Origin of the sequence: Paenibacillus eucommiae, from assembly GCF_017874215.1 — a bacterium.
Classification (GTDB): domain Bacteria; phylum Bacillota; class Bacilli; order Paenibacillales; family NBRC-103111; genus Paenibacillus_AI; species Paenibacillus_AI eucommiae.
Map to the genome: position 1 here is coordinate 173014 of NZ_JAGGLB010000011.1, position 57671 is coordinate 230684.

The following is a 57671-nucleotide window of genomic DNA, read 5'->3' on the forward strand; positions in this document are numbered from 1 at the left end:
GCCACATAGATAGCCGTTCCTTTGCCATATTTATTTACGCTGATTCCAGGGAAATCGCTGATAGCACCGGCTGGCGGCATTGGATGTCTAAAAGCACGATTAACAGCAGGAACGGTTAGTGGCCATTGAATATAACTTAGCGTTTCTGACGTTGCCGGAATGGTCTTAATGAACTCTCCTTCAACCAGTTGAGGAATTCGGGCAACTCCATGCCATAGATCCTCATTTTCTGTGAAGTAAGCAAACGGATAAGGCGTACGCTCCAAATAATGCAGGCCTAGCACATCAGCAAGCTGGAAATCCTTCGTTTCCTTGGAATAGGTCGCAGCGCCTTCAGCTAATAATAAACCTCCGTTAGCGACAAACGAGTCCAATAGTTGAATGGACGTCGAGGATAGATTGACGTTTTCCGTAAGAACTACCACTTTATAACCTTCTAGATCCGGGAAATTATCGTTGTAATAAATATCAAATTGATGATGACCTTCAATCAGCATCTTGGCTGCTCCGAACGTAGCCGAATCATCCTTGTCATGGTACCAGTTATTCGTATTGTTGGCGATTAATGCGGTATGACGAACACTTTTGCCCCCAATGCAATAGGCCTCCCGTGCTTCCACGAAATTAAAGGCTTCGCCAATAATGTCATAAACACCCGCTTGCAGTGTTCCATCCGGCATGACCTGATCGCCAATATTGATGATTCCACCGTTCGCCATGATGCACGCAAATTCAAATTTAAGCTGCTCTGCTGTCTTACAAGACATCAGTCCCCAGCCTTCAGTGAATCGCACCGTCATAATTTGAACAGGAACATCAAGCGTCCGGATGTGACGGGCCCGGATCGAATGTCCCAGGAACGAACCCGTAGCGGACGGCTGGGATTCCCATAATCCATAGTCGCTTGTTGCATTAACTTCGGCAGGTTCTCCCATACGCCAAGCCCCATTGCAATTAACCAGTACATCCGGACGGATTTTCTTGATGACATCATAAATTTCCTTCATGCACCGTGCAGCAGAGTCAATCCCAAAGCCGATGACGAGCTCGCGATTCGTTTCCAGAAGCTCTGGAGTCAGTACTTGTCCATACTCCTCCAGAAATTTCTTCTTGCAATACTTACAAAAGCAATAATGATTATGAATGTAAGGAATATCGAACAGATACCCGTCCATTTCGTATTTCTCAGTAATCTCCTTCACTTGCGGGATAACCAGCTCTTCCCGATAAGGACTGTTGAGGCAAGGTAGTTCCCACACTGTGCCTTCACTGCCGCGAACTTTTCCCTTTTCATCCACTTGGTACCAATCCGGGTTATGAAGCACTGCATGGGCATCGGTTCCAAGTGAGTAGTAGGCAATGACCTTCATGTCATGCTTCTTGGCCTCCGTTAGCACCTCACCGAAAAAGTCACCCTTTAATCCGCTATGTTTATGTCCCACCTTATTATCATAAAACGCATTACCAAAGTGGCACTTGGTGAATACACCAATAACGTTTACTTTCGCTCTTACAAAATGGGAAACAAACTCCTCTGCATGGAAGTTTGCAATCGCATCGCGGGGAAATTCCGGCATGTGAAAATCTATATGAACTTGTCTGATATTCTCACGAATCCAATTCGTACTCATAGTCATCATACTCCTTATTATCCATTCGATCATAGGGTAAGGAGGAGCAACTCAGCATAGGCGCTCCTCCTCCAATTGTATTATTCCTTCGTTCCGTACTTATTTTCCTTAGTCCAATTGTTCGTCTTCAAAACGGCCGTCATGTCATTCTTAAGTGTTTTTTGCAATTCTGACTTATACTTCTCTTCTGACACGGTTCCTTCCAAATACAGTTGTCCAATTTTCACCAAGTCCTCATTGAGCTTCTTATCAATGTGTGCAGCGTAGAAATTAACAAGGATACGTTGTCCAACAAATTGGAAGCCGCTTAAGTTAACTGGTAAATCAACATTGGCAAGCGTTGTTGTAACATACATTTTGTTACCCATAAGCGTTGCTACTTCTGGTGAAGATAAATATTTCAGGAAATCTACAGCAACATCCAGCTTGTCTCCTGTTACTTTTTTCGGTATTGCGAATACAAGATCGGGATATCCGCCAAGCTCATAATTTTTCTCGGCTGCATTCGGATTTTCATTTTTGGTCAAGTAAGGCAAAGCAAATGTGCCGAATTCAAACTTCCGCGCTTTCGAATCCTGAATCGTTTTTAATTCAAAGTTGCCGGCGAGCACCATTGCAGCATCACCACGCAAAAACATTTCTTTAGCCGCATCGCCGTTCATAGCATTGTAGCCCTTGGCCCAATATTGTGACCAGTCCTTGATAATGGGCATAAATCCTGTCCAATCCGATGATTCTAAATTTACTGCGCCTTCATCCACCGATGCCGCAATCTCATTAAGGCTCAGCTGGGTATTTTGATCGAAGTCATAGCTTCTCACTTTTTCTGCGGCAATTTGATTCGTCATCATGTTTACAGCCCATAGAAGATGATTATCGCCAGGCTTTGAATTTGCGAAGGCAAATGGCGTTACACCAGCTGCTTTCAACTTGGATTGTACATCGATAAATTCAGTCCAGGTCTTTGGAATTTGAAGATTGTTCTTCTCGAACAGATCCTGATTGTAGAAGACGCGGATGGACAAGGTTTGCAGCGTAATGCCAGCGATCTTCTCGGAAAGCGGATTTTTCATTTCGTTTAAGATGGACTGCGTGAAAGTATCTTTCCAAATTCTATCGCCTGCGTATGGATTAGGCTTGTCGTATTCCGGAGTTAAATCCGTAAGCAAATCTTTATTTAAGTCTTCATGCGTCCAGGTATAACGGCTAGGAATAATATCAGGGGAAGTTCCGCCAATGAGTCCAGTAGTCAACCAGGTTCTGAAAGAATCGCCATCGCTAGGCGCATAGTCGAGCTTGATTTTAGCGTTCTCATGCTTGCTTGTATAACCGTCAATTATTTCTTGCCATACTTGCTTTGTCTCTTCATCCTTAGGAGTTTCTACCGCAAACGTCAAATTGACCTGCTTGCCTGTAGCTTCTGCTGATGAAGCTGGCTCTTTGCCTGCGTCTGAGTTGTTCCCAGATGCGCATCCGCCAACTACCAAAGATAAAATGAGTGTCATTGATAGTAAAGCACTTTTTCTCTTAAACATGCGAACCACCTCTTTTTTTTAATTTTCTATCCTAGCCCTTCACAGCACCAGAGGTAACTCCAGCGATAAAAGGTTTGGTAGCGATCATAAAAAGCAGCAAGAGCGGAAGTGAGGCAATAATATATCCAGCGAGCCTGACCCCCATGCCTTGATCCATATTTCCCGTGATCGTACTTAACGCAAGAATGACCGGCTTTACGGAATCACCGTTAGTAGCGACCAATGGCCAAATATAATTGTTCCAGCCAGCCAGGAAGTTGATAATAGCTACGGTTGAAATGATCGGAAGCGAGAGTGGAATGACGATTTTGAAAAAGATTTGACTCTCACCCGCGCCTTCCATATCCGCTGCTTCAATTAAGCTTTTTGGGATCCCTTCGAAAAAGGTTTTCATTAGAAAGGTAGCCATCGCGGCTCCAAACGCCATCGGCGGAAAAATCTGTCCTTGATACGTATTAAGCATATCCAGCTTCTGAACTAACAAAAACTGGGGAATGAGTATCAAATATCCCGGAATCATCATTAACGATAGGATCAGCACGAACAAAAGCTGTTTACCAGGATAATTAAATCTAACGAATGAATAGGCTGCGAGCGAAGAAATCAGTACGACACCGATAACGATAGCTGAGGAAATCAGCAATGTATTCCCGATAAAGGGCCAAATTTGCTTGAAAGCAGTCGAATAGTTGTCCAATCGTAGGGGGAAGGAAACACCCCAGAAATTATGAATCGATTGTTCCGTATACTTGAGAGAGCTAACAATGAGCATATAGAAAGGAAAAAGTGTCAAGATTAATAGCATAAATAGGGAACCGTAATGCGGAACCGCCATTATATTTTTTTTCATAATAGAGTTCCCTCCCTAGTCGATTTTCTCGGTATTCTTAATAAATTTATTATTGATTAAAGTCAATAGCAGAAGAATGATGAAAAGCGAGAGTCCAATTGCCGAAGAGTAACCCATCTCGTTATAGGAAAATCCTGTCGTATAGAGATACAAGGCTGGTGTCAGAGTAGTATCCCCTGGTCCACCATTGGTTAATACTAGAACATTTTCAAAGCTTTGAATTTGCCCAATGATCGTCAAAACCATAATCAGCTTGATTTGGCTGCGCACAAGCGGCAGCTCCAGCCGCATAAATCGCTGCCAAGGATTCATGCCGTCCAGCTTGGCAACTTCAAATAATTCTCCTGAAATCGACATGAGGCCTGCTAAGTAAATCAGGAAGTTGATACCGCCGATCCACGGGAAATTCACGAAAATAATCGACCATATCGCTGTTTTACTTTCACCAAGCCAAGCGTGAGTCCAGGAATCCAGCCCGATTAACTCAAGAAACTGGTTCAACACACCATACTCTCCTGCGTAAATCCACTGCCAGGTTAGAAAAATAACGATACTCGGAATAACCAGCGGAATAACAAACCAAACCTTTAGTGCATTTTGCAGCTTAGCGCTTGTTACATGAAATACGAGAACGGCAGCAATAAGAGGTAAAGTTAACTGAATGATAATTCCACTTAACGTAAATACTCCAATATTCACCATAGCAGCATGTAACGTTTCATCATGAAACAAGCGCACAAAGTTATCCAAGCCGATAAACTCTTTCACATTCGCCCCATTCCAATTGTAAAACGACATCTTCACTGCGTTGAAAAATGGAATATATTTGAACGTGCCGAGGACGAGGAAAATAGGGATCAGAAATGCGTATCCTTTCCAATGCTTGCGGAAAAAATCTGTTGTACTCGTCATATGTTGTCTGTCCTCCAATCGATACTCTAAACTTTACCTGAAAACGCTTAACACGTACAGGAGGCATTCTTTGATCATGATGGGGGGCATTTTTTGATGAACCGAATCGTATTTTTCCTATACAACGTATTGTGATATACTAATCCACAAGTAAAAACGCCATGTGGCGTCCTTTGAGGGCATTTGTGCCAGGGGAGGGAATGGGTGTGGGTTCCAGCCGCTGTTAAAGATTTGTTCCCTGAATGGAATGGATGTAGAGGTGAGAACAAATCTTTAAAGGCGGACGCTATCGCTCTTCCACCCACACCCATTCCCTCTTCCAGTTACAATCGCACGAATCACACGAATACCAACACCAACATCAAGTTCAAACGGAATGCCAGAAGGTTTTTTTCTCTTGAATAGAGGGATTAGAAGTGATTTCCTAGCGGGTGCAGGCGCACGGGATGAAAAACACGCAGTTGAGAAGGAGCTGCTACTTTAACGATGTTTTTCATCGTTAAAAGCATCAGATCCGCTCCACATCCTTGCTTTAACGATGAAAAAGAGGCTGTCGATTAACTGTGTACAACTTAGAACGTTTAACTGAAATCGATCAAAACTTGCCAGTTAAACGTGTTTAAATCGATTTTCAGGGGTGAAAGCGACGTTTTTCTCACAAAAAATCGATTTTTAGAGGATCGTATTTTTTAATCCACAGTTAATCGACAGCCTCAAAAATATCGTTAAGTGCAGCACATAGCACAATGCACACGCAGCACACGATCGTTTCGGCGGGTGGGCGGGTGCTCTAGGCTGCTACACCGCAAGGCCGCTAAAGTTGCTATAACGGATTTCCCGTCCTTGGGACGGTATTATAGATTAACCCGGAGACAAAGGGGCGAGATTCAGGTGCGAGTTTTAGTAGTGGACGACCAACGATTGTCGCGTGCTGGCATCATTAAGATGATAGCCTGGGATAGGCTAGACCTGCAGTTAGCAGGAGAATGCGCAAATGGGCATGAGGCACTTGAGATGATTGGCGATCTTGAGGTCGATATCGTTATTACCGATGTACGGATGCCCATATTAGGCGGTCTAGAGCTGATCGAACATGCCAAAGAATTATATCCGCATATGGCATTCCTAGTTATAAGCGGCTTCGACGACTACACTTATGTACGTAAATCGATCCATCTTTCTGTTGCTGATTATTTGCTGAAGCCCGTTGATCAACTGGAATTGAACGACATATTGGAGAAGCTCATCGCGAAAACAGAACATGGTCGCCGTAAAGCAGCCGCACAATTGAAAAAAACAAGAGAACAGTTTTTTTATCTGCTGCTTGAAGGCGCATACGATCAAAATGAACAACTGCTGATGGATTGGGAAGATATCCGCCTCTCAGAACATGAGGATCACTTTATTGTTGCTATGTTTGATAGTGACGATGACAGAAACAAGGTTCATGAATATTTCCATCATCTTGAAAATCGTTGCGAAGTCATACTTATTCGCACGCGGGCGCATTATTATACATTCATAGCTGCGGGATCAGCAGACGTTATGGAAAATGTTTGGTCTGAACTTCGGGCTAAACTGCGGGATCGGGATTTATTTCAGCTTGCCGGAATAGGGACACTTGTCAGTGGAATCGAAAACGTGAAGGAATCGGCTGCTAAAGCTTACGATGCTTACACGCTGCAAGCAAGCTTACCTATGGCGCCGGATAATGAATTAGACGTATTGGTACCAAAAGCGTTGGAACCCACTCAAGTATCCTCCCTCTCTTTAAATTCCGCTTGGGAACGGGAATGGTTCATTTTGATCAAGCAAGGCAATCGAGCCGCTATATTAAATAAGCTTGAAGAGCTTCATAACATTACAACCGAGCCGCTGTTAAACACTGAACTTATGGAAAGCGTCTATCCCTACGTGCTTTTGCGGGGTGCCCGCGCTATCTACGAAGCTGGCAGCCTTACTGAGATGACCTACATGGAAGCATTTCAAATTGCCAAGAAGCTTCCGTACATTGTCGAGCTAGAGGCTAAACGTAATGTTGTTGCCGACTTTTTCATCCGTCATCTCCATGCTGAACCCCAGATCCCTGCTCAGAAGGCTAAAGAAGCCGTGGAAAAAGCTAAATCCTTCATCGATGCCAACTTTAACCAAACGATCAATTTGACTGATCTTGCCCAGGCTTATTACATGAATCCAGGCTATTTCAGCACTTTATTCCGGCAGTACACCGGACGCAACTTCCTTGAATATTTAACCCAATTGCGAATGGAACACGCCAAATCGCTGATTTCAAGTAACCCGGCTGGCAAGATTAGCGATGTTGCTGTGTTATGTGGTTATCAGGACTTGAAGCATTTCCGTAAGCTGTTCAAACGCTACAGCGGTGTAACCCCTCTCCAATACAAGGAGGATACGAAAATTGATTAGGAGCATAATAGCTAATTTTAAAAGCAGTCTACAAAATAAACTGTTATTCTCTTACTCATTAGTTATTGTTATCCCGCTGGTGTTCCTTGGCAGCATTTTGTATGTTTCGGCTATTAGCATCACCAAAACCCAGACACAGGAAAACCGCTTATTGGAGATGAAGCTGCTCTCGGAACAGCTTCAAGAATATTTCAATTCACTCGAGTTGTACAGCCGTGCGATTTATACAGGCGAAATTCAAGGGCTTTTAAACAGCGGCTTACCTGACGATATCATTGACCAAACCCGCTGGAAAAGCAGCCTGTTTCAACAGTTCTCGGAATGGTACGGCTACATGGGAATTCGCGGGGACATTCATAATGTAACGATTGTCACTTCAGATGGAGCTATGATTCAGAGAGATCCGCTTTATGTCGAGGAAAATTTTTCAGATGAGATCTGGTATCAGCAGGCATTAAAGCTCAAGGGGGAGGTTTATGTAGCGGGTCCTTTCGAGCGTACTTATTTCATCCCACCTTCCACTGCGTCCCCCTATGTTTTCTCCTTAGTACGGAAAATCAATAATACAACAGGAAGAGCGGATCTTGGCGGCATAGTCATCGATGTGAGTGTTATGGATATTTACAGACTGCTGAATGAGCTTAACTTGAAAGACATGATCATTCTGAATGCCGACAATCAAATCGTATACAGCAGTGCTATCGACAAAATCGGTCAACAATGGATGGACGGAGAAAAAATAAAAGGAAATACCTCGGCTTGGATGGACATCAACAATCAGCGTATGTTTGTCAGCTCCACTTATTCAGATGCAACCGGCTGGCGATTCGTATCGCTGGACCCTCTAAGCAGCATTCAAAGTAATTCCAATAAATACCGGAACATTACGATCGGCATCGGATTCATTGCCCTGATCATTGCCATGATTATTTCTACATTTGTTTCCAGACGCATCACCAAACCGCTACGAACGCTTCAGCAAAAAATGAAAAAGGTTCAATCCGGTGACTTCAACATTCAATTGGACGTTCAAAGTACAGACGAGGTTGGACAGTTGACCCAAAGCTTCAACAGAATGACGGAGGAAATTCATACGCTCGTCAATCACGTTTACAAATCGGAAATCATCCAAAAGGAGGCGCAGCTTAAAGCTCTGCATTCCCAAATCAATCCCCATTTCCTATACAATACGCTGGATTCGATAAATGCCATAGCCGTAATCGAGGATGTCCCCGTGCTTGCAAGAATGACCAAAATGCTGTCAGATATGTTTCGTTACAGCATCTCGACCGGCGAACAAATCGTCCCTCTTGAGGAGGAATTAAAACAAGTCGTCCGTTATGTTGAAATTCAACAAATTCGCTATGACAATAAATTCAGCCTGATCGTGAACATTCCGGATTATTTGCTCAGTTATCCTATTCCGAAGCTGACGCTGCAGCCAATTGTGGAGAATGCGATCTACCATGGACTTGAAATGCTGCCCGGCGAAGGACATATTACGATCAACGGCTATGAAACAGCCACACAAATGATCCTAAAAGTCAGCGACAATGGTCCTGGCATTCCTGAGCCTGTTCTCTTGAATATCCAAAGCAATTTGCAAGGTAAAGCGCCTAACGTAGATCATATTGGGCTTGCTAATGTACAAGAAAGAATTGAATTGCATTTCGGCTCTGATTACGGAATAAAGCTTGAGAGCAAACTAGGGGAAGGAACTACCGTGACTTATATACTCCCCAAAACTAAAAACAACTAGTTGAAAACCATACAAAAACGCCCGCAAACAAGCAGCTATCACTGCTTCGCGGGCGTTTTTGTATAATATTTTAGCGGCATTAACCTACCGTTTCCAATTTGAATGAGGCCTTATTAGCACCAACAACCGTACCGTTCCCGTTCGTGAACTGCTTCGGACACAGCTCATACATCCAGTCGATCGTCTCTTGCCGGTCATAGTTGATTTGCTCCAGAATGGAAGCGACAATAAGCGGCCACTTCTCTTCCGAGCCGTCCATAACCTTAAGAGCAAAGGCCAGCTTTTCCTTTTTCAGCCCGAAGCAATACACACCTTTAGCACCACCTTTGGCAACGATATTATCATCCTTAAGCAGTGTTGAGCAGATCAGACCCGTACCAGATACCATCTCGAAATTTCTATTCATCATCTGTGTAATTTGTTCAACAGCCGAACGAGTTATTTTGTCCTCAATTAGCTCCGGGCATGCAAGCTTTAGAAAAGCTTTTGCCATATGGTGCAAAGGTAATCCAAATACGGGAAAGCCGCAGCCGTCTATGCCAATCACGATCTGTTCGGCCGGGTATTCCGCCAGCATTGCCAGTGTCGCAAGGATTTCTTGCTGCACGGGATGTTTCGGATCTGCATAATCACTTGTACTGTAGCCTTTGCTTTTGCTGTAAGCTAGAATCCCCAGGTGTTTCCCTGAGCAATTATGATACAGATGTCGTTCAGGCTTTCCTTGCGCGACTAATTCATGCCTGGCGTCCGCATTCAGCGGATACGTCGAATGGCACACCAACTCGCTCTCGTCTATTCCAATCTTGCCCAGCATAGATTCCAGCGCTTGGACTTGATACGGTTCTGCACGATGCGAAGCAGTCATGATCGTTTGTTCCTTCTCATCGAAGTGATAGCGCTCGCCGATCCCGTAGCGGAAAGCAGGTATCGCTTGGATTGGCTTGGCGGCCGAACGCATATAAGTGACATGCTGCGGATTTCCTACCTGATACATGACATCGCCCGAATAGGAAATACCACAAATATGCCCTTCGTATTCACATTCAACCAACTCGCCTCTGTATTCTTGCACTAACAATTTATTCATTGGTTTACCCTCCATCTTGTTGATGTTGTCAGATTTATTTGAAGTGAGACAGGATCGATACCGCAGCCTGGAGCTTTTTCGGATCAACGGGTTGCAGTGCCTGATTGTTAACTCTGACTCCTGTCCCCATGTGAACCTCATGAACCGCTGTTTGCCTGATGAAATCGTCCAGCTTCTCCACACTTAGCCCGCTCCCGGCCAAAATTTCGATAGGTAAGTCCCCGCTAGTCTTGACCAGCTCCGCAATCTCCTGCTTAGCATGCAGAACATTAGACTTCCCGCCCGATGTCAGAACTCTGTGAACTGCCGGATACTTCGCTAATGTTTGAAGCGCGGCCTGTTGATCTTCCAGCTCATCGAAAGCGCGGTGAAAAGTAACCGCCATATTTCCTGCTTCACTAAGCAGCATCTCCAAGGCGGGAATATCGATCTGCTTATCCAGATTCAACATCCCCATCACCGTACCGGCCGCACCGAGCTCACGGATCATCCGAATATCTCGAACCATGACTTCAAGATCGTCCAAATCGTAGCAAAAGCTGTTGGCATGGGGGCGCAGCATGACATTCACCGGAATATCAACTGCACGCACTACCTGCTCAATCAACCCATAGCTCGGTGTTACACCGCCTTCCATAATGCCTGAAATCAACTCAATCCGGTTAACTCCATACTCCTGTGCAAGTTTAGCATCCAATACACTGGTTGCAATTACTTCTAAAATCATTTTGGAAGCCTCCCTATATCAAACGTACGGAACTTAAGATATCAGAAATTCAATTTGATAGCAACTCCTATTGCAGCTAGTTGATTCCGCAAATAAGCGGTGGTAAACGGATCAGCCTACTTAAAAAACAAGCTTACTGACAATCCGCTTCCACGATTTAAGACTCATAAATATAACAATATTTATATTATTTAGTAATAAAAACCATACTTTTAACTCGAACCGGTTAATCTTTGGTTTATTTCAAAATCAACACTAGAAACTAAGAATCCAACCAGCCATTATTGCCATGGGGGAGGGAGCCTCCAAGGTTGCTGAGAAGCAAGTTTTGATCGATTCCAAGTGGAAGTTTGAGTTATCAACAGTTATTCGACAGCCTACCTATGCCCACTATGGCTTCGTTCAAACTTTCAATCTCAATGCCCCATAAGGATTATTTGTCTAAATACAAAAAAAGGAACCCAGCCAACGGGGCCAGGTTCTAAGTGTTTATATTAAAAGGGGGTCTTGTTTATTATAGTACCAAGAAAACATTATGAAACCATAACAGGAATATTTCATTTATGTAACAAATTTGAAAGCGCTCCGCATTTGTGGTAAAAAAATCCCCATTTCACTTCACACATATTCATGAAAATTGGCATGAAAAAACGGCTCAACCTAATAATCAGTGCTTGACAGTCAAGCTAACATCGATGGCTGTTAAATGCTACGAAAATGCCAGCTTTATAGCGGCCCGTTACTTGTAATAGCTATTCTCATATCGCGAGGGTAACACGTGCGCTAATGGTCACCGCGGTCCGTTAGAAGCGGAAATGCAGCGAAATGAGATTGTAACGGTCACGGATGACCCTTATAGGCTGAAAAGTGGCTATTGTGGGGAAAAGCGCCTTTTAATGGTCGCGGATGTCCATTAGAATTGTGAATATGTAAAAATCAGCCTCTAAAGGTCAGCGGTGACCATTAGAGACAGGTCATTTCCGTATCTGGAAGATATCTTCCGTCGTTGTGATATACGGATTCTGCATCGGTCTATTTCTCTTTTGTTGTTGGGTAGGACTTTCAACCGTACAGGATTGGCAGATGTTTTTCCAGTTTTAGCTATCCATTCATTTGTCAAGCACTGATTGTGGTGTTGAGCCGAAAAATCTTATGAAAAATTTCAATTGCACAATCCACATGTTAGACGTATAATACCCTTAATTAGAATAATTCTAAATAAGGAAGTGCTTACTATGGCTGAATACGATTTTCACCACCTACGTCACGTAAAAAAACAGACTAAAACGATAAAAACGTTATGGGTCGTTCTTCTTCTCACATTATTTTTCACGATTGTCGAAATCATTGGGGGACTGCTCTCCAACTCACTAGCTCTGCTTTCTGACTCAGCTCATATGATTTCCGACGTTTTGGCGCTGGGGCTCAGCATGGTTGCTCTCTATATGGCCACAAGGCCGCCTAATGCGCGGTTTACGTTCGGATATTTGCGATTTGAGATTATCGCCTCTTTCTTGAACGGCTTGGCCTTGGCCATTATTGCCATCGGGATCTTCATTGAAGGGATCAACCGTTTTCTCAACCCGGTGGAAATCAAGTTTGAATTAATGCTTATTATTGCTTCAATAGGCTTTGTAGTTAATTTGGTAACAACAATCGTGCTTCATAACAGCATGAAGGAAGAGTCCAATTTGAACATGCAGAGCGCGCTTTGGCACTTTCTGGGTGATTTGCTGAGCTCCGTAGGCGTTATTATCTCGTCAATTTTAATTTATTTTACAGGGATGTATTGGTTTGACCCATTTATTAGCATTGTTATTGGGGGCATTATCTTCCTCGGCGGTGCCAAAATTATCCGTGAATCCTATCTCATTCTGATGGAATCCGTTCCACAGCAGTTCGATCTGGATGAAATTCGCCGGGATATCGCCCAAGTCGAAGGTGTCGAGGATGTTCATGAGATGCATTTATGGTCGGTTTCAACGGATCATTATTCGCTAACTGCCCATGTATTTATCGATAATAAAATTCAGCCATTCTGTATCATTCTGGCAATTAACGAGACACTGCAGAGCAAATACGGCATCGAGCATTCCACGATCCAAATGGAGGAAGCTCACATTCATCCGCATGGTGAATACGGCAAGGAATTTCTTAAGCACAAGGAAGAGGCTGAGGCTGAGGCTGAAAAGCTGCATACAGAACATACAGAACCGGTTTCAGAACCTCTCTTATTAAAATAAAATAGACTCAACTCAGCAGCTCACTCCGCGTTCCCGCTCAGCTCCGTAGATCTGCGCGGGAGCAGTGTAAGTGGAAGCAAAATCTCTCTGCCGCCAGCCGCGGTGCTTCTAGCTTCGGACAGCAGCGCCAGCGCCTCTGGCGCCAATTCCTCACCAAGTTGCTGCAGCAGACAGCACGCAATTAAATGAGTTTGCCGCTGAACGGGCATATCAAAGGTCGTTATCGCCGGATAACTGGCCTGTGAAAATAATTCATTATCCATGCCGATCAGCTTAATCTCATCAGGAACACGCAGTCCCCGGGCATGACACTCAGAAAGCAGCCGCAGCGCCCATGCATCACTATAAGCATAAATGCCAATAGGGCTTCGCCTGTCGCTAAGCTGCAGCACCTGATCTAAAAAAAGCTCCACACCCAGCTCACCAACGTCCAGGATGGCACTTACAATCTGTTCAATCTGATCTATCTGATCTATCTGACCAGCCTGTTCAATCTGATTACCATCGTAATCAGAAACACCAAAAGCACCAACAGCCCTTGCCTCGCAGCGCTTCACACCTTCAGCAAAGCCCTGCTCACGCTGGGCATTAGCTCCTGGTGCAAGTCTGTCCGCCGCGTAGAAGACGCTCCGGCAGCCTTGCTGCAGCAAATAACGCACTGCTTCCGCAGAAGCACCGGGAAAATCCAAGTTAACGGCGATAGAAGCCACATCGCTCGGCCATCCCCACCCGTTAAAAATAACAAGGGGCGTCCCTTCCCCTACAATCTGCCGCGTCGTATCCACGCTCATCGCCAGCCCGTGACAGATCAGACCGTCAGCGCGGCGCTGGAGCAGCAGCTCCATATGCCGTCTCTCCAAATCGGGATTCATCCCGTTGGACGAAAAAACGGATAAATGATAGCCAAAGCCGTGAACCTGATGCTCCAGTTCCTCCGCAAAGCGGCCGTAGTACCCTCCAAAGTTAGGGATAATCAGCCCCAGCTCATTAGACTTCCGGCTGCTTAAATTCGCGGCCATCGCATTGCGCCTATATCCAAGCCGCTGCACCGCCTGCTCCACCTTGCTAATGGTATCTGCAGTCAAAGGTACACTGCGGCGGTTAATAACATTAGAAACCGTAGCCATAGAAACACCCGCTTCCCGGGCCACATCCCCTATCGTTGGTTTGCGGTTTTTACCTATATTCATATGGAAGAATTCCTCTTTTCAAAAGATTGAAGCGTTTAAATGAAGTCTAAATTAACAGTATAACGAAACTCCTCAACAGTCAACACACCCCTGGACCAAAAAAATAAGGCCCGGACTCCATCCAAGGAAGGAGCCGGGCCTATTATATAGTTATACGCCTAACCATTTCTTAAACATATGCTTAGTTGTATCCGCGTTAATCGCTGCAATCGAGGTAGTGAGCGGAATGCCTTTCGGGCAAGAGCGAACACAGTTCTGCGAGTTTCCACAGCCTTCAATGCCGCCTCCGTCTTCCATCAAAGCATCGAGACGCTCATCCTTGTTCATCTCACCCGTAGGATGCGTATTGAACAGACGAACTTGCGAAATCGCTGCTGGTCCGATAAAATCCGTTTTTTCGTTAACGTTCGGACAAGCCTCCAGGCAAACGCCGCAGGTCATGCATTTGGAAAGCTCATAGGCCCACTGCCGCTTGGACTCTGCAAGCCGGGGACCAGGCCCCAAATCGTAGGTTCCATCGATAGGAATCCACGCTTTAACTTTCTTCAGCGCGTTAAACATACGTCCGCGGTCGATAACAAGGTCACGCACAATCGGGAACGTGCTCATAGGAGCCACGCGGATCGGCTGTTCCAGCTTATCCACAAGCGCTGAGCAGGCTTGACGCGGTTTGCCGTTGATCACCATCGAACAAGCGCCGCACACTTCCTCCAGACAGTTGGACTCCCAGCATACAGGAGTCGTACTCTGACCGTTAGCGTTCGTCGGGTTACGTTGAACTTCCATCAGTGCACTGATGACGTTCATGTTAGGACGATAAGGAATTTCAAACTCTTCCACATATGACTTAGTATCCGGATTTTCTTGACGGGTGATGACAAACTTTACCGTTTTCTGAGATGTAGTCGTTTCAGCCATGTCTAGCTTCCTCCCTTCTTCTTATCGGCCGAATAGTCACGCTTCCGCGGTTTGATCAAAGATACGTCTACATCCTCGTATTCGATCTTCGGACCTTCAGTCGTCCACTTGGCTATTGTCGTCTTTAAGAAATTCTCATCATCCCGCTCAGGGAATTCCGGCTTATAGTGAGCCCCGCGGCTCTCATCGCGCAGCAGCGCCCCAAGCGTCATAGCTTCCGCAAGCTCCAGCATGTTCCACAGCTGGCGCGTGAATGCGACGCCCTGATTGTTCCATCTCGCGGTATCTGTCATATTGATATTGCCGAATCTTACCTTCAGCTCTTTAATTTTATTAATCGTTTCCTGAAGCTTGGCATTGGTGCGGACAACCGTCATATTCGTATTCATCCAATCGCCAAGCTCTTTGTGAAGCACATAGGCATTTTCCTTGCCGCTCATGGATAGCAAGCTTTCAAAACGGTCCGAATGCTTCTTCTTCTCACGGTCAAACAACGTGGAAGAAATATCAGCCGAATGCTTCTTCAAGCCGCGGATATACTCAATTGCTTTCGGTCCGGCTACCATGCCGTCAAAAATAGCCGACACGAGCGAGTTAGCACCAAGCCGGTTCGCGCCGTGATGCTGGTATTCACATTCGCCGGCTGCAAACAAGCCAGGAACATTCGTCATCATATTATAATCGACCCACATGCCGCCCATGGAATAATGAACAGCCGGGAAAATCTTCATTGGAATTTTACGCGGATCATCGCCCATGAACTTCTCATAAATCTCAAGAATACCGCCAAGCTTAACATCAAGCTCCTTCGGATCTTTATGAGACAGATCCAGATAAACCATGTTCTCGCCATTAATACCGAGCTTCATATCCACACATACGGAGAAAATCTCGCGCGTCGCAATATCACGCGGTACAAGGTTACCGTAAGCCGGATACTTCTCTTCAAGGAAATACCATGGCTTTCCGTCCTTATAAGTCCACAAACGTCCACCCTCACCACGTGCTGACTCGGACATCAGACGAAGCTTGTCATCTCCCGGAATAGCCGTCGGATGGATTTGGATCATCTCGCCATTGGCGTAATTAACGCCTTGTTGGTATACCGCACTTGCTGCAGTACCTGTGTTAATAACAGAGTTCGTTGTTTTGCCGAAAATAATACCAGGACCACCAGTAGCCAAAATGACCGCATCGCCAGGGAACGTTTCTACCTGCATGCTGCGCAAATCCTGAGCTACAACACCGCGGCATACGCCGTCGTCATCAATAACTGCACCTACAAACTCCCAGTGCTCGAACTTGGTGACCAAACCGGCTGTTTCCCAGCGGCGAACCTGCTCGTCCAGCGCGTACAACAGTTGCTGGCCCGTAGTCGCACCGGCAAAAGCGGTACGGTGATATTGTGTGCCGCCGAAACGACGGAAATCCAGTAAGCCTTCCGGTGTACGGCTGAACATAACGCCCATCCGGTCCATCAGGTGAATAATTCCCGGTGCCGCTTCGCAAAGCGCTTTTACCGGAGGTTGATTTGCCAGGAAATCCCCGCCATAAACCGTATCGTCAAAATGCTCCCAAGGAGAATCGCCTTCCCCTTTCGTATTTACCGCTCCATTAATGCCGCCTTGTGCACAAACAGAGTGGGAACGTTTAACCGGAACCACGGAAAAAAGCTGGACATGAACCCCGGCTTCCGCAGCTTTGATCGTGGCCATTAAGCCTGCGAGGCCTCCGCCTACGACAATTACTTTTGAATTCGCCATTCTAGTTCGCCCTCCCTTAACCGATATTTCCGATATATGTCCCAATAGCTGCTGCTGTATCCGCGAAATCCGAACTTGTAAAGGCAACCAGAGACAGAATAAATAATACTGACATGATCACAAACACGCCTAACCATACAATGGTGGAGATGCGCTGCGCGCGAGGTCCAACCGTAATTCCCCAGCTTACCAGGAATGACCACATACCATTGCTGAAATGGAAGCTAGCCGCTAGAACACCAACTAAATAAAATGCAAACCACCATGGATTCGTGGCAATATCATGCATCGTACCGCCAAGCTCCGCGTGCTCCACGCTACCGACAGCCACCTGTACACGAGTTTGAAAGACGTGCCACGCGATGAAGATAAACGTGATGACACCAGTTACCCGCTGCAGGAAAAACATTTGGTTACGGAAATAACCATAGTTGGATACGTTATTACGTGCCTGGTAAGCTACGTAAAGCCCGTAAACGCCATGATAAAGCAGCGGAATCCAGATTCCGAAGATTTCCAGGAAAAGCACAAGCGGCAAATTATTCAGCCATTCGATCTGAGCAACGAACTCAGCAGGTCCCTTGGTTGCCGAGTAATTCGTCAGCAAATGCTCGATTAGAAAAAAACCGACTGGAATAACGCCTAGTAAAGAATGAAGTTTTCGAAAATAATACGAATTTCCGGTCATTGAATCCATTTCCCCCCTAATTGTAAAAAATCCGACAATATCAGTCAAAGCCACATATCATTGTACTCCGGGTAGATACAAGCGTCAACCCAGAATCATCCACAATTCATTCACGCCTATTTTGCCATATCTCTTTATGATTATACTAAAGGGAGCATAAAAACTGTGAACAGCCTGTGACATATACATCGTACCTCTTTATCGCTTATAATGGAAGTGCTTATTTTTTATAATTGGTTATAACTATTTAACATAAGGAAGGATGATGGTAAGCATGGAGCTCATGGATGTATTTGCCGTTGTTGTCGAACAGGAAAGCCTCAATAAAGCTTCTCATGTATTGAATTTATCTCAACCAGCCCTCTCGCGCAAAATTATGAAGCTGGAGGAGGAGCTGGGGGTAGAGCTTTTTTTTCGCAAAGGAAAACGTCTGGAGCTTACCCGGGTTGGACAGATTTGTTATGAGCATGCACTGGAGCTGCGCCATTCCGACCGTAAATTTAAGCAGGCTATATATGAATACAAAGCGTCCGGCAAACACAGCTCTATTACGATCGGCGCCAGCTTGACCACCCTGCAGGCCACACTGCCCGATTTGATCACCATCTATTTAAAGGATCATCCCATGACCGAAATCAAAGCATTGACCGGCAAAACACATGAAGTAGTGACCATGGTCAAAGAAAAAAAGGTTGATATTGGGCTGGTTGCTTCCCAAATCAACGCCTTCGGCTTAAGCTGTGAGCCGCTCTTCAATGACCATCTTTGCCTCGTCCTGCCGCTTGGACATAGCTATATTGACCGCTCAGCTCTCGCCATCCGCGATTTACATGAATTGCCGATGATTCTTTTCTCCAAGGGGACTTGGTACCGCATTTTGATGGACGAGCTTTTTCAGCGCTTCAATATATTTCCCCAGGTGCAGATGGAGATCGATTCCTTCGAAGCCATTATCCGGCTGGTCTCAACTTGTAAAACAGCAACACTGCTGCCCCAGTCTTACCTGCGTGATGATTTGATCCGCAACAGCGAGCTGATTTTACGCAACATTCCTGAGCTTGAGCAAACGACCCGCACCACGTCGCTTCTCTACTCTGAGGACGCTTCTGCTCACCCGGAGGCACTGAAGTTCATCGATAAAGCCAAGCAGCATTTTTCTCTGAACCGTGCTTAATCCACGACTTCCAGCTCGAATTTTTCAACTTGCTCATTCGTACCAATGATAACCATAACGTCATTTTCATTTACTACATCTGCTGCCGACGGGGCAATAATAATGCCGCCCTTCTTGTTAATAGCGACCACACTGCAGCCGTATTTGGCCCGTGGGTCAAGCTGTTGAATCGAAAACCCGCACAAATGCTTGGGTACAGATAACTCAGCTATCGTATAATCCTTGGAAAGCTCAATATAATCCAGCAGGTTAGGCGAAACGAGCTGATGCGCCACACGAATACCCATGTCCCGCTCAGGAAAAATGATTCGATCCACACCTAGCTTGTTTAACACCTTGCCATGCAGCTCGGAAAGCGCTTTGGCGACTACTTTTTTCACACCCAAATCCTTGAGCACAATCGCAGTCAAAATACTAGCCTGAATGTCGTCGCCAATGGCAACAACAGCACAATCGAAATTGCGTACCCCTAGGGACTTAAGCACCTCGTCATCTGTCGAATCCGCTACAACAGCGTGTGTGAGCTCATCCTCCATAGCGTCAACGGCCGCTTCGTCCTTATCGATTCCCAGAACCTCATAACCCAGCTTGATGAGCTCTCTGGACAGGCTGGAACCAAATCGCCCTAATCCGATAACCGCATATTGATATTTCATTGCTTGCTTCCTCTATCCTATTGTAATTTTCCCTTCCGGGTATTTGTATAATTCTTTTTCCTTTTTGGGCTGCAGCGCGTATGCCAGCGTAATCGGCCCTAGCCTCCCGGCGAACATGGTTATGCTGATTAGAATTTTGCCAATCATCGTTAACTCCGGCGTAAGCCCCATCGATAAGCCTACTGTACCGAAAGCCGAGGTGACCTCGAACAAAATAGTTAAGAAAGGTGCGCTCTCTGTAGTGGACAGCAGCATGGCAACGAGAATGACTAGAAATAAGGCCAGCATGGTAAGTGTAATAGCTTTGAAAATACGGTCCTTCGCTAAGCGAAAGCGGAAGAAAACAATATCCTCCTTCCCGCGAATCATAGCCAGCATGGCCCCCACCAAAACCGTAAAGGTCGTAGTCTTGATCCCGCCCCCTGTAGAGCCTGGCGATGCGCCGATAAACATAAGAATAATGATGAAAAATTGGGTTGCCTGGCGAAGTCCTCCAATATCAAGACTATTGGCACCCGCCGTTCTCGGCGAGACCGATTGGAAGAAGGAGGCCAGCACTTTACCACCGAAGTTAATGGAACCCAGTGTCTTGGTATTGGTATATTCAAAAATAAAAATCACAATGGCGCCGAATATAATCAGAAACGCAGTCATGCTAAGCACAACCTTGGAGTGTAAAGACAGCTTCTTCTTGTTCTTGTACTCCAGCAGATCGGATAAAACAACAAATCCGATTCCCCCCAGCACAATCAGGGCCATAGCTATCACATTCGTCATGAAATCGTCGGCATACGCCGTCAAAGAGCTGAAAGGCCCGGTAATAGAACCAAACAAATCAAACCCGGCATTATTAAAAAAAGAAATGGCATGCCAAATGCCAAAAAACAGCGCTGTTTGGAAATCAAGATCAAATGACCAACGAATAGTGAACAGCACCGCTGCAATCGCTTCGATAATCAATGAATACACCAATACTTTTCGAAAAAGCCGAACAATCCCTTCCATACTTCCTTGATTTAACGCTTCCTGCAAAACGAGCCGTTCTCTTAATGTAATCCGCTTGCGCAGCACAAGAGCAAATAATGTAGACATACTCATAAACCCCAAGCCGCCAATTTGGATCAGAATCACAATAATAATCTGACCAAACATAGTGAAATGAGTTCCTGTGTCCACCACAACAAGCCCTGTTACACATGTAGCAGAGGTCGCTGTGAACAGCGCATCAATAAATGGGGTGGGAAGCCCGTCCTTTGATGCAAGCGGCAATGATAACAGAAATGTTCCGATCATAATGATCGCTGCGAAACCGAGCACAAGAACCTGAGGAGGTGTAAGCTGCAAAATGGTTGATGACTTCTTCATATTTCCTCCTGTGCAAGCAAAAAAGACACTGGAAATCCAATGCCTTCTTAGGTATGGTTCCTGACGTAAAGCCTACGAGGTTAGCTGACGGATTCGGATGCGCGGTTCACCCTATTTGTTAAAGCACCAAAGCGCAGTAACAAAATTCACCCCACTTACATGGTTCCCCCGTTTTCGTGTAGAAATTCGGCTTCTTATTCAATTGATTTGAATTATATACCCCTTTGTCTCCCCACACAAAGTTGTTTTCAGCCGATTTGTGGTGATATTCATGGCATAACCAGCTTTATTTCCTACATAAAAGGCTCTTCCGCTTCGAAATCATGGATTTGCCCCGTTTTGCGTTCTCTTTTGATAAAAAACTTCGAAATTTCAAAAATAACTTGAATGCTATGAGGTCCCCACTTCATCCTGCAGCGCCTTAAGAATTTCCCCTGCCAGCTTTTGGCCAATTCCCAGAGTACGGAATTCCTCAACCTGCGCTTCTTTCATTTTTTTCACGGAGCCAAAATGCTTCAGTAGCATCTTCCTGCGCTTCTCGCCGATACCCGGAATCGAGTCCAGCTTCGATACAACCATCGATTTGGCCCTTGTTTCCCGGTGGAACGTAATTGCAAAGCGATGCACCTCGTCTTGAATGCGCTGCAGCAAATAGAATTCCTGGCTGTCCCGGGGAAGGGGAATAACCTCTGGCGGATCACCGATCATCAACTGTGCGGTCTTGTGCTTTGCGTCCTTGACAAGTCCACATACGGGCACATACAGCCCAAGCTCATTCTCCAGGATGTCCAAGGCCGCGGAAATCTGCCCCTTGCCTCCATCCACAACGATTAAATCCGGTAAAGTCAGGTTTTCCTTCAGCACCCTCTCATAACGTCTGCGAATAACCTCACGCATCGTCTCATAATCGTCGGGGCCTTGTACCGTTTTAACCTTGTACTTGCGGTATTCCTTGCGGTCTGGCTTGCCATTTACGAAGACGACCATCGCTGACACCGGGTTCGTCCCCTGGATATTCGAATTATCGAATGCCTCAATCCGTGATATCGCTGCAGTCCCCAGCCATTCGCCCAGATTCTGCACAGCCTTCACAGAGCGCAACTCGTCCCGTTCCACGAGTCTGAATTTCTCGTTCAGCGCAGCACGGGCATTGTCTTTCGCCATATCGACCATCTGCTTCTTCAGACCACGCTGCGGGAACAGCACCTTCAGCTTCAGCCACACTTCCAAGGCTTCCTTAACATCCTTCTCCCTTGTATCCGCAGCCTCTGAGGGAATGTTGGTCTCTGCTATTGCATCTACTGCTTCTACTGCTTCTACTGCTTCAACTTCATCCATTCCTGGATGATTAAGTGCAAATCCGGTCAGATCAGCAGCTTCCGATCCCGCAGAATCAACAGCGATCTCGCCTGATTGATCAGCAGCCTCCTGCCCGTCAGGTTCAACAGCGGTCGCTCCAGATGGATCAGCAACCTCCAGCCCAGATGGATCAACAGCGGTCACCCCAATTGAATCAGCAGCCTCCGCTTTAAGCTCAAGCTCCCTCTCTGGTGGTGCCGGCAGGAAAATTTCCTTCGGCAGTGCAGGATTTTCACTATACATCTGCATTACGTAAGTAATGAAATCTTCATATTCTTCACCATAGTATGGAAAAAGTGAAACGTGACGTTCTATCAGCTTACCCTGGCGCATGTACTGGATATGTACGCACATCCAGCCCTTATCAACGACGTAACCAAACACATCACGGTCAACTGCATCAATCGTTGTAATCTTCTGCTTCTCCATAACAGCATCGATATAAACGATATGGTCACGCAGCTCCTTGGCCCGCTCGAAATTAAGCTCTTCCGAGACTGCCTGCATTTTCGCCTTCAGCTCATTTTTGATGTCCTCATGCCCGCCATTCAGGAAACGGGTGATTTGCTGCACCATCCGCTCGTTATCCTCCGCCGCTACATCTTGAACACAAGGTGCCAAGCATTGTCCTATATGAAAGTATAAACATACTTTATCCGGCAAAGTCTTGCACTTGCGCAGCGGGTATAAGCGGTCCAGCAGCTTCTTCGTTTCCTGGGCGGCATAAGCATTCGGATACGGCCCAAAATACTTGCCCTTATCCTTGATAACTCTCCGAGTAACCTCCAGGCGCGGATGCTCCTCTTGGGTAATCTTGATATAAGGAAACGTCTTATCATCCTTCAGCAGAACATTGTAACGCGGGTGATGCTGCTTAATCAGATTACATTCCAAAATAAGCGCCTCCATATTACTGGAGGTAACGATATACTCGAAATCGCGAATCTCGCTCACCAAGAGCTGGGTTTTGGCATTATGACTGCCAGTAAAATAAGAGCGCACACGATGCTTCAATACTTTAGCTTTACCAACATATATAATCGTGCCAACGGAATTTTTCATTAAATAGCAGCCGGGTTTATCAGGAAGCAGTGCTAGCTTGCTGCGTATCGTTTCCATGCTTTTTTCGCGGTCACTGCCAGCATCCCCGATATCTGTATACTCATTCATATCCTTCATCCCACCCTTATAAACTTATTATGATTGCACGGTGGGTACCTGCTATAAGCTGTGAGTTGCCCTTCATAATTATATCAAAAGCCGTAATTGTCAACAAGCGAACACGCATATAAAGGCAATCATACAGAGTAAAGTGGTGACTACATTGTGCCGCAAAAGCTAGTCCATCAGCACCCCCTACTTTTGGATCATTAACGATGTTTTTCATCACTAAAAGATGAAAGTTCTGGAAGCCTCGCCTTTTAACGATGTTTTTCATCGCTAAAATGCCTTTATCGTAGGAATCAGGGCTTGGTTTGGCTTAATAGTGATGTTTTTCATCCTTAAACGATGATATCTCCTGAATTTTTGCCACTTAGTGATGTTTTTCATCACTAAAGGACAGTGTGATCAACTTATCCACATACTCCAGATACTCCAGCCTTCCCCAGCAACAAGTACAAGTCCAAACAAAAAAATTCTTCCCCCGACCAGCGGAGAAAGAATTTTAAGTCAATTTTATTCGAGTTGATTCCTTTAAGATTAATTTCAAAAAAGATTGAAAAAATCGAAGCTTTAACGATTATTGGTGGCGAGCTACTACATTTTTCAAAGCATCCTTGGATTGGAAGCCTACGATTTTGTCTACAGGCTGACCGTCTTTGAACACGATAAGTGTAGGAATGCTCATTACACCAAATCTGGATGGGGATTCCGGATTGTCATCCACATTTACTTTAGCAATTTTCAAAGTTTCCAATTCTTTGTCAAGCTCTTCAAGAACTGGAGCAATCATTTTGCAAGGACCACACCAAGGTGCCCAGAAATCTACAAGCACAGTGCCTTCCCCTTCTACTTCTGTTTTGAAATTAGCGTCAGATACATTTATAATCGCCATGATCGTTCCTCCTGATATTAAATTTATATTGGATTTTATATGCAACAAGTAGTATTCTACTGATGTTGTCAACATGTAAAGTATACCACAAAGCTAGTCTATTTCAACCGCTCACCCAGGTGCCAGCATTTCACAATTGCCTTCGTACCATCTTACCCATTTGACTATAGCTAGGGCATGTTTTCGGATGGACGATTAAGGGAAGTCTGTATACTCTGCTCCTGTTTGATGGACTCAATTCGTTCCAGTAAATTGGAGCGAACCTGATTTAACTGCAGCAGCTGACGGTCAATTCCCTCTAACTTTTGCTCGTACACCGGAAGCACCTCCTCACAAAAAGCTTCCTTGCTGATCATTACACAGTTGAGAAAATTTTCAATCTCATCTGTATTGAAGCCAAGGCTTATATAAAATTGAATCGTCTTCACCCGCTCAATGGCTGTGCTGTTGTAGACCCGGTAGCCATTTTCCAAACGGTCTGAGACAATCAGATGCTTGGTTTCATAGTACCGCAAGGAGCGTATGCTGGCACCGGTCAGTTGTGATAATTCTCCGATCCGCATTTGGAACGCCTCCTTTTGCACAATCAATTTATGAGCACGATGTGTTTGACTTGGTAGTCTTATTCGACGTGTTCAATGTTTATTAAGCTTATTATAAACCATAACACTAATGTCATAGTCAAGCGTTTTTTGGAAAAGCATCCCTGAGTTCTCATATTTGTCACTTCCATTATCTTTACAAGCTTCATCAAAGTTGGGTATACTATGCTTATACGCGATATGGATATGAAGGGGGTACAAACATGAGTGATCCCAAACACCCGGAGCTTCATGTGAATGAAGAGCCGCGCAATGACTTTCTCGATGCGGCAATAGGCTTCGGAGCTTTTTTTGGTTTTTTGCTGCTCATGGGCGTTGTGGCCACTGTTATTAAATTGCTGATGGGCTAATACACGGCACCGATTGAACCTTTCTGCTTAAAAGGCGGAAAGGTTTTTTGCTTAAAAAGATTAAAGGAGCGATACCATTGATTCAAGTTACGGAAGCAAGAAAGGCTATGCTCGACTACATCGGGTTAACTGATGAAGACTTGCAAATCTTAAAAAACAAGGAAGCAGAATTCAAACAAATTGTAACCGCTTTAGTGGATGAATTGTATGATGACATTACCAAATGGCCTGAATTAAACGCAATTATTAATTCTCATAGCACGTTGGACCGCCTCAAGCAAACTCAGCACTGGTACTTCCTTTCCATGACATCGGGAGTTATAGATAATGAATTCATTGAGAAACGATTGGCTATTGGCCGAGTACATTCCAAGATCGGGCTGTCTACGAATTGGTACCTGGGAACTTATTTAAAATACTCAGACCTCGCCGCCATTCATTTTAAAAAAATACTTCCCCATCAATGGGTGCAGGTTACACATTCTCTTAGCAAAATGTTCAGCCTGGATTCCCAGCTCGTTCTCGAAGCCTATGAGCAGGATGAGCAGGCCAAAATTCAACAGCTCGCCGATGATCAGCAGGAGATTCTAACAACCGTTAGCAAAGCCGTACAGGACCTTGCTGCGATGATTGTTGAGCTTACCAGCAGCAGCCAGGCTGTAGCAGAAACGGCCATTTCCACAGCAGAGTCCCAGGATCAGTCGCATTCCAGGCTGCAGGACCTGAACAAGGAAATTGAAGATATATCCGATATGGAAACAACGATGAGAGACATATCCGAGCAAACGCACTTACTTGGCTTGAATGCAGCGATTGAAGCCGCACGCTCTGGTGAGCATGGCAGAGGCTTTCAGGTAGTCGCCAATGAAATCCGCAAGCTGGCCGCAAGATCCAAGAACTCGCTCGATCTGATTCACGATAAGCTGGAGAGCGTATCGCAGGCTCTGGAAATCGTTGAAACAAATTCCAGACAGACCTCTATCTACGCCCGTACCCAAGCAGCCAGCGCACAAGAGCTCACTTCCTTCGTACAAATGATTGACCGGGTTGCTGAAGAGCTGGATGAATTACGCAAAGAGTAAACTATACATAAGCACAAAAGCAACAAGTTTAAAACGTTACACATTAAAGTTATGAGCCTTCATTTTTTTGAACAATCTGAACAAAATAAAGCCGAAAAGGGCAATCCCCTTTCGGCTTTATTTTAATTTTCCCATTAATCCCTTTCCCTCAGAAAGAAAGCCCTTGCCAGCAGTCCGTTGAACGTGGCTTGCTCTGCACTTGTAGCTGAAAGAGGGACCAAAGTCTAATCAAGGGAACAAATCTTTAACAGCGGCTAACAGCAGTTGGAGCCCGCATTTACTCCCTCCGCCTTGCACCCAAGTCTCGAAAACCCTCATCAAAGGATGCAACAAGGCGTTTTTTCCATCAGCTTCCGCGCTTGTTCTCTCCCTCGACGTGTACCACACTGACAAAAGGCCGAATCCGGTCCATAATTCGCTGGCCCTTGAACTCCTCATCCCCATCCTTATTCGTGAAGCTGAAATGCTTCTCTAATCCGGCTAAATCATAATTGGAGGTGAAAAATGTAGGCTTGCGATTCATCCGATGATTCAGAATAGCTCCCAGCACATGATCACGCAGCCATGGATTCAGATTCTCAGCACCGATATCATCTAATACGAGCAGATCCACATCCTTAAGCAGATCGATTGTCTCCTTCAGCTTGTAAGGCTCCTGAAACATTCCTTTCAGATCCTCAGCGAAATCTGGCGTGTAGACAATCGCACCTGTCATGCCGACCTTAGCCAATTGGTAGAGCATGTAGCACATAAGAAATGTTTTGCCTGTTCCGAATTTCCCAACAAGGTACATGCCTTGGGGCTGAAGGCCTTCCTCAGTCGCTTGAATCACATATTTATTAATTTGGCCTACTGCCTTTGCCCGATCCAAGTCCTTCTCTACAATTTCCGCAAAGGAATAGGCGCGGCTGAACACATTCGGATCTACGTGAAAGGTTCGAATCCGGCTGCTGATGGCATCCTGGGCTTGCTTGGCCGTAAATTTCTTGCAGGCAACCTTTTCCTCATGAATAAAAGACCTTCCGTTCACAGTTTCCGCATTAAGAATCGTATAATGTCCTGTCATATCATTCGGGCAAAGCTCGAGCCCCGGGCAGTTGGAGCAGCTTTTATATTCGCTCACATATTGGTAAAGCTTGTTCATATTGATTTTGACTGTGTAATCGTCTACTTCCGGATACTTTTGGCGAAACTTGTGAATCAGCGGATCAGCAAGAACGTTCCTTACCTTTTCCTCCGCTTTCTTTTTCCATTCTGAATCCGGTAATGATTTTAATATGTCGGATAAGGATTCCATGCCTTCCACCTCCCCCGGTAATAGACTTAGCTGCTCAGCTTATCCATCCACTTATCGAGCCCGTAATTGTTTATCGATTAAGCTTTTCATCCAGCTTCTGAGCTGTTCTTCGAATGTCGTCAAGCTCCTCATCCGTCAACCTGACTGTCTTCTTGTCGCTCTGCACGATAGGGATGTTCGGCTTTTGCTTGCCGCCCTGCCTGCCCCGCGTTGCGGACCCGCCACCGGCTTTTGCTGCTTCCACCTTCGATGCTGCCTTTTCCTTGAACCTGATTTTCTCACGAACATAATCAACAGCCTGCTCATAACTAAGAATCTGCTTGCCCAGCATATCGGAGGCTACAGCCTCAATCGAAGATTTCGACCAGGATCGGCGGTCAATATGAAGAAAATGAATGAGTACGTTAATGACTTCTTCTTTAAGCTTATAATTCAAATCGATCTTTCCAAAAATATCCAATACTCCGTCAGGAATAGCTCCCTGGGTGAAAAATTTCTTAAGTACATACGTATAGGGCTCATTACGGAGTATGTAATTATACTGATGATCCGTACATTCGCCACGAAGCTGCCCGGGTACGTCCAAATAATATTCCATTTCCACGGACATTTCAGCCGGCTCCTCCTCTTGAGGAACGTTCGTATAGCTCTGGGCATGAACCTCTGATTTGGCTAAGGTGCGCTCCCTTTCCTCATCCCGCTTCTTTGTCTGTCTGAAAAATAAATTAGCGTTATATTGCAGCAGATCCGTCTGCAGCATGCCATCCTCTGTAAAAACGCCGTCCTCGTCCAGCAAACGGCACATATCCTGCAGGGACAAGCCATATTTTTTGGCTGCAATATTGATGGATACGATCTGCTCCGGCTTATGCTTGAGCGCTTCGACAAAAACTCTGTTGTTCGATTCCCGCGGGAACCGCATAATAATGTCGGCATACAGAAACCCTTTGGTCGTGACATCCAGATTGGAGTCGGCCTGTCTGCCCGCTGAAGCTTCGTATAAGGCTTGTTCCAGCTCGTAGTCAATAACCTTCGTATTTAGCTGAAAGAGGTCGTAGAACGGCACTGAAAGATTCTCAGCATTCGTCTCACGGCATTCATCAGGCTCCGGAGCCAACAGCTCATCGCGAAGTGAAAGCAGCATAAACTTGCCTACCTTGTCCCGCAGCAGCAAAGTTAAATGCTGGTTTCTAAAAAATTCATTAGGACCCAGCGGCGCAGACAACGCGTATTCGTACATATAGTCTTCTTCTTCAGCCAGGTATCTTCTAGAGGTTTGCAAAAGTCCAATAGCTTCCAGTTTGGAGGATTGCTCGATAAAATACTTGCGGCCGCGTTCGCCTTGTTCAAGCTCCATCATCAGGAAAAGTCTGCGCTGCTGCTCCAGCGGTGAATACCCGATCCGCTCTGAATTAAGCTGCTGGTACAAGGTCATGTACAGTGTTATCGCGTAAGCTCCCAGCATCGGTTGATACATCATCGTTAACATTTTATAATCCAGGCTGCTCAAAGAAAAATCCCTGTTTACACAGAAACGGTGATTTTCCGTAAAATGCAGCATATTCGTTATTCGCATATATACTTCAAACTCCATCCCAACAAAATCAGCGAGTACCTTTCGACAATCGCCTTCTATAAGTCTACCACAAAAATCGACATACAAGAAAACAAAAAAACCTACCTCACGGATAGGTTATACTTCTGACTGCATAAGCAGCGCTGCGCCACAGCCTACTCACCTAGCGGACAGACCTTCCCCCTCTTCATTCTTCATGTACTGTTCAGGGTTTAATTGCTGGGCAATCTGCAAGTCCAGGTCTGTACGTTTCAAATCCTGATTCTCCAGGCTGTTCACCCATAAACGAAGCAATTCATTCATGCGTCTGGCGTTCTTAGTCGGGAGCTGATGCCTGGCACCCTTAATAAAATACAAGGAGCTGTTCGGAAGATGATCATGAAGGATATGAGCATACGGATGAAAATTAGTGTTCTTCTGCCCGTAAATGAGCAGTATCGGGTGACGGATAGCATGCAGTCTTTGCGTACAGTTGTAGTGCAGGGAATACTCGAAATACTCTCTTATATTGTCGGGATCTCCATGAAGCGAGCTCCTGCGTAAATTTCGGTAAGTAAGCGGCATGTCCGCATTGCCCAAAGAAATCGCTGAGGCCAGAACATTGCGCAATGGACTCAAGCTGGAAAGCTTGGTTGACATCCACAGCAAACTTTTGTTAAGCCGGTCGGTTATTTCCGATGTGCCGCTGACGATGATGCCTCCCAAGAAACGATCCGGATAGGCGAGCAATGCTTCAAGCACGATAGATGCTCCCACTGAATACCCGCAAAGGTAAGCTTTCCTGATGTCCAATGCATCAAGCAGTTGACGGATATCTTCGGCAATAAGCGGATATGTCAGCTTTCGCCTCGAAGGCAGACTTTCTCCATGACCTCGGATATCGAATGTGATGACTTGGAAACTGTCGGACAGCTGTGCTTTTTGATAATTAAACACTTGTGCTGACAATAAAGAGGGATGAATCAGCACAAGCGGGATTCCTTTTCCGGTGATGTGATAATGCAGCAGAGTTCCGTTCACTTCTAAGAAAGGCATGGCCAAACCTCCTTGCGGGAATTTTGAAGCTTCCCTTTTAGAGTGACCATTTTGAGCTGATATTACCAATCCCGTTATTAAAACATCTTAAATCCGCGAGTCCGCAGCGCTTTGATAGCTGAGCCGCTCAAAATAGCACCGATTAATCCACCTATAGCAGGAATATAATCCGCGTAGCTGTATTCAGTAAGATTATCGGTCAATGATCCCGCATTGCCCCAGTAAACGACAAAAACAATGACAACAGCAAAATACCCATAAATTGGAAACCAAGTGGTTTTCATCAGCATATTTAAAATAAAGCCAATTCCAAAAAATAGGACGAGCAGCAGCACCGTCACAATAACAAGTTGAATCACTCGTTTCATCCTCCCCGTAGAAAGCTGTCTGGCTTCAACGTTTCTATTTATAGTTCTTCTTATTATTGTAATGCACACCTTCACTAAGGTAAAGTGTACACAAATTGAACATTTATAAAGATACCCTTTCTTCTCAGCTTTCTTCTCTTGGACACCCATTGTTCATTTGCCCTTTTTTAGGGAATTGGATACAATGAATTGAAAAATGAAATGAAAAATGAATTCAAAAATGAAATGAAAAAGGAGTGACTTCGTCATGAGTGAAGCTGTACAAACACTGGAGGGCTGGTATGCTCTGCACGATTTTCGCTTAATAGACTGGATTGCTTGGAAAGCAGCCCCACCGGAACAGCGCAGACAAGCGCAGCAGGAGCTTAATTCTTTTCTGCAAGATTGGCAGCAAAAGGAGAACGATAAGCTTGGAAGCACAGCTGTTTACAGCATCGTTGGGCAAAAAGCGGACTTTGTTTTTATGCACCTGCGTGAAACCTTGGAAGAATTAAATGAGCTTGAGCATGCTTTTAATAAATCTGCCTTTGCTGATTTTACTATTCCTGTGTATTCCTATGTTTCTATAGTAGAGCTGAGCAGCTATTTGGCCAAGCCTGGAACAGACCCTATGCAGGATCCGGATCTCCTGGCCAGATTGAAGCCTATTTTGCCAAAAGCTAAGCATATCTGTTTCTATCCCATGAACAAAAAGCGTGAAGGCAACGATAACTGGTATATGCTTGGTGCTGATGAGCGCAAGACATTAATGCGCAGTCATGGTATGATCGGCCGCACCTATGCCGGTAAAGTGAAGCAAATCATTACCGGATCTGTCGGGCTGGACGACTGGGAGTGGGGAGTCACACTATTTGCTGAGGACGCTTTGCAATTCAAAAAGCTGGTATACGAAATGCGCTTTGACGAGGTAAGTGCCAAATATGGAGAATTTGGTGACTTCTATGTCGGCAATTTACTTGATGAATCTGGTTTTGGAAAGCTCCTTCGTCTCTAAAAAAACTATTTAGGCGTCCTTTGAGGTTCGTGTTCATGACGTAGGAGCATGGGGAGAGAATGGGTATGAGCTCCAACCGTTGTTGAAGTCGTGTTCCTTGATTAGATATGGGGGTAACAACACGACTTCAAAGACGGCCGCTACGCTTTTCCGCTCATACCCATTCCCTCTATCATTTGCTTAGACATGAACATACAAAACTCAAACGGACAGCCTATAAGGTTTTTTCTTGGGCGGAGGAGATTTTAGGAGATTTTAGGAGATTTTAGGAGATTTTGAAGATTTAAGGAGATTTCCTAGCGGCGCTGGCGCTCGGGATGAAGAGTTGCTAAGAGTTGCCACTTTTAACGATGTTTTTCATCTCTAAAAGCATGGGTCGCCTGCAAATACTTACTTTAACGATGAAAACCATCGTTAAAATCCTTTTTTTCGAGCAAGTGGGGCCCTCCGTCCTCTTTTAACGATGAAAATCATCGCTAAAGTGATGGTTGACTTGGAAGCACTTATTTTAACGATGTTTTTCATCGTTAAGTGAAGCACCTATATATAAAAAAGAAGCCCGCCTTGGATATCCAAGACGGGCTTCTTTTTTATTCGGCTTTTTTTGGTGATGGAGCTTTGCATTCGTCTGTATATCACGAAGAGGTCAAAGACAACCTGTTGTCTCTAGTCGTCCTCGTTATCCTCTTTCTCAATAGCAGCAAGCTCGGCTTCCATCTGGGCTTTGCGGGCCAAGTACGCTTCTGTATCGCGATCGCGCTGTCGTCCCTTTTCCTTGAGCCGTTCAATCGCGGGCAGAATCAGAATGTCGATTTCCTTCTGAATCGTGGGTACAAGATCGTACTTCCCTTCAGACTCCAGGAAATGCCCTACATCAATCAATGCATTATAACGATCTAATTCATCGCGGGTAAGCAATCCTCTAACTTGGACACTGCAGTGTCTCATAGGAAATTCTCCGTTCTAGAAACGACCTTTGCGAATTACGAGTGGAATACCTCCGATAATATAAAGGTATCTCATATCGACTATCTTCTTCATCATTGCAGCCGTGTTGCCCTTAAGCTTGCGTGAACCAACAACGCCAATAGCTTGTCTTTTACCCAGTGATGCCACAACCCCTTTGTTCGTAAACTTGAACGTTTTGGGCTCTGTATTACGGATTGAAGCTATTAAATTATAGGCACAAACCTCTCCTTGCTGGGTAGCAATTTGCGCTGTCGGAGGGAATGGTCTGCCTTCATCATTCATGACGATGGAGCAATCCCCGACGATATAAATATTGTCAAATTGCGGGGAACGCAAAAACTCGCTGACCTTAATTCTTCCACGCATCGTTTCGAAGCCTGCTTCATCCAGCATATGATTGCCGCGGATTCCGCCAGTCCATATAATCGTCCCTGCTTTGATGAATTCATCTCCGGCAACCAGCACGCCTTCTGGTGTACATTCCTTAATCGCAGTTCCAATTTTAAATGTAATGCCTTTCTTCTCAAGCACATCCATTGCATAAGCAACGAGCTCGGGATCAAATCCCGGTAAAGCCGTTGGGGCCGCTTCGATATTATATATTTTCACTAATTCCGGATCTACGTCGAACTCTTTGCAGAGTGCAGGAATACGATCGGCAAGCTCACCGATAAATTCAATACCGGTAAATCCGGCGCCGCCGATAACAAAAGTCAAATAATCCTTGCGATCCGGCTCACGCTTATATTTGGCAAACTGATATTCGATATGTTCGCGAATGAAACGGACGCTGTTAATGCTGCGAATGTTCAGGGCATGCTCCTTTAACCCTGGAATTCCGAAAGTTTCTGGCTCTCCGCCAAGTCCAACAACCAAGTAATCATAGGATAAAGTTCCATCCTCCAGAATAACCTTCTTCTCGTGCGGACGGATTTGGGTTACGGTCGATTTGACAAAATCAACTTTAAATTCATCAATCAGCTTTAAAATGTCTACTCGTGCATTCTCCGGCTTGTCCGTACCCGCTGCAGGCATGTGCAGATGGGTTGTGATATAATGGTAGTCATGCTTATTTACAAGCGTTACGTCAGCTTCATTATAATTAAGCTCTTTCTGCAGACGAATTGCTGTGACAATCCCACCATAACCTGCTCCTAAAATTACAATTCTTGGTATTCGACTCATGTCTCTCTCACTTCCATGTCCGTTTTTTGACTGCTTTAGCGCTCTTTAGCATTCTCTTTTTAATTTGTGAAAAAATACACAAACCGCTTCGAATATGAGTATTGCCAGTAGCTTACTCAAAAGCTTAGCAAATTATGAAGATCTCTATGCATATTGTCATAGTTATCAAAATTATTACAGTTATTAAAGATATCACAAGAAAAAACCAGTTCTCACCCAATCATATATAATATAAATATAAATATCAAGTTCTATTTTGGCTATAATAAGAGCTATAAGTGGCACTAAGTATAACTTATCGGACCTATAAGCTATTTATATAAGGAAATCGCAATTTTTCTATTTCATTCATAAAAATCTACGTTTATAATGGAATAATGATTATTTGGAAAGTCATGAGGAAATCGCAGAGGAGAGATTCAAGTGAGTGAGAGAGAAAGAGAAGAAGAAATACTGGATATTAGTATAATCGGGGGAGGCCCGGCAGGAATGTTCGCGGCTTTCTACGCCGGTATGCGTCAGGCTTCAGCGAGAATTATTGAGAGCATGCCTCAGCTCGGAGGGCAGCTAGCCGCGTTATATCCGGAGAAATATATTTATGATGTTGCCGGATTTCCAAAGGTAACCGCGCAGGAACTGGTCAACAATTTATTAGAGCAAATGAAGCATTTCCCCATCGATGTCCGGCTTGAGGAAAAAGTAGTTCAAGTAATTAAGAAGGAAGAGCGCTTGTTTGAAGTCATCACTGACAAACAAAGCCACTTCAGCCGTGCTGTTATTATTACTGGAGGTGTGGGCGCATTCGAGCCACGCAGACTTGAGCTTCCAGAAGCGGCGCAGTACGAGAAGAAGAACCTGCATTATTTCGTCAATGACCTGAATGCATTCGCTGGCAAGAAGGTATTAATCAGCGGGGGCGGGGATTCTGCGGTGGATTGGGCTTTAATGCTTGAACCCATAGCCGAGAAAGTAACCCTTATCCATCGCAGAGACAAATTCCGTGCCCACGAGCATAGTGTCGAGAACCTGATGAATTCAAAGGTGGAAATCATCACACCTACTGAAATTATCAAGCTTCACGGCAGTGATCAAATCGAGCAAATTACATTAAAGCACTGTAAAACCGGTGAAGAAACCATTCATGATGTGGATGCATGTATTATCAATTTCGGCTTCGTCTCCTCTCTCGGACCGATTGCCGAATGGGGCCTTCAAATTGAGAATGGATCGATTCAGGTTGATTCTCGTATGGAGACTAATGTGCCTGGTATTTTTGCAGCTGGTGATATTACAACCTATCCAGGAAAGCTGAAGCTTATTGCTGTAGGCTTTGGAGAAGCTCCGACTGCAATTAATAATGCCAAGGTATACATTGATCCAAAAGCCAAGCTGTCCCCAGGACATAGCAGCAACATGAAGTTCTAATATATGCAAAATAGAAAATTATAGGCAAACATATAAAAAAAATAAATCATATCCAATATCATAATGGTTCGTAATGTTCTGTATGGGGTATTCTAACTGACGTTGTAAGCGGCAGATGGAATACCCCTTAGTCTTTTTTATCTGTCCGGTTAGTTAGTTAGTCTTTTCAACAAAGGAGCAAGCTTAGTGTAAGTGAGCTTTTGATTTCTCTTGAATGACTAGGTTAAGCTTTCGCCTCTGTATCTCTGCAAGAAGCAAGTCGATAAAATCAATTTCCAGCTGTAACTCCACCGCTTGGTAGTAGGATTCAATCAAGGCTTCGTCACTCATTACCTTCATGCGAATCACCTTTTTTTCCTCAATTTGTAATTATATTATCATGGGAAAATAGATAGAACAATCACCCCATTGTCCACACTATAATGTGGATATCCTGTGCGCGGTATGTGCATAAGTACCCCAAACGTATACCGACACCTGTGGGTTTTGGGGATATAGTTATACACAAGCGTTTGAGAATGATAACCAATAAAAATAATTAATCACTATGCGTGCACTGAATCACAAAAGTAAACGGACAAACCTACATAAATAGACATCTTTAGACAAAAGTTCACAAAGTCGATACACAAATTTAATCACCATTTAATATTCGAAGCTTACAATGAGTTTAATAAATATGATTTCAGGAGTGAAAAATGAACTATGGTTGTTTACGATATCGTCCTTAATGGTGAAATTAAAGAAACTATTAAACCCCTTAGAAAGAGTCTCAAGGAAATTTATGCTTACATGCTTGAGCAAAGCAAACTGATGAAAGACAAGTATGGTGAAAATGTAAAAATTAAAGGTCGTATGGTTTATTGAGAAGCCAACTACAATTCTGTTTCTTTAGTTGGATCTCCTACTGCGCCGCGCCGAACAGGCTGAAAAAAATCAATACTAAAATAAAAATACGCCACCTTACGGAATGTGGATTCGATTCCTGTGAGATGGCGTATTTATTTTATTTTACAAAGAAAAACCCTCCTCAGCACCGATAACGATTTCGCTATCATCTACCAAGAAAGGTTGTTATCCGTTAATCCTGATCTATACTAAACATTAAACCTCGACTTTATCGTCACATTTCTCCGGGGCGCCCTCTTCGTCTTTCACTTTAAAAGAGGAACCACAGCCACAAGAAGCTACCGCGTTCGGATTATTGATCGTGAAGCCTCCACCCATGCCAGAATCCTTGTAGTCAATCTCCACTCCGAACAAATACTTGGAGCTGTCTTCGTCAACGACTACCTTGAGGCTATGAATGTCAAATACTTTATCTTCATTCTTCTGCTCATCGTCAAATCCCATGCCGTAAGAAAAGCCGCTGCATCCGCCAGCATTCACGCTTAAACGCAGGAAGAGAGCGGGATTTTCTTCAGCTGAGATTAGCTCTTTAATCTTATCTGCTGCTGATTCGCTGATTGTGATCATTTAGGTACCCTCCTATCGAGATCATTTGAAACCTACTTTTAATTATACTCCTAAACCCTTTAATGCTCAAGGGGCGCGAGTATGTTAGAATTTCAATGGAAGGGAACCTGTCTCCATTTCATTCAGAAGGTATGGATCTCATAGTATTGAACGATCAGATCATCAAGCTGGCTGCTGCACAGCTGAACATCGGGATGGAGAAAACCCAAATGACTCCCTAGATGTACCATCCGGTTTCTTAAATGTTCGATTTCTGTACTGAGCCTTTTTTTTGAATTCAGAACCTCTGTCGACTTCACTTTTATCTCACCTTTTGTTCATCAATCTCACAATGATTTAGTATACAGGAATATGCCACAAATGGAAATATTTTTTCTTAAGATTGATCCAGGTGTTGCAGTTTTGTAACTTTTACACAATAATCAAGTTTGATGTATTGCCCCACCCCAAGGGTAGGTTTATAATGGTATGGATGTGCTTCGCTTTCCACTAACCTGGTAGAGCTGAATTTCTATGGCTGCACGCGGCCAATACTGTGTCCTATTTCATTTATTCCCTATAACCATGACTCATAATTAAAATAACAAAAAGAGGAGGCACGCACCCATGAGCGTCATCATAAGCACTCCAGACAAGCGAATGGCGGAAATTGCTGACAAGGTAGAGAACGGGCAGCGGTTGTCGCTGGAGGATGGATTATTTCTGTATCAATCCGAAGATTTATTAACGATTGGCCAATTGGCAAACAAAGTAAATCTCCGTATGAATGGCAAAAAAGTTTATTTTATCGAAAATATGAGCCTTTATTTCACAAATGTTTGTGAAGCGCACTGTGCATTCTGCCATTTCCGCAGAGATCCCGGCGAAGAAGGAGCCTACACACTCTCCCCTGATGAAATGATAGCATATGTGGAGAAGCATTATCACCCCGCTATGCGTGAGTTCCATATTACAGGCGGCCATAATACCGAAGTTCCATTCGAATATTACGTAGACTCAATCAAAGCTTTGAAGAAGCATTATCCCAACGTTACAATCAAGGCTCATACGGCTGCTGAAATTGAATTTTTCTCAAGGATTAGCGGCTTAAGCTACAAAGAAGTTCTACAAACCTTGATTGATGCAGGTCTTGATACACTTACCGGCGGTGGAGCCGAAATTCTTTCGGAGCGTTACCGGAAAAAGATGGGTGTCGGCAAAGCGACAACTGACCAATGGCTGGAAGTTCAGCGAGTTGCCCACTCTATGGGTATCCGCACGCACGCAACGATGCTGTATGGATCTATCGAAACCCTTGAAGAACGTATTCAGCATATGATCTATCTTCGTGAGCTGCAGGATGAGACTAACGGCTTTTTGGTGTTTATTCCTAACGCTGTTCAGCCAGCCAGTGTGAATGCAGGAATTAAACGGAGAGTTGCTGCTTTTGACGATTTGAAAACTATAGCGATCAGCCGCCTTATGGTGGATAATATTCAGCATATTAAAGCATACTTCATCAACCTTGGAACACAGCTTGCTCAGATAGCTTTGACATTTGGCGCATCCGATGCTCACGGAACCATTGTGCAGGAGCGCATTTCACATGCAGCAGGGGCTTTATCCCCGGAAGGCCTGACACGTGATGAGCTGATCTGGTTGATTAAGGGTGCGGACCGCATTCCGGTTGAGCGCGATACTTTTTATAATGAAATCCATGTGTATTAGAGATAATATGATTACTTATCGTTAGAAGGGACTTATGTTTGATGAAAAAATTTGTCATTCTCGGAGGAGGTTATGGGGGGTTAACCATTGCCACTCAATTACTGGAGCATGGTGTGCCGGAAGATACGGAGATTTACCTCGTTGACCGGATGCCCTTTCAAGGATTAAAGACAGAATATTATGCACTAGCTTCCGGCACCATCGCAGAAACTCATATCCGCATCAATTACCCTGTTGATCCACGGCTTCAAATGGCTTACGGAGAAGTTGAAGCGGTCGATCTGGAGAAGAAGCTGATCCAGTTTGCGAACAGGGAGCCGCTCGAGTACGATTGGCTGGTTATTGGCCTTGGCTGTGTCGACAAGTACCATGATATTATTGGCGCTGAGGCTTATTCCAATAGTATCCAAACCTTCTCGCAAACTCGTGCTACTTATCAAAAAGTGAATGATGTAGCGCCGTACGGCCAGATTTCCATCATTGGTGGAGGACTAAGCGGCGTTGAGATGGTGTCAGAGCTGCGGGAAAGCAGACCTGACCTGAACATCCGGCTTATTGACCGCGGACCAAGCCTTCTATCCGGCTTTCCGGGAAACCTGCAAAAGTATGTGCGGGAATGGATGGAACATCACCAAATTGAGCTGAGATCCTTAGTTTCCCTGTCTCGTATTGAGGGCGGCGATCTGTATAACCAGAATGAAATTATTCGTACAGATGTTACCATTTGGACGGCAGGTATTCAGCCAAGCCCTATAATTCAAGCCCTGAATGTAGAGAAGGATCCACAAGGACGGGTAATCATCAATCAATTCCATCAAATACCGACCTACACAGATGTCTATGTTGTTGGCGATTGTGCCAGCTTACCCTTCTCACCAAGTGCTCAAGCTGCTGAAGCTCAAGGCAAACAGATTGCTGAAGTTATGCTTTCGATCTGGGAGGGAGAAACCCCGCGGCTTGGTAAAATAAAGCTCAAAGGGGTCCTAGGTTCATTAGGCAAAAAATCCGGCTTCGGTATTATGGGCAAGCGCACGGTAATGACCGGCAAAATAGCGCGAGCGCTCAAAAGTGGTGTACTTTGGATGTCCAAAAGACATTTCGGGTAATCGTTATTCTCCCAGGAGATCGTACATCGCTTCGATCTCCTTAATTTTAGCGATAATATGTTCATACAATCCTTCTGCAGAAGCTGCATTCACTATTTCTCCGTTAAGCAGTGCATATGGCTCCATATAGCATTGACCGCAATTCCCCAGGCAGCCATACTCAATCACATCATAATCCGGGTCTTCCTCCAGCTGTTTCATAACTTTATCCGTGCCGTGATGCATATTGCTTGCGCAAAATTCTATAATCGGTCGCATGTAAAAAATCCACCTTAAGTAAGAGTCTATATCGTAGAATCTTTATTTTTTATGTTAGTATCTCATATTTTCTGCAATTTACATAGTCTCTTGAGGAAAGGCGTCTTGTGGCGTTCTTTGATGTTTGTTTTCCTTACAATTTTCCGGGAAGGAGGAAATGAACGATGGGTTCCACCGCTGTTAAAGATGGATTCCCTGAATTTAGGCTAGCAGCGGAAGGAATCCATCTTTAAATGCGGAAGCTACCGCTCTCCACCCCATCGTCCATTTCCTCTTTCAACCTACTGAGTAGGAACCCTTCTACCTCAAACGAACAGCCATCAGACGTCTGCTTTGTGAAGGAGAGGATAGTGAATGCCGGGAGTCTTGCTAATGAAAAAAATGCAGCCGAAGGTATCCCTTCTAGCTGCATTTTAATTTACTGCACATGGCTACTCATTTCTACTCATTGCTATCATTGCTATCATTGCTATCATTGCTGCTTATCCCTGCTTATCGCTACTAATTGCTGATCATTTGCTGTTGATTGAACGTTTGTAAAGTAATTAGATTACCAAGCAAATGCCACAGAGATAATTACTAGAAGGATAAAAAGAACCAATATAGAAGCGGTATTGTTAAAGCCACCAATGCCAACGCCTGCTGCTAAACCCATTTTTACGCACCCCTTTCACTTCGGAAAAGTTCTTATCTCCTTATCATACGTAGACTGGACTTTTTATGACTGGTCATCCGCACAGATGCATGGCCCAAGTTAGCAATTCCTGTTTAAGACGGTGGAATACGGACTTTATAATTTTTCATTAATGTATTATAATAAATAAGAAAGGAGATGATTCAAATGACTGAGAGCACACAATCTTCTGTTTACGACGAAGTTCTTGAAGTTCTTGATAAGCTTCGCCCTTTTCTGCAGCGTGATGGCGGCGACGTCGAGCTTGTTGATGTCGAAGACGGCATCGTAAAGTTGAAATTGGTGGGTGCCTGCGGCAGCTGCCCAAGTTCGACCATTACACTGAAAGCCGGTATTGAACGTGCATTATTGGAAGAAGTGGAAGGTATTGAGGAAGTAGTGCAGGTATTTTAAGATATAAATAGTTAAGAAGGGCTTGCCGCTAAGGCAGGCTCTTTTTGCTGCTCGTATAGTTTGGCAGTAATGTGAAACACTATGCTGTAAAGAATTCAAGAAAGAAGAGGGTGTATGCTTATGCTGAAGCAAGTTAGTGCAAGAATTCTCGCTTTAAAAGGAATTATCGGCAGCCTCCCGTTAGGAACAGACAACGAAGAAATTGGACAAATTGAAAACTCGCTAAATCAAATACTGTTAAGCATGTCCATCTTTGAAAATCCCGACCTTCCCGATGAAGACAAGCGCAGCGCCATTGCCAGTATACGTGGACAAATTCAGCAGATCAATCAAAGACTGAAGGAACTACAAACATCGACTGCAGCTGAATACAGAAAAAGAGTCGGCAGCAAAAAAGCAAGCTTCGAGGCATTATCGGAGGTAAAGCAGCGGCAGGAGAATGCAGCAGCCTATGAGAGCCGCAGCACCTTTCATGCACTTATGAAAATGAGCGACATACTCAGCCTTTTTCAAACCCTGCTTATGGATCTTAGCGGTAAGCTGGAAAAAAGCATGCAAGCAGCCCAATTCTCTACACCCGTTCACCATGATACTAGCTTTGACCGCGATCCAGCAGCTTCTACTTTAAACCCCTAAGCACTAAGTATCTAAATACCTAATACCTAATCACCTAATAAACTAAGCCCCTTGAAATAAATCAGCATAACAAAAAAAGCAGCGAAGGAAGGATTTATTCCTTTCGCTGCTTCAAGGATGGAAGAGTTTGTATAGGATCAAGTCCGCCTGATATATCCATAATGTTACCTGTAATAAAATCAGAATCAGTTTGACATAAGAATGCAATCACTCTGGCAACATCCTCCCCGGTGCCCGGACGGCCAATGGGAGTCTCCAGATCTACTTCTGTTCGGGCTTCGTTAATGGTACGTTCTTTATGTTCTCCCCGGATATCTCCCGGACAAATCATATTTACAGTAATGCCGCTTGAAGCTTCCTCTTCAGCTAATGTTTTAGTAAAAGAAACAAGTCCGACCTTCGCCGCCGCGTAGGCAGCCCGATGCATCCAGCCTCTAGCCTCAGAAGCTTTGCCGAAACCAAAATGGATGATGCGTCCCCACTTCTTTTTACGCATCATCGGTATGACCAGACTATCGAGCTCCATAACACCCAGCATATTTCCACGGGTAATGTACTCTATTTGATCAAAATCATAGTCAGCAAACGTTTTTCTTTCCCTCACGAAAGGACCTGCGTTATTGATTAAAATATCTATATCTCCTAATTCGCTGTGCACTTCGTCTACGATGCGAACAATATCCTCACGTCTGGAAATGTCCCCTTGAACAGCCATGCTGGCAACACCGAGCTGCTTAATATCTTCAACCAGCGCAAGCGCTTCTGCCTCGCTTTTCACATAATTGACCACAATGTTGCAGCCCTGCTTTGCCAGCATTATAGCAGTCATTTTCCCTAGGCCTTTTGCGCTTCCGGTTATGAGTGCCGTCTTTTGCCCTTGTTGTACCATGGCCTCCTACTCCTTTGCCAGTCTGGCGGTAATATAAGTAAATACCACAACGAGCGTTCGGCAAACCATTTCAAACCCTGTATGAATATCCTGTACGTTCCTCGCTGCACTCTCCACATGGATCCGCCTGCTTGCCACGGGCTCCCGCAAATTGAGATCATCCAGCATCTCCGCATTTATGAAATGAGTTTCTGTGTTGCGTTGATTGCGAAGCCGGTCGAGTGGTTTACTGGATTCAACCTTCAGCTTATAAAGCTGCTGTTCCAGTTCAGCATAATCGTTCCGTTCACGGAGCCTGCGAAGCACTGTAAAATAGGAAAACCGCGGCTTCATTTCTTCCGTTCTCAAATTTAGCAGCTCATCCAGGAAATACCCCAGCTTGTCCAGAATAGAGAAGACTCGGAGGAAGGTATTTTTATAAAAATATACAAATCTTCGATAGTCGTTAAGCTCTTCAACATTCATATCCTCTAGAAACTGGCTGTGGATCCGCTTGGCATAGTTCTCGCTGCAATAGTGACTCTGCTCCAGCTCATTCAAAGCATCCAGGAAGCCTTGGCTCCAGATAGCTAAACGATGGTGTTTATTAGCATTACCTTGTGAAGCTTCTGCTTTTTTCTGTGAAGCAGCTATGTAGGTGCGAACAGCGTTGCCAGCTTCCAGCATAAGCCCTGAGTCCGTTCGAGGCGGCTCTTGAAACAGAAATCGAAGCATTCGTTCACTCCTTTACAAATAGACAATTACTACTCGCTTGGCATCGATTTGCGGATGTCCTGCATCCGGTCACGCTGTACCAAATACATCGCTGTCAGAACACCCACCCCACCTAAACACTGAAAAAGAGTGATGGTCTCGTTAATCATTAGAATACCTGCAACTGCTGCGCTTATCGGCAGCAAATACCCATACACAGAAGCTTTGAACGGCCCTATACGCGCCAGACTCCAGTTATGTAAGGTAAACCCTATAGCGGTGGCAAAAACAGCCGTATAGCCAAGGCTGAGCCAGCCAACATACGTGATCCCTGAGAGATAAGCAGCGTCCATCTTCCATATCACGAAAGGAAGCAAGGATAAGGCTCCTGCAGTCATTTCCAATGAAAGGAGCAGAATAATCGGATATTTAATCACCAATCGATTCATGCCGATCAAATATACAGCTCCAAGCAGGCTGCGAAACAGCAGCAGCAGGTCCCCCCGCATCGTATCGGTTCCCAGATGGAAACCCGAAGCCCCTGAGGAAACAATCAGGATCACACTGATAAAAGCGAGAGGAATCCCTAAAGCAACTCTCCAGGTAATCCGCATTTGACGGGCTGATAAAGCAATAATAACCGTAAGAATCGGCATAAAGCCTCTGCCCAGCACAGCCGCATTGGCCGCTGAGGAGAATTGCAGAGAATACTGCAGCAATGATTCCATACCAATCGCAGTAAGCACACCCAGACCGCTGATCAGAAGGAGATCCTTTTTCGCTATCCACAGTTTTAAAGAGCGGGATCTGTAATAGAAGTAAGTATACACCCATAGAAAAGGAATAATACTAGCGAACCGAATACCGTTAAAAACTAACGCATCCCATTCGCCCCCTCCTACTTTCATGGAGATGATGTTAATTCCCCAAAGTATGTAGACAAGAATAAATCCCAAATGCGGCAATAACCTGCTTAGCAAGGGATTCATTGAAAGCATTCCTTCCTTCGCCTGTCCACAAGACTTACGGCATCCTCATGGTCGAAAAAAGAGGGAGCCAGTTCAGGCTCAAGCACATAGACAGTTCCTGAGGCAACCAGGCAGCCTCTACTATAAGCGCCGGGTCTTTGGGTCTCTTGCAGCTTTTTGTCCGTATAAGCACGCTGCAGCTCTCTTACAGGAGTATCTATGCCAAGGAGCATAAACTTAAAACAGTCTATAAGCTTGTCCCCTGTGTAATAAAGCTTATTATGTGAGGTCAACCTCATGGTAATGGAAGCCTCCGCCCTTATGTATTTGCCCTCCAGTATAAAGTATATACCTCTTGGACGGATCATCGTGGTCATACGGCAGCAGAATGAGCACTTACATCCTGCCAGTATGTAAGCGTTGGCAGTTCCAATTGGCGACCGGAAACCGTGGACTAGGAAAGAACTGCCCCTGCATTCACAAAGAGCAGCCCCGGTCCCTGTTAATCCTTATACAACCTTATACATTCTTATACAACCTTTAAAACCTTATATTTTCGAAGTATCGCGTTTATCGTAATAAAAAGTTAGAACACATAAATAACTTAGCATCCCGAACAAGCATGCAATAATAACTGCATGAATCATTCCTGTCAACAAATACAGCAGTTCATCACCAATGGCCCAAGTAACAATCGCACCGCTAATAATTTGGGTCAAAACAAGTATCAGCGTCCATTTGCTGCCCTGAACCCATCTGTCCGAATAATCCGTACTTTTTTTGGATATCAGGAACAGTGTTAATATACAGATGAATAGCAGCAAAGCAGCAACTCGATGCGTAAATACGATCCCGGTAGCACCGCTTATTTCAGGAATGATCTGACCATTGCAAAGCGGCCAACCTGCACATCCGCCTGAAGATTCTGAGTGCCGCACAAACGCTCCCAGGTAGACGACAACATAACAAAATACCGCAGTCCCCCACACCATGATCCGAAATCCACCCGTTATTGACCCTGATTTTACTGGTTGAGCTGTAGACTTTAAGTTGCCGAAGCTTAGGGGGAGCTTCTTCTCGGAAATAGCCTCTAATCCATAGGGACTGGCATACCCTCCCCATTTCGTAAACACCAAGGCTAAAAGCAAGGTGCATGCGAAGGCCAGTAGAGATAATCCGAAATGAAGCGCCAATATGGTTGCCGATTGTGGACTGTTAACGGCCATAGCTCCCATAATAGCTTGAATAATTGTAAAAAGCACAGCCCCTGTAACGAACAATTTTGCATCTTTGCGTTTCACATATCGAAAAACGAGTATGATTGTAGCCATCAGCAGCAATGTAACCACACCTACTACTAAACGATGACTGTATTCAATGAATGAGGAGATGGTGTATGCAGGTATAAATTTGCCGTTACATAACGGCCAATCGTCGCCACAACCTCTGCCTGAGTCGGTCTTTGTCACCAAAGCTCCCATAATGAGTATGAGAAACATGCCGATCGCGGACCAATTTGCTAATTGTTTCACTCTCTGCTGCATCCTTGCACCTACTTCTACGTTGAAAATAAGGTATATTCTTTCTGTACCATATTTCATTATAGCTGTAATCGACAGTCAAATCCATTCGCAAATGTTACAAAGGTTTGAAACACATGTCCTCTTATTAAGAAAGAGGCCTAACCCAAATGGATAGCCAGTAAGTTTTTTCTCTTGATTGAAGAGATTTTCTATTGCGCGCATGCGTTTGGGTGAATGAGCGAGCTGAGCTGCTTCTTTAACGATGTTTTTCATCGCTAAAAGGACCTAGGCACCTCAACATCCTTACTTTAACAATGAAAAACATCGTTAAAACCACTTTTAGGCACCCACAGGGGCCATCCGGCCTCTTTTAACGATGAAAATCATCATTAACGTGACGGATTAGCCGGAAACCCATACTTTAACGATGAAAAACATCGTTAAGTCTAGCACACTCTCAATTTTGGGGAGGCGGGCTCTAACTCCGAGGCTACTTCTACATGGCTGCTAGGGGATTGCTCTTACCCCAGAAATTAAACTACTTGTGTGAATTGGGTGCGTTGCAGAGCGCAGATCAATCAATGCCAAACGGCCTGCCACCAGATGTCTGCTCTCTGAACCAAAGGGATAAGGACTTTCTAGCGTGTATTAAAAATAAAAACTGCTCAAAACAAAAAAACTGTCCCCAGGATCTCTTCAGACTTTTAGGGACAGCTCCGTATGTTTCTGCTTCTCATTTACTTCTCATTTACTTTCCGCTACCTTTGACTAATTCTCACAACTTCTCACTACTTCTTCCTACTTTTGCCTACTTCCGCCTACTTTTGCCTACTTCTCTTCGCTACTTTTACTACTTTACTACTTTTACCACTACTTCTTACTTAGCCATAGCCTTTGACACTGCTACCGCACGATCCAGAAATTGTTCAATTTCTTCACGAGTCTTGCGAAGTTTACTTACGAAACGAACCAGCTCCTGCCCTTCGCGAAAAGCAATAAAGCTGGGGATTCCAAGGATGTTAAGCTGCTCACAGAGATCAGGAACCTCATCACGGTCAAGCTCTATGAAGGTAATTTGGTCCGCATAGGTCTTCTCGATATCTGGCATAAATGGCTCTATATAATGACAGTCCTTACACCATGTCGTTTTGAAAATAGCTATGGTCGTCCGCGGCTGAGCAATCATTTCTTGAAAATCTTGCTCATTTGAAATTTTTTTCATGGCGATCACCTCTTTTTTCAGTATTTATTTTAATTTACTCACTTATAACATGAGCGAAATGGACTGTCAAGCATCTGCACTTTTCGTTTACTTTTCGTATACTCTTCAGGATCTAACTGGTATGCCGTTGTATGACGCAGTCCGGCCACATGATGATACAAAGCATCAATATTAAGTCGAGTTCCACGAATTACATCCTCTTAACAATAAAAACACCCACTCACTATTTACAGTATAAGTAAAAAGTGATATCATTATTATATCAATAAAGTATCACGAAAATATCACTATAGGGTACAATTAAAGGTACAATACGACACTTAAAGGAGAATGATTGCATGAATGAACGTAAAGCGCCTTCCATTAATGGCTTTATTGGTTTAGTTTTGTTTCTTGTCGTTATTGCAGCAGGAATTTATTTATTGACTTTGGGGGCTATTGCACCAGGAATTATCCTTGTTGTAATTTCCTTCATATGCAGCTCTACCGTTACGGTCGTTCAGCCTAATGAAGCTTCCGTCATAACATTTTTTGGTAGCTATCTTGGCACCATCCGCAAGAGTGGGCTTTGGCTTGTCGTACCGTTTTCATTGCGCAAGAAAATTTCCCTTCGTGTACGTAATTTCAATAGCGTGAAGCTTAAAGTCAATGACACAGAGGGTAACCCGGTTGAGATCGCGGCAGTTGTTGTTTTTAAAGTCGTTGATACTTATAAGGCTCTGTTCGAGGTTGACAACTATGAGAAGTTTGTGGAGATTCAAAGTGAGACCGCTCTAAGGCATGTCGCTAGTAAATACCCTTACGACAGCTTTAATAATGAGGGCTACTCGCTGCGCGGCAATGCAGATGAGGTAGCAGCTGAACTTAGCCATGAGCTGCAGCAGCGGCTTGCTGTGGCAGGCGTTGAAGTGGTGGAATCACGTCTGACTCATCTGGCCTACTCGACGGAAATTGCAAGCTCTATGCTGCAGCGCCAGCAGGCTTCCGCGATACTTTCCGCCCGGCAAATTATCGTGGAAGGCGCGGTAGGCATGGTTCAGTTGGCAATCAGCAAGCTAGAGGCAGAGGGGCTACAGCTCGATGAGGAGAAAAAGGCCGCTATGATCAATAATCTGTTAGTAGCGATCGTATCGGACCGTTCAGCGACTCCGGTTATTAATACCGGTACGCTCTACTAAGGTTATGGCTCCCAAAAAGAATTTCCCTCTGCGCCTGGACCCGAAGCTCTATGAGGCTGTCGAGCGCTGGGCTGAGGATGAGTTCCGCAGTGTGAACGGGCATATTGAGTATCTACTTCGCGAAGCGCTGCAAAGATCGGGACGTTTGCCGCGCGCACGCTCTGCTAATGAACCCCCTCCTCATGAACGGAATGAAGACGAGAACTTAGATTCAAAGAGGCCTGTTGACTAAACCAGGAACTAGTAATAAAAAAGTCTTCTTTTTGTAAAATCGACAACAAACAAGGGCTGCAAGGATATATATCCTCGCAGCCCTTATTAGCTGTATTTAATCTCTTTCAATGGAAACAGTTCGAGTGCTATCATCCCAGCCTACCTTTGCGCCTAATTTCTCAGCAATGAAACGAACTGGAACATAGGTGCTTTCTCCGGTAATAATTGCCGCTACTTCCAGCTGCTCCGATTTTCCATTTACTAAAGCCGTTTTACTACCGATAGTAAGTACAATCTTCGCTTCAGATAAATCGTCAATTATCGTAACCTGCTTAAGCTTTCCATCCCATTCCACTTCGGCATCCAGGTTCTCCGAAATAAAGCGGACCGGAACCAATGTTATACCATCCTTAATATAAGGTTTACCGCTTTTTCCCGGGTCTTTGCCTGCTAGTTTATCCATAATCATCTGAATCCGTTTCTTTGTAAGCTGCAAATCTTCACGCAGCAGCTTGTAAGCTATTGATTTTTTATCAAAATTGCTGATTATCTTGGAAGCGTTCAGCAACTTGCCCCAGCCATTTCCACCGATTTCTAAAGTGGGTCCGGATCCCTTGAGTTTATCAGCCTTTACTGGCTTGTTCAGGTTCCAGCTCTCGCTGGTTGCGGTCACTTTTATAGCGCTCAAACCTTTATCGGCACCTTTAGCGATCGGAATCATTGCTTCAATGGCCGTTTTACGGGTCAAAAGATCGCTGTCGAGATACATATCTGCCTTGATATACATTTGATCTGTAAACATCTTGCTTTCTTTGAGGCTATTGTTTAATTGAACTACAGCCCCATTGATAAGACCCTTCACCGTACCGGAAAGGAATTTAACAGCCGTTTCTTTATTTTCCAAAACCGTTTTAATCAACGGATTCAATTTCTTATCCTTTAGAAGCTCTGGCGCTACAACATCATATACTCCACCCAAAAATTTCTGTAAGCCAGCTTCATCCGCTGCGATGCTCACAACCAGCTTTTGAATCAGTTCCGCTGCTTCGGTTCCAGACACTTCGGTATGCAGCTTATTCAGTGAAAGCGATTCTTCCTGTACCTTTTCGGTTACAGCAGTAACTGTTAAGGTTTTGGGATTTACCTTGGCATTCCCCACTATGTAGTCAACTAGAAGCGGCAGTAATTCTGAGGATTTCTCCATAATAGGTCCGCTTATAGTAGGCAGCAGTGTTTGAACGATTGAAGGGTTTTCACCACTTTCCTTAATCAAGCTCTTCAAGAGGATCTGCCCCAAATTAAATGTAATCGGCTTCTTAGCTCCATCCACTTCAATCGCTGTTTTTTCTCCATCGATATAAACCTGGAAAGGAACCGCTCCTCGATGTGTCTTCAGCTCCCCTGCGTATGAAGCATTTTTTTCATCTTCCTTTTTGCCGCTGAGTTGAATGGACATGTTCCCAACAAGCTCAAGTGCGGCCTTCTGTGCATCCGTAGCGGATGCACTAGGAATAAGTTGAATAGCAATATTCGTGCTTGATTCGCTTGATTTCACCTTGACAGTATTAGTCAACGCTTTGTTCACATCTACTCCACCAATACTATTACAGCCCGCAACGACTACGAGTGATGCTGCAAGCAGTCCGCTCGCGAGCCTTTTCCCATATTTTCGAATCATTCCCACATCTTCTCCTTTACTACAATTGGACTAGTCTGCCTATTTAAAACTATAGCAATAGATTATACGCCTGACTAGGGCAAAAAGACTCACATCTTTGAAAAAATAACCAGGAAAAAAGCTAAAAAAAATACAAAAATCCAATTGATTCCAAATAATACTCGAAAGTTATTAAAATCTGTATGTATAGAAAAGTCTAAAAGATAAATAATTCATTAATATAAAGATCCATTGATAAGATAATAAATTAATAAATAAGGAGGCTGCTTATGGCAAATATAAATGAAAAAAGGAGCCTTACTCTTTTGGCCGGGAAAACGATTAAGCTGCCAGTTACGCTGTTTAATATGCTGTTCGATAAGGTGAGCTCCTTGATGTATGCAGTCAAGCAGGCAGATCACGCGGAGCTTATGACCCTTTCACCGGAAGCCGTAAAGCGGCTTAGATACAGCCTCAATCAATCTTATAAACAATTAAAGGCAACCGCAGCCCATACTCCAGCAAAATCCGCCTTATCAGGGTTATCAAGCTCATCAGACTCATCAAACTCATCATCCTTACCAGCCTTATCAAAATTATCCACCTCTGACCAGCTCATCTTGAGCCGCATACGCCAGCAGACAGAGCTTCACAACAGAAACAACCTGACTCGCACCGCAGCCTACTGGGCGATCTATCAAAGTCATCCAGAGGTGCACTGGGCGCTTCTAGCCCATATGGTATCCCGTAACGGCGGCTGGTGTATGACCGACTTAAAGGGTGACCTGCTCCCCCACCTGCTGAACACTGCAAAGGCAGATTGTCTTTTTGCTTTTCTGGAGCGGGCTAATGCCCTCATTTTTCAAGATGCCTATCCGCAATTGCTGCTTTATATCGAGAGCAGGCGCGCTGGGCGGGACAGATTTGATTTGCTTCCGCATTTGCAGATTTCCGCTTTTATGACGCCGGTATGGCAGGAGTTCTGGCAGTATGGTGAATCTCCCCTGCTTACAACCGCTTTGATTATTAATGAGCAAAATTATATCGAGCAAAGAATCGTACGCAATGAGCATTATAAGCGGCTTGTGCTGGACACGGTTACTTTCCGGGCGCAGTCGCTGATGCAGTTGAACCAGATCGTCTTTCCTTACGGACATATCCCGGCTGGACAGCAGGAGGCAACTTCACCTGCAGGTGAAGGGGCGAGCGCAGATGAGCGGCTCACTTCTCCTGCAATCGAGTATACAGCCCCCCGCTGCAGACTGGCTGGCTTGATTCTAGAGGATTTCCATGATGTAAATGAACGAATCGAATTCGGTAAAAAGCTCTATGCCCTCTTGTTCGGGCTGCCAATCGTGCGGGAAGGCGTTGCTGCTTATGCTGCAAGCGTCCGCCACAGTGGCTCGCGGGCTGATTATTGGCCGGGACTTTTCACACCTATAAGAAAAGCCCCTCCGCAAACAAAATTTACGGAGAGGCTGGACGGCAATAATCTAAAGAAAGGTGCAGCTCCGTTATACAGCCCGCCGCTAAACGATGCATGGCCAGATGCACCTCTTGACGCCGTTGAACCAGGAGACTGGTTCTTGCTAACTAAGCCGCGGCATGCCATCGCCCATCTAGGCTCGATCCAGGCCCCTTTCTTGTTTGATATGACCTCAGAGGCTTGCCTGGGCTTAAGCAAAATAGAGCTGGCTATAATAGCCGGACAGTCTTTCGATCTTTAAGTTTAACCACACCGCCATCAGCCTTCTTATTTTTACCTTCTGCCGATAAGCCGTCCTGCTTTTGCGATCAGCTTTTGCAAGGGTGCCGGGAAGTTTTTCACATCTTCCTTAGTCACGACACGTGTAGCCATGATCATCAGCGGATAAAGTGCGAGCACAACACAACCAACCAATATAGAATTGACGCCCTCGTTCAGACGGTCAATGCCGAATGGATGCACATAGCTATGCGTAAGTATCTCAGCGCCAACACCTACAACTGCTATGACAACTATAGAGAGCATTAAACCAAGTAAACGGCGGGTCCCCAGAACTTTGAAGCGGAAAGATCTTCTAAGAGCAGCAATATTCAGCCAGGACATAACAATAAAGCACAGTCCGGTTGAGGCCACAATTCCATAAATTCCTAACCAAGGTGATAGCATAAAGCTTCCAATCAATTTAATGCTAATACCAATAATAACATGGAGCACAAGCGGCTTCATGCGTCCCAGTCCCATAAGAACGGCACCTGAGGTTTGCATAATAATTTGGAACATCGCACTCATTGTCAAAAAAGCAACAATATACGGTCCGTTATCGAGTCCGTATTGGGATTCTTCATAACCAAAAATAAATCCGTCCAGCGGTCTTGCTGCAATACTGATAAACAGCACCATAGGTAAGCCGGATAAAATAGCAAGCTGCAGCGTTCTTGAGGTTTGATTCGCCACTTGCTTAATATCTTTCCGTGCATACGCCGCAGAAATGATTGGCACAATGGACTGACTGAGCGCAATAGCCAGAATAATCGGAATACCTGCAAGTGACTGCGCTCTTCCCCCTAATATCCCTACCAGTTCGAGCGCCACCTCTTCACCCAATTCGCCGCGGAGCAGCGGGATTATAATCGAAGAGTCGATCGTATAGATGAAGGTGACTGTGATCGAGAAAAACACAATTGGAATTGAGAGCTTCAACAGATTTTTATAGATGGTTTTATAGCTTAGAGAATTGGCAAGCTCTTTGCTTCCTTGACCGGTACCAGGCCTCTCGCTCAGGCGACCGCCATTCTCACGCCGCATCTTTCGGGCAAAGTAGGACATAACGGCAAAAGCAGCTATACCGCCGATCGCCCCCCCGAAAGAAGCTCCCGCTATCGCCCATTCCAGACTGACACTGAGCAGCACAAAAGCCAAGACTACCGCTGTTATCAAGCGGAAAATTTGCTCCACGACCTGCGAAATACCGTTAGGCATCATTCTCTGCTTGCCCTGAAAATAACCGCGCATAATAGCGATCAAGGGAAAGAAGAGCAGTGCAGGTGCAATGGCCCGTGTCGCCAATATCGCATTCGGATCTCCAGATATGTCGCGGGCGTACCAAGGTGCCAGTACAAATAGAAGAACCGCCATAATAAATCCGGCAACAAGCGCAAACAACGCTGCAGCACGATAGATCCGCTCAGCTTCAGCCTGGCGTCCCAGCTCTGTTTTCTCGGAAACCATTTTGCTCAGCGCACTTGGTATTCCGGCTGTTGCAATCACAAGAAGCATAGAGTACAGATTGAAGGCAATTGTATAGCTTCCCATTCCCTTGTCACCCAGCAAGTGTACAAGGGGAATCTTCTGGAATACACCGATAAACCGCGCTATTAGTGCGGCCGCGGTTAAGATCAAGGTACCTTTTACAAGTGAATCCTTAGCCAAAGTCGTTCCTTCTTCCGTTATTCCTTATTTCACCTTAATTTCCTCCAACGGCTTATGATTGCCGTACACTGGCTTTACTGCTCCGTCCTGTGCTGCCCATCTGATCCCGTTCGCAATAACCTTGAGTACATTTCTGTTATAGAAGGTTGGATACGTTTCATGACCCGGCCGGAAATAAAAAATCTTCCCATTGCCGCGATGGTACGTGCAGCCGCTGCGGAACACCTCTCCGCCTTCGAACCAGCTAACCAGAATCAGCTCATCGGGCTTCGGAATGTCAAAATGCTCCCCATACATTTCCTCGCGCTCCAGCTCGAAATATTCGCCCAATCCTGCAGCAATCGGATGAGCCGGATCCACTACCCAAATCCGCTCTTTTTCGTCGGCTTCTCTCCACTTCAAATCGCAGGAAGTCCCCATCAGCTTTTTGAATATTTTAGAGAAATGCCCGGAGTGCAGCACAATGAGTCCCATTCCATCCAGGACCCTCTGATGAACACGGTCTACGATCTCGTCCGCCACCATCTCATGGCCCCTATGTCCCCACCAAAGCAATACATCCGTGCGGTCCAGAACGTCCTGGGTCAATCCATGCTCCAATTGCTCCAGCGTAGCGGTATGCACCTCGAAATCATCGTTTGCGATGCCTTCAGCGATAGCACCATGTATACCTTCCGGGTAAACCTTCTGTACTTCTTCATTCGATCTCTCATGTAAATTCTCGTTCCAAATCGTTACATTAATCATCGGGATCACTCCAGCATCTTATTTGTATTAAAACGCGAATACCCATAGCAGAAACACGACAATCATGACAAGCTGCAGCACAACCTTCACAACAACGCTGGAGAAAAATCCGATCACTGAGCCCACACCGGCTTTTAGCGCAGGTTTCCAAGGTGTTTTGATTATGAGCTCACCAATAACAGCTCCCAGAAAAGGACCGATAATAATACCGAAGGCAGGAATAACAAAAGGGCCCAGAATGATCCCGATAGTGCTGCCTATGACCGACGCCTTGGAACCGCCGAACTTCGTTACTCCAAGGGCACTAACCAAATAGTCGGCGACAATGATAGCTATAACGATCAACGTTTGAATCAACCAGAACCAAACTCCAAATGGCTCAAAGCTGATTAACCAGCCGTAAATAAAAAAGGCTCCATAAACAGCCAAAGCGCCGGGAAGCACCGGGTATACAGTGCCAGCCATACCTATTACAAACAACAGGATGACAAGCAGCCAACCGACAATTTCCATGTACGAACCTCCAGTTCAACCCGAATGATTGGCAGGCTTAAGTAAGAATATAATCATAAATAATTTTTGCTACTGCATGCTCATTATTCGTCACTGTAACATGATCGGCAATAAGCTTTACACCTTCTTGTGCATTTCCCATAGCCACTCCAAGTCCAGCCTTGCGAATCATTGCCGTATCATTCTCGCTGTCACCCATAGCAACTACTTCGGACATGCTAATATTAAGAACCTCACAGAGCTCTAGAAGGCCGCTTGCCTTACTTATCCCCCTCGGGTTGATCTCAAGATTGGAAGGATGAGAATTCGTAATCTCTAGCTCGCCCCAGGCAGCTACAAGCTGTCTAATCTCTGAAAGCACGGTTAAATTCTCTGTGAAAAAACCAAACTTCAGCCATTCCGGGCTGTCTATATCTTCAATCCAATTCTCCGTATTATACATGCCCTCAACCGCATAAGCCCACCACCAGCTGTCGTATTTCACGGCAACAGTATGAAGCCTGCGCACCAGATCCGCGGAAAGCTTATGACGCTTGAGCAAATTACCCGGTGCTCTCCAGATCTCGCTGCCGTTAGCCGTAATCATCGGCGTCTGCAGGCCAAGCTCCACGGCAAAAGGCAGTGCGCTTTGCACGCCACGCCCTGTCGAGAAAATAACGGTCACTCCGGCTTCCAACGCAGCGTGAATCGCCTGGCGGTTTTCCTCGGAGATCAGACTCTCTTCATTTAGCAGCGTTCCATCCATATCGAGTGCTAGCAGTTTATAGGTTCCCATTTGCTCCTCCTGTTGGAAACGAACAGGATAATCCCTGTCTCGCTTCCCTCTCTTGTTAGTAGCAATTTAGTAAGCAACTGCAACTTGTTTAGGCAATTCCTCCATAAATGTCACGTGCCACAATGCAAAAACATAAATGGTCCAGATGCGGCGCGCATAGTCGCCTTGGCCATTGCGGTGCTTCTGCACCATTTGCTCAACAACCGGGATGTTGATGTAGTCTTCGATCCCGCTTGCTTTGATTTGCTCCAGCAGCGTTCCGCCCATGGGACCCTTCAGCCATTCACGAAGCGGTACGGGAAAGCCCAGCTTTGGCCTGTTAAGGATAAAGTCAGGGATGATCCCTTCCATCGCTTTACGGAAAATATATTTCGTAGTCCCGTTGGCGATGCGGTATTTGGCTGGAATGCGCCGCGCGATTTCGAACAGCTCCTTGTCCAGAAAAGGAACCCGCAGCTCCAAAGAATGAGCCATCGTCATTTTATCAGCTTTCATCAGAATATCGCCAGGCATCCATAAATTCAGATCTATATACTGCATGCGCGATACCGGATCAAGATGCTTCGTTTTATTATAATAATCTGCTGCGATTTGTTGTGGGTTCTTATAGGCTCTCAGCATCTCTTTGTCGAGACGAAGCACTTCAGCCTTCATATCCTCCGAGAAAATCTTGGCGTTACCGAGGAAACGCTCTTCCAGCGGTGTAGTTCCGCGGATTAAGTAATTGCGCCCTGTTATCCCGCTCGGCAAGGCACGGGCAATCCGGTTCAGCAGCCGGCGGATTGGCAGCGGCAGACGCTCTATCGGTGCTAATGACATGGGTTCCCGATAAATCCGATAGCCTCCGAACAGCTCATCGGCTCCTTCACCTGAGAGCACAACCGTTACATGCTCCTTGGCCAGCTTCGCCACATGATAAAGCGCAATGGCTGAAGGATCGGCCACCGGTTCATCCTGATGCCAGATCGCGCTGGGCAGTGCTGAGAAGAAGTCGTTGCTTGTGATGATTTTGGAATAATGATCTGTCCCTAACGCATCTGCTGTCTGTTTAGCAATCGTCGTCTCATTGTTCGGACCGTCGAACCCAACAGAAAAGGTGCGGATCGGCTCTATCCCGCTCATATAAGTCGCAATGGCCGTCGAGTCTATGCCGCTTGAAAGGAAGCAGCCACGATCCACATCGCTCACCATATGATGGATAACGGAGTCCTTAAGCTTCTCGCGGATTTCCTCCACATAATACTCAAAGGGGCGGTCTTCAGGCTCGAACATCGGATCCCAATATTTATGTATCGATACATCGCCATCAAAGCTGACCTTAATACTATGTCCCGGCGGCAGCTTATGAATGCCATAAAACATCGTATTCGGCTCCGGAACGTATTGAAACGTCAAATAATTCATCAGACTGTCGGTATGGATCAGACGATTCATACCCTCTGCTGCAAGAATACTTTTAATTTCGGAACCAAACAGGAATTGTCTGTCATTCATGTGATAATAGAAGGGCTTGATACCGAAATGATCTCTGGCACCAAACAGTTGCCGCTTCTTCTTATCCCAAATGACAAATCCAAACATACCGCGCAGATGCTTCACACATTCTTCACCATACTCCTCATAGAGATGGACAATAACCTCCGTGTCCGTATGCGTGCGGAATTGATGCCCTCTGTCGATAAGCTGGCTCCGTAAAGATTTATAATTGTAAATTTCTCCGTTAAAAACGATCCATACCGAATCGTCCTCATTCGCTAAGGGCTGATGCCCCTCTTGAATGTCAATAATCGAAAGCCTGCGAAAGCCAAGCCCTATTCGATTATCCACCCAAAAGCCGGAATCGTTCGGTCCCCGGTGGACAATTACCTTCGTCATCTGTTCCAGCATCGAAACAGCCGGTTCTCTATCTTCGAAATACATGACCCCGGTGATACCACACATGGTGTTTCACACCTCCACACTATCTTCAAAATATGCAAGCTTTACGATAAATAAGTATAGCATAACTTGCCTTTCTTTACTCACCATTACTTATCTTTACTCAGTCTTTACTCTTTAGTCGAATCTTCCTCAATAAACCGGGCCGGATTTCCACTTAAAGCCCCGTTGGAATATTTATCGTAAGCCTCAAAAATTTTCGCGGCAATTGGAGAGGCTCCAAACTTACCATATCCGCCTTCTGGAACAACTACGGCTACAGCAAGCACGGGATCTTCAGCAGGAGCAAAGGCAATAAATACTGCATTATCTACCTTGCCTCCCGATACATCTTGCGTGGAAGTCCCTGTTTTGCGCGCTACTGTGTAGGGCAGCTCGGCAATTCCTATGGAGCTGCTCTTCATACCTTTAATGACAGCATCCCAGTAAGCGTCAGGAAATTCAGTT

General features: G+C 45.0%; 55 protein-coding genes and 1 riboswitch (2 of these 56 only partly in view). Of the genes, 16 read left to right on the plus strand and 39 right to left on the minus strand.

The features are described 5' to 3' along the window. The 4 genes in view from J2Z66_RS17290 to J2Z66_RS17305 are tightly spaced (at most 47 nt apart) and all read right to left on the minus strand, a layout consistent with a single transcriptional unit that may run on beyond the window. Nucleotides 1-1664, minus strand: partial view of an alpha-L-fucosidase gene (locus J2Z66_RS17290; protein ID WP_376774430.1) — the 5' portion only. 397 nt of this gene lie to the left of the window's left edge; 1664 of the gene's 2061 nt are visible here — the first part of the coding sequence; its start codon is at nt 1662-1664; its stop codon lies beyond the left edge, outside the window. Nucleotides 1665-1711: 47 nt separating this feature from the next. Then, nucleotides 1712-3166: an ABC transporter substrate-binding protein gene (locus J2Z66_RS17295; RefSeq protein WP_209972700.1), complete on the minus strand. Its 1455-nt coding sequence runs from the start codon at nt 3164-3166 to the stop codon at nt 1712-1714. 31 nt (nt 3167-3197) lie between these two features. Next, a complete protein-coding gene (locus tag J2Z66_RS17300) occupies nt 3198-4016 on the minus strand; it encodes a carbohydrate ABC transporter permease (protein ID WP_209972701.1) in 819 nt (272 codons plus the stop codon). Between the two features lie 15 nt (nt 4017-4031). Continuing rightward, nucleotides 4032-4928: a carbohydrate ABC transporter permease gene (locus J2Z66_RS17305; RefSeq protein ID WP_209972702.1), complete on the minus strand. Its 897-nt coding sequence runs from the start codon at nt 4926-4928 to the stop codon at nt 4032-4034. 891 nt (nt 4929-5819) lie between these two features. Between J2Z66_RS17305 and J2Z66_RS17310 the strand changes: the two genes are divergently transcribed. Further along, nucleotides 5820-7355 carry a helix-turn-helix domain-containing protein gene (locus J2Z66_RS17310; protein WP_209972703.1) on the plus strand — a complete coding sequence of 512 codons (1536 nt, stop codon included), beginning with the start codon at nt 5820-5822 and terminating at the stop codon, nt 7353-7355. Then, nucleotides 7348-9114: a sensor histidine kinase gene (locus J2Z66_RS17315; RefSeq protein WP_209972704.1), complete on the plus strand. Its 1767-nt coding sequence runs from the start codon at nt 7348-7350 to the stop codon at nt 9112-9114. The genes J2Z66_RS17310 and J2Z66_RS17315 overlap by 8 nt, the downstream gene beginning before the upstream one ends. Before the next feature lie 79 nt (nt 9115-9193). On the opposite strand, the gene J2Z66_RS17320 is transcribed toward J2Z66_RS17315, so the two are convergent. Continuing rightward, on the minus strand, nt 9194-10201 hold the full coding sequence (locus J2Z66_RS17320) for an asparaginase (protein WP_209972705.1): 1008 nt from the start codon (nt 10199-10201) through the stop codon (nt 9194-9196). Between the two features lie 34 nt (nt 10202-10235). Then, nucleotides 10236-10928 carry a copper homeostasis protein CutC gene (locus tag J2Z66_RS17325; protein WP_209972706.1) on the minus strand — a complete coding sequence of 231 codons (693 nt, stop codon included), beginning with the start codon at nt 10926-10928 and terminating at the stop codon, nt 10236-10238. A gap of 1235 nt (nt 10929-12163) precedes the next feature. On the opposite strand from J2Z66_RS17325, the gene J2Z66_RS17330 reads away from it, so the two are divergent. Continuing rightward, entirely contained in the window at nt 12164-13171 is a 1008-nt protein-coding gene (locus J2Z66_RS17330) for a cation diffusion facilitator family transporter (protein ID WP_209972707.1), read from the plus strand. Nucleotides 13172-13191: 20 nt separating this feature from the next. Here J2Z66_RS17330 and J2Z66_RS17335 read toward each other — a convergent pair whose 3' ends face one another. From J2Z66_RS17335 to J2Z66_RS17350, 4 genes are all read right to left on the minus strand, one after another. Then, nucleotides 13192-14361: a LacI family DNA-binding transcriptional regulator gene (locus J2Z66_RS17335; protein ID WP_209972708.1), complete on the minus strand. Its 1170-nt coding sequence runs from the start codon at nt 14359-14361 to the stop codon at nt 13192-13194. A gap of 150 nt (nt 14362-14511) precedes the next feature. Further along, nucleotides 14512-15279 (minus strand): succinate dehydrogenase iron-sulfur subunit, encoded by a 768-nt coding sequence (sdhB, locus tag J2Z66_RS17340; protein ID WP_209972709.1) that lies wholly within the window; start codon nt 15277-15279, stop codon nt 14512-14514. Nucleotides 15280-15281: 2 nt separating this feature from the next. Next, nucleotides 15282-17042, minus strand: a complete 1761-nt coding sequence (gene sdhA / locus J2Z66_RS17345) for a succinate dehydrogenase flavoprotein subunit (RefSeq protein ID WP_209972710.1) — start codon at nt 17040-17042, stop codon at nt 15282-15284. Between the two features lie 16 nt (nt 17043-17058). Beyond that, nucleotides 17059-17730, minus strand: a complete 672-nt coding sequence (locus J2Z66_RS17350) for a succinate dehydrogenase cytochrome b558 subunit (protein ID WP_209972711.1) — start codon at nt 17728-17730, stop codon at nt 17059-17061. 274 nt (nt 17731-18004) lie between these two features. Here J2Z66_RS17350 and J2Z66_RS17355 point away from each other — a divergent pair, with 274 nt between their 5' ends. Beyond that, entirely contained in the window at nt 18005-18904 is a 900-nt protein-coding gene (locus J2Z66_RS17355) for a LysR family transcriptional regulator (protein ID WP_209972712.1), read from the plus strand. Here the strand turns inward: J2Z66_RS17355 and J2Z66_RS17360 are convergent. From J2Z66_RS17360 to J2Z66_RS17380, 5 genes are all read right to left on the minus strand, one after another. Then, nucleotides 18901-19560, minus strand: coding sequence for a potassium channel family protein (locus J2Z66_RS17360; RefSeq protein WP_209972713.1), 660 nt, complete (start codon nt 19558-19560; stop codon nt 18901-18903). The two genes, J2Z66_RS17355 and J2Z66_RS17360, sit on opposite strands and share 4 nt — an antisense overlap. A 12-nt stretch (nt 19561-19572) precedes the next feature. Next, the gene (locus J2Z66_RS17365; protein ID WP_209972714.1) at nt 19573-20925 is read right to left on the minus strand and encodes a TrkH family potassium uptake protein; all 1353 of its coding nucleotides are present in this window, start codon (nt 20923-20925) and stop codon (nt 19573-19575) included. Between the two features lie 54 nt (nt 20926-20979). Beyond that, nucleotides 20980-21127: riboswitch (cyclic di-AMP (ydaO/yuaA leader) on the minus strand. Nucleotides 21128-21315: 188 nt separating this feature from the next. Continuing rightward, complete coding sequence (gene uvrC / locus J2Z66_RS17370) at nt 21316-23454, minus strand: excinuclease ABC subunit UvrC (RefSeq protein ID WP_209972715.1); 2139 nt, start codon at nt 23452-23454, stop codon at nt 21316-21318. 571 nt (nt 23455-24025) lie between these two features. Further along, a complete protein-coding gene (trxA, locus tag J2Z66_RS17375; protein WP_209972716.1) occupies nt 24026-24340 on the minus strand; it encodes a thioredoxin in 315 nt (104 codons plus the stop codon). A 170-nt stretch (nt 24341-24510) separates the two neighbouring features. After that, nucleotides 24511-24903 (minus strand): MerR family transcriptional regulator, encoded by a 393-nt coding sequence (locus J2Z66_RS17380; protein WP_209972717.1) that lies wholly within the window; start codon nt 24901-24903, stop codon nt 24511-24513. Nucleotides 24904-25145: 242 nt separating this feature from the next. Between J2Z66_RS17380 and J2Z66_RS17385 the strand changes: the two genes are divergently transcribed. Both J2Z66_RS17385 and J2Z66_RS17390 read left to right on the plus strand, forming a co-directional pair. After that, the gene (locus tag J2Z66_RS17385) at nt 25146-25292 is read left to right on the plus strand and encodes a YqzM family protein (RefSeq protein WP_209972718.1); all 147 of its coding nucleotides are present in this window, start codon (nt 25146-25148) and stop codon (nt 25290-25292) included. A gap of 77 nt (nt 25293-25369) precedes the next feature. Then, entirely contained in the window at nt 25370-26374 is a 1005-nt protein-coding gene (locus J2Z66_RS17390; protein ID WP_245375622.1) for a globin-coupled sensor protein, read from the plus strand. Between the two features lie 346 nt (nt 26375-26720). Here J2Z66_RS17390 and dnaI read toward each other — a convergent pair whose 3' ends face one another. From dnaI to J2Z66_RS17410, 4 genes are all read right to left on the minus strand, one after another. Next, the gene (gene dnaI / locus J2Z66_RS17395) at nt 26721-27671 is read right to left on the minus strand and encodes a primosomal protein DnaI (protein WP_209972719.1); all 951 of its coding nucleotides are present in this window, start codon (nt 27669-27671) and stop codon (nt 26721-26723) included. Nucleotides 27672-27741: 70 nt separating this feature from the next. After that, nucleotides 27742-29247, minus strand: coding sequence for a replication initiation and membrane attachment family protein (locus J2Z66_RS17400; protein ID WP_209972720.1), 1506 nt, complete (start codon nt 29245-29247; stop codon nt 27742-27744). Nucleotides 29248-29406: 159 nt separating this feature from the next. Further along, nucleotides 29407-30282, minus strand: a complete 876-nt coding sequence (locus tag J2Z66_RS17405) for an alpha/beta fold hydrolase (RefSeq protein ID WP_209972721.1) — start codon at nt 30280-30282, stop codon at nt 29407-29409. A gap of 77 nt (nt 30283-30359) precedes the next feature. Continuing rightward, the gene (locus tag J2Z66_RS17410) at nt 30360-30641 is read right to left on the minus strand and encodes a YuiB family protein (RefSeq protein ID WP_209972722.1); all 282 of its coding nucleotides are present in this window, start codon (nt 30639-30641) and stop codon (nt 30360-30362) included. Nucleotides 30642-30897: 256 nt separating this feature from the next. Between J2Z66_RS17410 and hemQ the strand changes: the two genes are divergently transcribed. Continuing rightward, nucleotides 30898-31644 (plus strand): hydrogen peroxide-dependent heme synthase, encoded by a 747-nt coding sequence (gene hemQ / locus J2Z66_RS17415; protein ID WP_209972723.1) that lies wholly within the window; start codon nt 30898-30900, stop codon nt 31642-31644. A 666-nt stretch (nt 31645-32310) separates the two neighbouring features. Here the strand turns inward: hemQ and J2Z66_RS17420 are convergent. Together J2Z66_RS17420 and J2Z66_RS17425 are read right to left on the minus strand one after the other, a co-directional pair. Beyond that, the gene (locus tag J2Z66_RS17420; protein WP_209972724.1) at nt 32311-32592 is read right to left on the minus strand and encodes a hypothetical protein; all 282 of its coding nucleotides are present in this window, start codon (nt 32590-32592) and stop codon (nt 32311-32313) included. A 15-nt stretch (nt 32593-32607) separates the two neighbouring features. After that, nucleotides 32608-33798, minus strand: a complete 1191-nt coding sequence (locus J2Z66_RS17425; protein ID WP_209972725.1) for an NAD(P)/FAD-dependent oxidoreductase — start codon at nt 33796-33798, stop codon at nt 32608-32610. A 423-nt stretch (nt 33799-34221) separates the two neighbouring features. Between J2Z66_RS17425 and J2Z66_RS17430 the strand changes: the two genes are divergently transcribed. Further along, entirely contained in the window at nt 34222-35223 is a 1002-nt protein-coding gene (locus J2Z66_RS17430; protein ID WP_209972726.1) for an NAD(P)/FAD-dependent oxidoreductase, read from the plus strand. Nucleotides 35224-35406: 183 nt separating this feature from the next. Here J2Z66_RS17430 and sda read toward each other — a convergent pair whose 3' ends face one another. Next, nucleotides 35407-35562 carry a sporulation histidine kinase inhibitor Sda gene (gene sda / locus J2Z66_RS17435; RefSeq protein ID WP_209972778.1) on the minus strand — a complete coding sequence of 52 codons (156 nt, stop codon included), beginning with the start codon at nt 35560-35562 and terminating at the stop codon, nt 35407-35409. Between the two features lie 366 nt (nt 35563-35928). On the opposite strand from sda, the gene J2Z66_RS17440 reads away from it, so the two are divergent. Next, complete coding sequence (locus tag J2Z66_RS17440) at nt 35929-36090, plus strand: mechanosensitive ion channel protein MscL (RefSeq protein ID WP_209972727.1); 162 nt, start codon at nt 35929-35931, stop codon at nt 36088-36090. Between the two features lie 237 nt (nt 36091-36327). Here the strand turns inward: J2Z66_RS17440 and erpA are convergent, their stop codons facing one another. Beyond that, the gene (gene erpA, locus J2Z66_RS17445) at nt 36328-36699 is read right to left on the minus strand and encodes an iron-sulfur cluster insertion protein ErpA (protein ID WP_209972728.1); all 372 of its coding nucleotides are present in this window, start codon (nt 36697-36699) and stop codon (nt 36328-36330) included. Between the two features lie 122 nt (nt 36700-36821). Continuing rightward, nucleotides 36822-36998: an aspartyl-phosphate phosphatase Spo0E family protein gene (locus J2Z66_RS17450; RefSeq protein ID WP_209972729.1), complete on the minus strand. Its 177-nt coding sequence runs from the start codon at nt 36996-36998 to the stop codon at nt 36822-36824. Nucleotides 36999-37305: 307 nt separating this feature from the next. Between J2Z66_RS17450 and mqnE the strand changes: the two genes are divergently transcribed. Continuing rightward, nucleotides 37306-38406, plus strand: a complete 1101-nt coding sequence (gene mqnE / locus J2Z66_RS17455; RefSeq protein WP_209972730.1) for an aminofutalosine synthase MqnE — start codon at nt 37306-37308, stop codon at nt 38404-38406. A gap of 41 nt (nt 38407-38447) precedes the next feature. Next, a complete protein-coding gene (locus J2Z66_RS17460; protein ID WP_209972779.1) occupies nt 38448-39512 on the plus strand; it encodes an NAD(P)/FAD-dependent oxidoreductase in 1065 nt (354 codons plus the stop codon). Nucleotides 39513-39515: 3 nt separating this feature from the next. Here the strand turns inward: J2Z66_RS17460 and J2Z66_RS17465 are convergent, their stop codons facing one another. Together J2Z66_RS17465 and J2Z66_RS17470 are read right to left on the minus strand one after the other, a co-directional pair. Beyond that, nucleotides 39516-39770: a YuzB family protein gene (locus J2Z66_RS17465; RefSeq protein WP_209972731.1), complete on the minus strand. Its 255-nt coding sequence runs from the start codon at nt 39768-39770 to the stop codon at nt 39516-39518. A 550-nt stretch (nt 39771-40320) separates the two neighbouring features. After that, nucleotides 40321-40425 carry a YjcZ family sporulation protein gene (locus J2Z66_RS17470; RefSeq protein ID WP_209972732.1) on the minus strand — a complete coding sequence of 35 codons (105 nt, stop codon included), beginning with the start codon at nt 40423-40425 and terminating at the stop codon, nt 40321-40323. 186 nt (nt 40426-40611) lie between these two features. On the opposite strand from J2Z66_RS17470, the gene J2Z66_RS17475 reads away from it, so the two are divergent. Both J2Z66_RS17475 and J2Z66_RS17480 read left to right on the plus strand, forming a co-directional pair. Beyond that, nucleotides 40612-40857 (plus strand): NifU family protein, encoded by a 246-nt coding sequence (locus tag J2Z66_RS17475; protein ID WP_209972733.1) that lies wholly within the window; start codon nt 40612-40614, stop codon nt 40855-40857. A gap of 120 nt (nt 40858-40977) precedes the next feature. Next, nucleotides 40978-41493 carry a hypothetical protein gene (locus J2Z66_RS17480; protein ID WP_209972734.1) on the plus strand — a complete coding sequence of 172 codons (516 nt, stop codon included), beginning with the start codon at nt 40978-40980 and terminating at the stop codon, nt 41491-41493. 94 nt (nt 41494-41587) lie between these two features. Here the strand turns inward: J2Z66_RS17480 and J2Z66_RS17485 are convergent, their stop codons facing one another. From J2Z66_RS17485 to J2Z66_RS17510, 6 genes are all read right to left on the minus strand, one after another. Beyond that, nucleotides 41588-42382, minus strand: coding sequence for an SDR family oxidoreductase (locus tag J2Z66_RS17485; protein ID WP_209972735.1), 795 nt, complete (start codon nt 42380-42382; stop codon nt 41588-41590). Between the two features lie 6 nt (nt 42383-42388). Next, entirely contained in the window at nt 42389-43096 is a 708-nt protein-coding gene (locus J2Z66_RS17490; RefSeq protein WP_209972736.1) for a Cthe_2314 family HEPN domain-containing protein, read from the minus strand. Nucleotides 43097-43125: 29 nt separating this feature from the next. Then, the gene (locus J2Z66_RS17495) at nt 43126-44064 is read right to left on the minus strand and encodes a DMT family transporter (RefSeq protein WP_209972737.1); all 939 of its coding nucleotides are present in this window, start codon (nt 44062-44064) and stop codon (nt 43126-43128) included. Continuing rightward, nucleotides 44061-44342, minus strand: coding sequence for a hypothetical protein (locus J2Z66_RS17500; RefSeq protein WP_209972738.1), 282 nt, complete (start codon nt 44340-44342; stop codon nt 44061-44063). Before J2Z66_RS17500 ends, J2Z66_RS17495 begins: the two co-directional genes overlap by 4 nt. Before the next feature lie 249 nt (nt 44343-44591). Continuing rightward, on the minus strand, nt 44592-45587 hold the full coding sequence (locus tag J2Z66_RS17505; protein ID WP_209972739.1) for a COX15/CtaA family protein: 996 nt from the start codon (nt 45585-45587) through the stop codon (nt 44592-44594). Nucleotides 45588-46443: 856 nt separating this feature from the next. Beyond that, nucleotides 46444-46788 (minus strand): thioredoxin family protein, encoded by a 345-nt coding sequence (locus tag J2Z66_RS17510; RefSeq protein WP_209972740.1) that lies wholly within the window; start codon nt 46786-46788, stop codon nt 46444-46446. 338 nt (nt 46789-47126) lie between these two features. Between J2Z66_RS17510 and J2Z66_RS17515 the strand changes: the two genes are divergently transcribed. Together J2Z66_RS17515 and J2Z66_RS42705 are read left to right on the plus strand one after the other, a co-directional pair. Continuing rightward, nucleotides 47127-47966 (plus strand): SPFH domain-containing protein, encoded by an 840-nt coding sequence (locus J2Z66_RS17515; RefSeq protein ID WP_209972741.1) that lies wholly within the window; start codon nt 47127-47129, stop codon nt 47964-47966. 4 nt (nt 47967-47970) lie between these two features. Then, a complete protein-coding gene (locus J2Z66_RS42705) occupies nt 47971-48198 on the plus strand; it encodes a type II toxin-antitoxin system antitoxin (protein ID WP_245375624.1) in 228 nt (75 codons plus the stop codon). A gap of 96 nt (nt 48199-48294) precedes the next feature. Here the strand turns inward: J2Z66_RS42705 and J2Z66_RS17520 are convergent, their stop codons facing one another. Beyond that, complete coding sequence (locus tag J2Z66_RS17520; protein ID WP_209972742.1) at nt 48295-49857, minus strand: copper amine oxidase N-terminal domain-containing protein; 1563 nt, start codon at nt 49855-49857, stop codon at nt 48295-48297. 269 nt (nt 49858-50126) lie between these two features. On the opposite strand from J2Z66_RS17520, the gene J2Z66_RS17525 reads away from it, so the two are divergent. Further along, nucleotides 50127-51563, plus strand: coding sequence for a DUF2515 family protein (locus J2Z66_RS17525; protein ID WP_209972743.1), 1437 nt, complete (start codon nt 50127-50129; stop codon nt 51561-51563). A 32-nt stretch (nt 51564-51595) separates the two neighbouring features. On the opposite strand, the gene J2Z66_RS17530 is transcribed toward J2Z66_RS17525, so the two are convergent. From J2Z66_RS17530 to J2Z66_RS17555, 6 genes are all read right to left on the minus strand, one after another. Next, nucleotides 51596-53251: a putative polysaccharide biosynthesis protein gene (locus J2Z66_RS17530; protein ID WP_209972744.1), complete on the minus strand. Its 1656-nt coding sequence runs from the start codon at nt 53249-53251 to the stop codon at nt 51596-51598. 24 nt (nt 53252-53275) lie between these two features. Continuing rightward, on the minus strand, nt 53276-53998 hold the full coding sequence (locus tag J2Z66_RS17535; RefSeq protein ID WP_209972745.1) for a ThuA domain-containing protein: 723 nt from the start codon (nt 53996-53998) through the stop codon (nt 53276-53278). A 27-nt stretch (nt 53999-54025) separates the two neighbouring features. Continuing rightward, complete coding sequence (locus J2Z66_RS17540; protein WP_209972746.1) at nt 54026-54511, minus strand: DUF456 domain-containing protein; 486 nt, start codon at nt 54509-54511, stop codon at nt 54026-54028. A gap of 37 nt (nt 54512-54548) precedes the next feature. Beyond that, nucleotides 54549-55286, minus strand: a complete 738-nt coding sequence (locus J2Z66_RS17545; protein WP_209972747.1) for a Cof-type HAD-IIB family hydrolase — start codon at nt 55284-55286, stop codon at nt 54549-54551. 66 nt (nt 55287-55352) lie between these two features. Then, nucleotides 55353-57227 carry an asparagine synthase (glutamine-hydrolyzing) gene (gene asnB, locus J2Z66_RS17550; RefSeq protein WP_209972748.1) on the minus strand — a complete coding sequence of 625 codons (1875 nt, stop codon included), beginning with the start codon at nt 57225-57227 and terminating at the stop codon, nt 55353-55355. Nucleotides 57228-57334: 107 nt separating this feature from the next. Beyond that, nucleotides 57335-57671, minus strand: the end of a protein-coding gene (locus tag J2Z66_RS17555; protein ID WP_209972749.1) for a peptidoglycan D,D-transpeptidase FtsI family protein. Its footprint extends 1733 nt past the window's final position; the window shows 337 of its 2070 coding nt (coding positions 1734-2070); its start codon lies off the right edge, out of view — the gene reads right to left on this strand; the stop codon is at nt 57335-57337.

Coding starts and splice junctions, on each gene's coding strand:
- J2Z66_RS17295 (WP_209972700.1), bottom strand. CDS start 3,166: ATGTTTAAGAGAAAAAGTGCTTTACTATCAATGACACTCATTTTATCT.
- J2Z66_RS17300 (WP_209972701.1), bottom strand. CDS start 4,016: ATGAAAAAAAATATAATGGCGGTTCCGCATTACGGTTCCCTATTTATG.
- J2Z66_RS17305 (WP_209972702.1), bottom strand. CDS start 4,928: ATGACGAGTACAACAGATTTTTTCCGCAAGCATTGGAAAGGATACGCA.
- J2Z66_RS17320 (WP_209972705.1), bottom strand. CDS start 10,201: ATGAATAAATTGTTAGTGCAAGAATACAGAGGCGAGTTGGTTGAATGT.
- J2Z66_RS17325 (WP_209972706.1), bottom strand. CDS start 10,928: ATGATTTTAGAAGTAATTGCAACCAGTGTATTGGATGCTAAACTTGCA.
- J2Z66_RS17330 (WP_209972707.1), top strand. CDS start 12,164: ATGGCTGAATACGATTTTCACCACCTACGTCACGTAAAAAAACAGACT.
- J2Z66_RS17335 (WP_209972708.1), bottom strand. CDS start 14,361: ATGAATATAGGTAAAAACCGCAAACCAACGATAGGGGATGTGGCCCGG.
- sdhB (WP_209972709.1), bottom strand. CDS start 15,279: ATGGCTGAAACGACTACATCTCAGAAAACGGTAAAGTTTGTCATCACC.
- sdhA (WP_209972710.1), bottom strand. CDS start 17,042: ATGGCGAATTCAAAAGTAATTGTCGTAGGCGGAGGCCTCGCAGGCTTA.
- J2Z66_RS17350 (WP_209972711.1), bottom strand. CDS start 17,730: ATGACCGGAAATTCGTATTATTTTCGAAAACTTCATTCTTTACTAGGC.
- J2Z66_RS17355 (WP_209972712.1), top strand. CDS start 18,005: ATGGAGCTCATGGATGTATTTGCCGTTGTTGTCGAACAGGAAAGCCTC.
- J2Z66_RS17360 (WP_209972713.1), bottom strand. CDS start 19,560: ATGAAATATCAATATGCGGTTATCGGATTAGGGCGATTTGGTTCCAGC.
- J2Z66_RS17365 (WP_209972714.1), bottom strand. CDS start 20,925: ATGAAGAAGTCATCAACCATTTTGCAGCTTACACCTCCTCAGGTTCTT.
- uvrC (WP_209972715.1), bottom strand. CDS start 23,454: ATGAATGAGTATACAGATATCGGGGATGCTGGCAGTGACCGCGAAAAA.
- trxA (WP_209972716.1), bottom strand. CDS start 24,340: ATGGCGATTATAAATGTATCTGACGCTAATTTCAAAACAGAAGTAGAA.
- J2Z66_RS17380 (WP_209972717.1), bottom strand. CDS start 24,903: ATGCGGATCGGAGAATTATCACAACTGACCGGTGCCAGCATACGCTCC.
- J2Z66_RS17385 (WP_209972718.1), top strand. CDS start 25,146: ATGAGTGATCCCAAACACCCGGAGCTTCATGTGAATGAAGAGCCGCGC.
- dnaI (WP_209972719.1), bottom strand. CDS start 27,671: ATGGAATCCTTATCCGACATATTAAAATCATTACCGGATTCAGAATGG.
- J2Z66_RS17400 (WP_209972720.1), bottom strand. CDS start 29,247: ATGCGAATAACGAATATGCTGCATTTTACGGAAAATCACCGTTTCTGT.
- J2Z66_RS17405 (WP_209972721.1), bottom strand. CDS start 30,282: ATGCCTTTCTTAGAAGTGAACGGAACTCTGCTGCATTATCACATCACC.
- hemQ (WP_209972723.1), top strand. CDS start 30,898: ATGAGTGAAGCTGTACAAACACTGGAGGGCTGGTATGCTCTGCACGAT.
- J2Z66_RS17420 (WP_209972724.1), bottom strand. CDS start 32,592: ATGAGACACTGCAGTGTCCAAGTTAGAGGATTGCTTACCCGCGATGAA.
- J2Z66_RS17425 (WP_209972725.1), bottom strand. CDS start 33,798: ATGAGTCGAATACCAAGAATTGTAATTTTAGGAGCAGGTTATGGTGGG.
- sda (WP_209972778.1), bottom strand. CDS start 35,562: ATGAAGGTAATGAGTGACGAAGCCTTGATTGAATCCTACTACCAAGCG.
- J2Z66_RS17440 (WP_209972727.1), top strand. CDS start 35,929: ATGGTTGTTTACGATATCGTCCTTAATGGTGAAATTAAAGAAACTATT.
- erpA (WP_209972728.1), bottom strand. CDS start 36,699: ATGATCACAATCAGCGAATCAGCAGCAGATAAGATTAAAGAGCTAATC.
- mqnE (WP_209972730.1), top strand. CDS start 37,306: ATGAGCGTCATCATAAGCACTCCAGACAAGCGAATGGCGGAAATTGCT.
- J2Z66_RS17460 (WP_209972779.1), top strand. CDS start 38,448: ATGAAAAAATTTGTCATTCTCGGAGGAGGTTATGGGGGGTTAACCATT.
- J2Z66_RS17465 (WP_209972731.1), bottom strand. CDS start 39,770: ATGCGACCGATTATAGAATTTTGCGCAAGCAATATGCATCACGGCACG.
- J2Z66_RS17470 (WP_209972732.1), bottom strand. CDS start 40,425: ATGGGTTTAGCAGCAGGCGTTGGCATTGGTGGCTTTAACAATACCGCT.
- J2Z66_RS17475 (WP_209972733.1), top strand. CDS start 40,612: ATGACTGAGAGCACACAATCTTCTGTTTACGACGAAGTTCTTGAAGTT.
- J2Z66_RS17480 (WP_209972734.1), top strand. CDS start 40,978: ATGCTGAAGCAAGTTAGTGCAAGAATTCTCGCTTTAAAAGGAATTATC.
- J2Z66_RS17485 (WP_209972735.1), bottom strand. CDS start 42,382: ATGGTACAACAAGGGCAAAAGACGGCACTCATAACCGGAAGCGCAAAA.
- J2Z66_RS17490 (WP_209972736.1), bottom strand. CDS start 43,096: ATGCTTCGATTTCTGTTTCAAGAGCCGCCTCGAACGGACTCAGGGCTT.
- J2Z66_RS17495 (WP_209972737.1), bottom strand. CDS start 44,064: ATGAATCCCTTGCTAAGCAGGTTATTGCCGCATTTGGGATTTATTCTT.
- J2Z66_RS17500 (WP_209972738.1), bottom strand. CDS start 44,342: ATGAGGTTGACCTCACATAATAAGCTTTATTACACAGGGGACAAGCTT.
- J2Z66_RS17505 (WP_209972739.1), bottom strand. CDS start 45,587: ATGCAGCAGAGAGTGAAACAATTAGCAAATTGGTCCGCGATCGGCATG.
- J2Z66_RS17510 (WP_209972740.1), bottom strand. CDS start 46,788: ATGAAAAAAATTTCAAATGAGCAAGATTTTCAAGAAATGATTGCTCAG.
- J2Z66_RS17515 (WP_209972741.1), top strand. CDS start 47,127: ATGAATGAACGTAAAGCGCCTTCCATTAATGGCTTTATTGGTTTAGTT.
- J2Z66_RS42705 (WP_245375624.1), top strand. CDS start 47,971: ATGGCTCCCAAAAAGAATTTCCCTCTGCGCCTGGACCCGAAGCTCTAT.
- J2Z66_RS17520 (WP_209972742.1), bottom strand. CDS start 49,857: ATGATTCGAAAATATGGGAAAAGGCTCGCGAGCGGACTGCTTGCAGCA.
- J2Z66_RS17525 (WP_209972743.1), top strand. CDS start 50,127: ATGGCAAATATAAATGAAAAAAGGAGCCTTACTCTTTTGGCCGGGAAA.
- J2Z66_RS17535 (WP_209972745.1), bottom strand. CDS start 53,998: ATGATTAATGTAACGATTTGGAACGAGAATTTACATGAGAGATCGAAT.
- J2Z66_RS17540 (WP_209972746.1), bottom strand. CDS start 54,511: ATGGAAATTGTCGGTTGGCTGCTTGTCATCCTGTTGTTTGTAATAGGT.
- J2Z66_RS17545 (WP_209972747.1), bottom strand. CDS start 55,286: ATGGGAACCTATAAACTGCTAGCACTCGATATGGATGGAACGCTGCTA.
- asnB (WP_209972748.1), bottom strand. CDS start 57,227: ATGTGTGGTATCACCGGGGTCATGTATTTCGAAGATAGAGAACCGGCT.